Origin of the sequence: Streptomyces sp. NPDC048270 (assembly GCF_040652335.1) — a bacterium.
Taxonomy (GTDB): domain Bacteria; phylum Actinomycetota; class Actinomycetes; order Streptomycetales; family Streptomycetaceae; genus Streptomyces.
Window position 1 is genome coordinate 115,343 of the sequence record NZ_JBEZLV010000011.1, and the last position, 57,671, is coordinate 173,013.

40 protein-coding genes (2 of these 40 running past the window's edge) are annotated in these 57,671 nt (G+C 74.4%); 22 read left to right on the forward strand and 18 right to left on the reverse strand.

What is annotated here, in order from left to right; all coding sequences use genetic code 11:
• The 5 genes from AB0D66_RS12930 to AB0D66_RS12950 form a co-directional block, all read left to right on the forward strand.
• Positions 1-411 carry the end of an ABC transporter ATP-binding protein gene (locus AB0D66_RS12930; protein WP_362301070.1) on the forward strand. Its footprint begins 429 nt before the window's first position, so 411 of the gene's 840 nt are visible here — the last part of the coding sequence; the start codon falls outside the window, past its left edge; the stop codon is at positions 409-411.
• A gap of 113 nt (positions 412-524) precedes the next feature.
• Positions 525-1,589, forward strand: coding sequence for an iron-siderophore ABC transporter substrate-binding protein (locus tag AB0D66_RS12935; protein WP_362301073.1), 1,065 nt, complete (start codon positions 525-527; stop codon positions 1,587-1,589).
• Positions 1,586-3,373 carry an ABC transporter ATP-binding protein gene (locus AB0D66_RS12940; RefSeq protein ID WP_362301076.1) on the forward strand — a complete coding sequence of 596 codons (1,788 nt, stop codon included), beginning with the start codon at positions 1,586-1,588 and terminating at the stop codon, positions 3,371-3,373. The genes AB0D66_RS12935 and AB0D66_RS12940 overlap by 4 nt, the downstream gene beginning before the upstream one ends.
• Before the next feature lie 59 nt (positions 3,374-3,432).
• On the forward strand, positions 3,433-14,322 hold the full coding sequence (locus tag AB0D66_RS12945; protein ID WP_362301078.1) for an amino acid adenylation domain-containing protein: 10,890 nt from the start codon (positions 3,433-3,435) through the stop codon (positions 14,320-14,322).
• On the forward strand, positions 14,309-16,012 hold the full coding sequence (locus AB0D66_RS12950) for an ABC transporter ATP-binding protein (RefSeq protein WP_362301081.1): 1,704 nt from the start codon (positions 14,309-14,311) through the stop codon (positions 16,010-16,012). Before AB0D66_RS12945 ends, AB0D66_RS12950 begins: the two co-directional genes overlap by 14 nt.
• A 124-nt stretch (positions 16,013-16,136) precedes the next feature.
• Here the strand turns inward: AB0D66_RS12950 and AB0D66_RS12955 are convergent, their stop codons facing one another.
• On the reverse strand, positions 16,137-17,255 hold the full coding sequence (locus tag AB0D66_RS12955) for an alpha/beta hydrolase-fold protein (RefSeq protein WP_362301084.1): 1,119 nt from the start codon (positions 17,253-17,255) through the stop codon (positions 16,137-16,139).
• 93 nt (positions 17,256-17,348) lie between these two features.
• On the opposite strand from AB0D66_RS12955, the gene AB0D66_RS12960 reads away from it, so the two are divergent.
• The 4 genes from AB0D66_RS12960 to AB0D66_RS12975 all read left to right on the forward strand — a co-directional run bounded on the left by AB0D66_RS12960 (position 17,349) and on the right by AB0D66_RS12975 (position 20,099).
• A complete protein-coding gene (locus tag AB0D66_RS12960) occupies positions 17,349-17,561 on the forward strand; it encodes an MbtH family protein (RefSeq protein ID WP_362301087.1) in 213 nt (70 codons plus the stop codon).
• A 37-nt stretch (positions 17,562-17,598) separates the two neighbouring features.
• Positions 17,599-19,176 carry an amidohydrolase gene (locus AB0D66_RS12965; RefSeq protein ID WP_362301090.1) on the forward strand — a complete coding sequence of 526 codons (1,578 nt, stop codon included), beginning with the start codon at positions 17,599-17,601 and terminating at the stop codon, positions 19,174-19,176.
• A gap of 203 nt (positions 19,177-19,379) precedes the next feature.
• On the forward strand, positions 19,380-19,589 hold the full coding sequence (locus AB0D66_RS12970) for a hypothetical protein (protein ID WP_362301093.1): 210 nt from the start codon (positions 19,380-19,382) through the stop codon (positions 19,587-19,589).
• Between the two features lie 12 nt (positions 19,590-19,601).
• On the forward strand, positions 19,602-20,099 hold the full coding sequence (locus AB0D66_RS12975; protein ID WP_362301095.1) for a GNAT family N-acetyltransferase: 498 nt from the start codon (positions 19,602-19,604) through the stop codon (positions 20,097-20,099).
• 82 nt (positions 20,100-20,181) lie between these two features.
• Here the strand turns inward: AB0D66_RS12975 and AB0D66_RS12980 are convergent, their stop codons facing one another.
• The 4 genes from AB0D66_RS12980 to AB0D66_RS12995 all read right to left on the reverse strand — a co-directional run bounded on the left by AB0D66_RS12980 (position 20,182) and on the right by AB0D66_RS12995 (position 23,599).
• The gene (locus AB0D66_RS12980; protein ID WP_362301098.1) at positions 20,182-20,391 is read right to left on the reverse strand and encodes an MbtH family protein; all 210 of its coding nucleotides are present in this window, start codon (positions 20,389-20,391) and stop codon (positions 20,182-20,184) included.
• Between the two features lie 61 nt (positions 20,392-20,452).
• Positions 20,453-21,844 (reverse strand): SidA/IucD/PvdA family monooxygenase, encoded by a 1,392-nt coding sequence (locus AB0D66_RS12985; RefSeq protein ID WP_362301099.1) that lies wholly within the window; start codon positions 21,842-21,844, stop codon positions 20,453-20,455.
• Between the two features lie 144 nt (positions 21,845-21,988).
• The gene (gene argB, locus AB0D66_RS12990; RefSeq protein WP_362301103.1) at positions 21,989-22,861 is read right to left on the reverse strand and encodes an acetylglutamate kinase; all 873 of its coding nucleotides are present in this window, start codon (positions 22,859-22,861) and stop codon (positions 21,989-21,991) included.
• Positions 22,862-22,951: 90 nt separating this feature from the next.
• Complete coding sequence (locus AB0D66_RS12995) at positions 22,952-23,599, reverse strand: hypothetical protein (RefSeq protein WP_362301106.1); 648 nt, start codon at positions 23,597-23,599, stop codon at positions 22,952-22,954.
• A 488-nt stretch (positions 23,600-24,087) separates the two neighbouring features.
• Here AB0D66_RS12995 and AB0D66_RS13000 point away from each other — a divergent pair, with 488 nt between their 5' ends.
• The 10 genes from AB0D66_RS13000 to AB0D66_RS13045 all read left to right on the forward strand — a co-directional run bounded on the left by AB0D66_RS13000 (position 24,088) and on the right by AB0D66_RS13045 (position 40,510).
• Complete coding sequence (locus AB0D66_RS13000; RefSeq protein WP_362301109.1) at positions 24,088-25,803, forward strand: BTAD domain-containing putative transcriptional regulator; 1,716 nt, start codon at positions 24,088-24,090, stop codon at positions 25,801-25,803.
• 132 nt (positions 25,804-25,935) lie between these two features.
• Positions 25,936-28,200 carry a TOMM precursor leader peptide-binding protein gene (locus tag AB0D66_RS13005; RefSeq protein WP_362301112.1) on the forward strand — a complete coding sequence of 755 codons (2,265 nt, stop codon included), beginning with the start codon at positions 25,936-25,938 and terminating at the stop codon, positions 28,198-28,200.
• Entirely contained in the window at positions 28,190-30,142 is a 1,953-nt protein-coding gene (locus AB0D66_RS13010) for a TOMM precursor leader peptide-binding protein (protein WP_362301115.1), read from the forward strand. The genes AB0D66_RS13005 and AB0D66_RS13010 overlap by 11 nt, the downstream gene beginning before the upstream one ends.
• A 43-nt stretch (positions 30,143-30,185) precedes the next feature.
• On the forward strand, positions 30,186-31,766 hold the full coding sequence (locus AB0D66_RS13015) for a SagB family peptide dehydrogenase (RefSeq protein ID WP_362301117.1): 1,581 nt from the start codon (positions 30,186-30,188) through the stop codon (positions 31,764-31,766).
• A gap of 12 nt (positions 31,767-31,778) precedes the next feature.
• The gene (locus tag AB0D66_RS13020) at positions 31,779-34,565 is read left to right on the forward strand and encodes a lantibiotic dehydratase (protein ID WP_362301120.1); all 2,787 of its coding nucleotides are present in this window, start codon (positions 31,779-31,781) and stop codon (positions 34,563-34,565) included.
• Positions 34,553-35,635, forward strand: coding sequence for a lantibiotic dehydratase C-terminal domain-containing protein (locus AB0D66_RS13025; protein WP_362301124.1), 1,083 nt, complete (start codon positions 34,553-34,555; stop codon positions 35,633-35,635). The genes AB0D66_RS13020 and AB0D66_RS13025 overlap by 13 nt, the downstream gene beginning before the upstream one ends.
• On the forward strand, positions 35,632-36,756 hold the full coding sequence (locus tag AB0D66_RS13030; RefSeq protein ID WP_362301127.1) for a peptidase M50: 1,125 nt from the start codon (positions 35,632-35,634) through the stop codon (positions 36,754-36,756). The genes AB0D66_RS13025 and AB0D66_RS13030 overlap by 4 nt, the downstream gene beginning before the upstream one ends.
• 99 nt (positions 36,757-36,855) lie before the next feature.
• Positions 36,856-37,824 carry an ABC transporter ATP-binding protein gene (locus AB0D66_RS13035; protein WP_362301130.1) on the forward strand — a complete coding sequence of 323 codons (969 nt, stop codon included), beginning with the start codon at positions 36,856-36,858 and terminating at the stop codon, positions 37,822-37,824.
• Complete coding sequence (locus AB0D66_RS13040; RefSeq protein WP_362301133.1) at positions 37,821-38,576, forward strand: ABC transporter permease; 756 nt, start codon at positions 37,821-37,823, stop codon at positions 38,574-38,576. Before AB0D66_RS13035 ends, AB0D66_RS13040 begins: the two co-directional genes overlap by 4 nt.
• Positions 38,573-40,510 carry a TOMM precursor leader peptide-binding protein gene (locus tag AB0D66_RS13045; protein WP_362301136.1) on the forward strand — a complete coding sequence of 646 codons (1,938 nt, stop codon included), beginning with the start codon at positions 38,573-38,575 and terminating at the stop codon, positions 40,508-40,510. The genes AB0D66_RS13040 and AB0D66_RS13045 overlap by 4 nt, the downstream gene beginning before the upstream one ends.
• Positions 40,511-40,605: 95 nt before the next feature.
• Here AB0D66_RS13045 and AB0D66_RS13050 read toward each other — a convergent pair whose 3' ends face one another.
• Positions 40,606-40,779: a thiazolylpeptide-type bacteriocin gene (locus AB0D66_RS13050; protein WP_007268044.1), complete on the reverse strand. Its 174-nt coding sequence runs from the start codon at positions 40,777-40,779 to the stop codon at positions 40,606-40,608.
• A gap of 164 nt (positions 40,780-40,943) precedes the next feature.
• Here AB0D66_RS13050 and AB0D66_RS13055 point away from each other — a divergent pair, with 164 nt between their 5' ends.
• Complete coding sequence (locus AB0D66_RS13055) at positions 40,944-42,203, forward strand: amidohydrolase (RefSeq protein ID WP_362301140.1); 1,260 nt, start codon at positions 40,944-40,946, stop codon at positions 42,201-42,203.
• Positions 42,204-42,249: 46 nt separating this feature from the next.
• Here AB0D66_RS13055 and rfbC read toward each other — a convergent pair whose 3' ends face one another.
• The 6 genes from rfbC to AB0D66_RS13085 form a co-directional block, all read right to left on the reverse strand.
• Positions 42,250-42,879 carry a dTDP-4-dehydrorhamnose 3,5-epimerase gene (gene rfbC / locus AB0D66_RS13060; protein WP_362301143.1) on the reverse strand — a complete coding sequence of 210 codons (630 nt, stop codon included), beginning with the start codon at positions 42,877-42,879 and terminating at the stop codon, positions 42,250-42,252.
• A gap of 65 nt (positions 42,880-42,944) precedes the next feature.
• The gene (locus tag AB0D66_RS13065) at positions 42,945-44,054 is read right to left on the reverse strand and encodes a DegT/DnrJ/EryC1/StrS family aminotransferase (RefSeq protein WP_362301146.1); all 1,110 of its coding nucleotides are present in this window, start codon (positions 44,052-44,054) and stop codon (positions 42,945-42,947) included.
• Between the two features lie 88 nt (positions 44,055-44,142).
• Positions 44,143-45,141, reverse strand: a complete 999-nt coding sequence (locus AB0D66_RS13070; protein ID WP_362301149.1) for an NAD-dependent epimerase/dehydratase — start codon at positions 45,139-45,141, stop codon at positions 44,143-44,145.
• A 61-nt stretch (positions 45,142-45,202) separates the two neighbouring features.
• Positions 45,203-46,414, reverse strand: coding sequence for an acyltransferase (locus tag AB0D66_RS13075; RefSeq protein WP_362301152.1), 1,212 nt, complete (start codon positions 46,412-46,414; stop codon positions 45,203-45,205).
• Positions 46,415-46,490: 76 nt separating this feature from the next.
• The gene (locus AB0D66_RS13080) at positions 46,491-47,918 is read right to left on the reverse strand and encodes an NDP-hexose 2,3-dehydratase family protein (protein WP_362301155.1); all 1,428 of its coding nucleotides are present in this window, start codon (positions 47,916-47,918) and stop codon (positions 46,491-46,493) included.
• 72 nt (positions 47,919-47,990) lie between these two features.
• On the reverse strand, positions 47,991-49,511 hold the full coding sequence (locus AB0D66_RS13085) for a cation:proton antiporter (RefSeq protein WP_362301158.1): 1,521 nt from the start codon (positions 49,509-49,511) through the stop codon (positions 47,991-47,993).
• A gap of 187 nt (positions 49,512-49,698) precedes the next feature.
• Here AB0D66_RS13085 and AB0D66_RS13090 point away from each other — a divergent pair, with 187 nt between their 5' ends.
• Together AB0D66_RS13090 and AB0D66_RS13095 are read left to right on the forward strand one after the other, a co-directional pair.
• A complete protein-coding gene (locus AB0D66_RS13090; protein WP_362301161.1) occupies positions 49,699-50,838 on the forward strand; it encodes a winged helix DNA-binding domain-containing protein in 1,140 nt (379 codons plus the stop codon).
• Positions 50,839-50,924: 86 nt separating this feature from the next.
• A complete protein-coding gene (locus AB0D66_RS13095) occupies positions 50,925-52,136 on the forward strand; it encodes a glycosyltransferase (protein ID WP_362301163.1) in 1,212 nt (403 codons plus the stop codon).
• A gap of 89 nt (positions 52,137-52,225) precedes the next feature.
• Here AB0D66_RS13095 and AB0D66_RS13100 read toward each other — a convergent pair whose 3' ends face one another.
• The 6 genes from AB0D66_RS13100 to AB0D66_RS13125 all read right to left on the reverse strand — a co-directional run.
• Entirely contained in the window at positions 52,226-53,746 is a 1,521-nt protein-coding gene (locus tag AB0D66_RS13100; protein WP_362301166.1) for an MFS transporter, read from the reverse strand.
• A gap of 202 nt (positions 53,747-53,948) precedes the next feature.
• Positions 53,949-54,623, reverse strand: a complete 675-nt coding sequence (locus AB0D66_RS13105; protein ID WP_362301169.1) for a helix-turn-helix domain-containing protein — start codon at positions 54,621-54,623, stop codon at positions 53,949-53,951.
• A 59-nt stretch (positions 54,624-54,682) separates the two neighbouring features.
• Complete coding sequence (locus AB0D66_RS13110) at positions 54,683-55,423, reverse strand: 4'-phosphopantetheinyl transferase superfamily protein (RefSeq protein ID WP_362301172.1); 741 nt, start codon at positions 55,421-55,423, stop codon at positions 54,683-54,685.
• A 9-nt stretch (positions 55,424-55,432) separates the two neighbouring features.
• Entirely contained in the window at positions 55,433-55,600 is a 168-nt protein-coding gene (locus AB0D66_RS13115) for a hypothetical protein (RefSeq protein WP_362301175.1), read from the reverse strand.
• Positions 55,601-55,717: 117 nt separating this feature from the next.
• A complete protein-coding gene (locus tag AB0D66_RS13120; protein ID WP_362301178.1) occupies positions 55,718-57,250 on the reverse strand; it encodes a class I adenylate-forming enzyme family protein in 1,533 nt (510 codons plus the stop codon).
• 17 nt (positions 57,251-57,267) lie between these two features.
• Positions 57,268-57,671 carry the 3' portion of a class I SAM-dependent methyltransferase gene (locus tag AB0D66_RS13125; protein ID WP_362301181.1) on the reverse strand. 355 nt of this gene lie beyond the right edge of the window, so the window shows 404 of its 759 coding nt (coding positions 356-759); the start codon falls outside the window, past its right edge; the stop codon is at positions 57,268-57,270.

Consider the following 57,671-nt stretch of genomic DNA (forward strand, 5'->3'; position numbering starts at 1 on the left):
GTGTCCGACCTGGCGGACCGTCCGGTCGACGCGCTGTCCGGCGGGCAGCGCCAGCGCGTCTGGATCTCGATGACGCTGGCTCAGGGCACCGACCTGCTGCTGCTGGACGAGCCGACGACCTACCTGGACCTGGCCCACGCGATCGACGTGCTCGACCTGGTGGACGACCTGCACGAGTCGGGCTGCACCGTGGTCATGGTGCTGCACGACCTCAACCTGGCCACCCGCTACAGCGACAACCTCGTCGTCATGCGGGCCGGCTCGATCCTCGCGCAGGGGCACCCGCGGGACGTGATCACCGCCGAGCTGCTGTACGAGGCGTTCGGGCTGCGCGCCAAGGTGATCGAGGATCCGGTGGGGGACCGGCCGCTCATCGTGCCGATCGGCCGCACCCATGTGCGGTCCTATTAGCTCAGACAGAGATACGATGCAAGTAAGGCTAGGCTAGCCTCACTTGGTCGCGGTAGGGTTTGGCTGCCCTCGGGCGGAGTTGCAATGGCTGGCACAACAGCAAGGGAATGCGGATGCTTCTCCAGCAAACGGCACGTACGAACTCCCGGCGGCGGTTGGCGGCGGCGCTGTCCGCCGCGGCCCTCGCGGTCGGGCTCCTCGCGGGGTGCGGTTCCGACCCGGCGGACAAGGCCGACAAGAAGAGCGACGGCACCGCGCCGGCCGGGGCCGGCACCTTCCCGGTCACGGTGGACCACGCCTTCGGGTCCACGAAGGTGGCCAAGGCCCCCCAGCGGGTCGTCTCCGTCGGCTACACCGACGACCAGGCCGTTCTGGCGCTCGGCACCAAGCCCGTCGGCATGGTCGACCAGTACCCCAACCCGCCGGGCACGAGCCCCGACATCAACACGCAGTGGCCCTGGGTGAAGGACAAGTGGGGCGACACCCGCCCCGAGGTCGTCATGAGCAACGGCGACACCGGCCCGAACTACGAGAAGATCGCCGCCCTGCGGCCGGACCTGATCATCGCGGTCTACTCCGAGATCGACCAGGCCGCCTACGACAAGCTCTCCAAGATCGCCCCGACGGTGGGCCGCACCAAGGCCGAGAAGGAGCCGTTCAGCGCTCCGTGGCAGGACAACGCCGTCCACATCGCCAAGGCGCTGGGCCAGGAGGCCAAGGGCGCCGAGCTGGTGAAGGGCATCCAGGACAAGCTCGACGCGGCCAAGAAGGCGCACCCCGAGTTCGCGAACCAGACCGCCGTCGCGCTCTCCTGGTACAAGGACGCCGCGGCCCCCTTCACCTCCACCGACGTCCGCGGACGCCTGGTGACGGGCACCGGCTTCACCTACCAGACCGAGATCGACAAGATCGCGGACGGCAAGTTCTACACCACGCTCTCCCCCGAGCGCATGGACCTGATCGACGTGGACCGCATCTTCGTCATCAACGACAAGGCCGACACGGAAGCGCTCAAGAAGTTCGAGCTGTTCGCCAACCTGCCCGCCGTCAAGAACGGCAAGGTGTCCTACCTCCTGGACAGTGAGGGCCCGGCGGTCGGCGCGGCCATGTCGCAGGGCACCCTGCTGTCCCTGCCGTACGCGATCGACGAGCTCGTCAAGTCGGTCGGCCAGGTGTGAGCGTCACCGACACGCGCGCCGTCCCGTCGACCCTGCGCACGACGACCGGACGGGAGGCCACCCGCTGGGTCACGGCACACTGCCGCCGGGTTCCGTGGCTGACGTCCGCCGCCGTGCTCACCACGGTCGCCGGGGCGGCGCTGCAGGTGCTCCCCCTGCTCCTGCTCGGCCGGGTCGTGGACGCGGTGGTCGAGGGCGAAGAGCGCTCGGTCCTGGTCACGACGGGCGTGTTGATGGTCGCCGCCGCGCTGCTCGGCGCGGCGGCCACCGCACTGTCGACCTACCTGATCGGGCGGCTGGGCGCGGACCTGCTCGCGCGGCTGCGCGAAGGCGCCGTCCGGGCGGTGCTGGGACTGCCGAGCGCACGCGTCGAGCAGGTCGGCCGGGGCGACGTCCTGTCCCGGGTCGGCGACGACGTGGCCGTGCTGTCCCGGGGCATCCGCACCGCCGTCCCCACGGTGTTCTCCGCGGGCGTGCTCGTGCTCATCGCCACGCTCGGCATGTTCGGCCTGGACTGGCGGCTCGGCCTGGCGGGCGCCTGCGCCCTGCCGGCGTACGCGCTGGCCCTGCGCTGGTACCTGCCCCGGTCCGCGCCGCTCTACCGCAAGCAGCGCGCGGTCCAGGCCGACCGCGCGCAGGCGCTGATCAGCGGGCTGAACGGCATCGACACGGTCCGGGCGTACCGGCTCGAGGGAGCCGTCCGCGAGAAGGTCACCGACGAGTCGTGGCGGGTGCGCGAGCTCGGCATCGAGGTGTTCCGGCTGTTCGGCCGGTTCGTCGGCCGGGAGAACCGCGCCGAGTTCATCGGGCTGGTGCTGATCATCGTCGTGGGGTACGCCCTGCTGGAGGCCGACGCCGCCAGCCTGGGCGAGGTGTCGGCGGCCCCGCTGCTGTTCCACCGGCTGTTCACCCCGCTGGGCTCCATCATGTTCACCTTCGACGAGGCCCAGAAGTCCGGCGCGAGCCTGACCAGGCTGGTCGGGGTGCTCGGGGAGGACGCGGAGGACCGCCTGGTGGGCGCGCCGGCCGTCGCCCGCGCCGCCGACGTGCCCCACCCGGTGACGGTCGAGGGGCTGACCTTCGGCTATCCCGACTCCGAGGAGCCCGTCCTGCGGGACGTCGACCTGACGATCCCGGCGGGCGGCTCGCTCGCGCTGGTCGGGGCCACGGGTGCGGGGAAGTCGACCCTGGCCGCACTGGTCGCGGGGATCGGCACCCCGCAGGCCGGGTCGGTGCGCATCGGCACGACCGACCTCGCGGGTCTGGACGAGGCCGGGGCGCGCGCCCTGGTGAGCATCCTGACGCAGGAGACCCACGTGTTCTCCGGTCCGCTGGCGGACGACCTGCGGCTGGCCGCGCCGGAAGCGACCGATGCCGAGCTGGCGCAGGCCCTGCGCACGGTCGGGGCCGGCGAGTGGGTGGAGGCGCTGCCCGGAGGGCTGAACACACCGGTGGGTGAGGGCGGCGAACGCCTGGACGTCACCAAGGTCGCCCAGATCGCCCTGGCCCGGCTGGTGCTGGGCCGGTCGCCGGTCGTGGTGCTGGACGAGTCGACGGCGGAGGCCGGCAGCGAGGGCGCGGCCGAACTGGAGCGGGCCGTGCTGGCCGCCTGCGCGGGCCGGACCACGCTGTTCGTGGCCCACCGGCTGACGCAGGCGATGGCGGCGGACCGGATCGCGGTGCTGGACGCGGGACGCGTGGTCGAACAGGGCACCCACGAGGAGCTGGTGGCCCTGGGCGGCCGGTACGCGCGCCTGTGGCGGGCCTGGCGCGAGGGCAGCTAGCCGGTCCGCGCTGATTCACATGGTCAACTCATGGATTTGGAAAGGGCGTTGAGTCTTCGATGACGGAATCGACCGCTCGTCTCGTGCGGCTGTCTCCCACACGCCTGGCAGGCGTGCGCCGCCGGACAGGTGACTACTCCGACAGGACCATCGCCCAAGCGTGCTCCATCGGGCTGTCCTACTGGGCCACCGGCCGCAGCCCCGACGGCATGGACCTCACCTCCGCCACCCAGTTCGCCGACGTCCTCGGCTGGGCCGGCAGTGCGGGCGCGGGGGCCGCCGGATGGGAGGTCGCCGCGGACGGCCGGAGCATCACCGTCCCGGCAGGCGTCGAACCGGCCGACGCCCAGCTCGCCCTGGACGACCTGGCCGACTTCCCCGACCGCACTCTCGCCACCATCGGCCCGTCCAGCGTCGCCGCGAGGCTCGAGACCCTGGCCGAGTGGAACGCCACCGACGCGGAGCGGGTCCGCCCGACCCTCGTGGAGCTGTTCCGCGAGCAGGCCCGGACCAGGCCGGAGGCCGTCGCCGTCGTCGACGCGCACCGCTCCCTGACCTATGGTCAGGCCGCCGAGCTGTCCAGCCAGCTGGCCCACCACCTGATCGAGCGGGGCATCACCCCGGAACAGGTGGTCGGCATCTCGCTGGGCCGCTCCGCCGACATGGTGATCGGCCTGCTCGGCGTGCTCCAGGCCGGGGCCGCCTTCGTACCCCTCGACCCGCAGTGGCCGGCCGCGCGCCGAGCCGTCGTCATCGACGACGCCCGTGTCGTGCTCCAGCTCAACGACTCCGGCGCGCACGACCCGGACGAACCCGAAGCCGTGGCCGTCGACCTCGGCGACTGGCGGTTCGGCTCCTACCCCGGCGGGGGGACCGGGATCACCGTCCCCGGCGGCGCCCTCGCCTATGTGATCTTCACGTCCGGATCGACCGGCCGGCCCAAGGGCGCCATGATCCGCCACGAGGCGATCAGCGAGCGCCTGCTGTGGCAGGTCGACGAGATCCTCGGCTTCGGCCACGACGACGCGTCCCTGTTCAAGGCGCCGCTGTCCTTCGACATCTCCATCAACGAGATCTTCCTGCCGCTGGTGTCCGGCGGCAGGCTGGTGGTCCTGCGGCCCGGCGGCGAACGCGACCCGCACCACCTGCTGAGCGTGATCGCCGAGCAGCGGGTGACCTTCACCTACCTGGTCTCGTCCATGCTGGACGTGCTGCTGGAGATCGCGGGCGACTCCGGGCGGCTGGACAGCCTGCGCCACGTCTGGTGCGGCGGCGAGGTGCTGACCCCGGAGCTGTACGAGCGGTTCCGCGCCCGCCTCGACATACCGATGTACCACGGCTACGGCCCCGCCGAGACGACGATCGGCGTCTCGCACGTCATCTACCGGGGCGCCGCGGAGCGCATGTCCACCTCGATCGGCAAGGCCAACCCCAACACCCGGCTGTACGTGCTGGACGAGGAGCTGCGCCCGGTCCCGGTCGGAGTCGGCGGAGAGCTGTACGTGGGAGGCTTCCTGCTCGGCCGCGGATACGTGAACGCGCCCGGCCTGACCGCCTCCCGCTTCGTCGCCAACCCCTTCGCCGCCGACGGGTCGCGGCTCTACCGGACCGGCGACCTCGCCCGGTTCGCCCCGGACGGATCGCTGGACTTCCTCGGCCGTGCCGACAACCAGATCAAGATCCGAGGCATGCGGCTGGAACTCGAGGATGTCGAGGTCGGTCTCGCGGAACACCCCGGCGTGCGGCACACCTGCGTCGTCGCGCGGAAGAACGCGGCCGGCGGCACCTACCTGGTGGGGTACGTGATCCCGGCCGCGGGCGGCGAGGAGCTGCGGGCGGACGAGGTCAAGGCGTGGGCCGCCGGGCACATGGTGGAGTACATGGTGCCCGCCCACATCGTCGTGATGGAGGAGTTCCCGCTCACCGCGAACGGCAAGCTCGACCGCGCCGCGCTGCCGGAACCCGCGATCGGCACGGGCGCGCCGGCCGCACCCGCCACCGAGAACGAACGCCTGGTCTGCGCGGCCGTCGCGGGGCTCCTGCGCCTGGACGAGGTGGGCGTCGACCAGGACTTCTTCCAGCTCGGCGGAGACAGCATCCTGGCGATCTCGCTGCTGAGCGCGCTGCGCGAGGTCGGCCTGCACGTCACGGCGCGGCAGATCTTCACCCACAGCGTCGTCGGGGCGCTGGCGGCGGTGGCCGGCCGGGACGGCGCCGCCGCCGTGGACCACGCGGACGTGGCGACCGGTGCGGTCGCGGGATCCCCCATCGTGCAGTGGCTCGGCGAGACCACGGACGCCATCGACGGCTTTGTGCAGTCGGTGGTGGTCAACACCCCGGCCGACCTGACCGCCGGGGCCCTCGACACGATCCTCACCGCCCTCGTCGCACGGCACGACATGCTGCGCGCCAGGCTGGTGCGCGGCCACCGCTGGAGCTTCGAGATCCCGGAGCCCGGTCCGGCCGCCCCGCCGTGGCAGGAGAGCGACGGGCCGCTCGACGCCTGCGTCGCGCTGGCCACGGCCGGGCTGGACCCGGCGGGCGGCGTGATGCTGCGCGCCGTCTGGCGCCGCGCGGCCCGCCAGCTGGTCCTGGTCGCCCACCACGTGGTGATCGACGGCGTGTCCTGGCGCATCCTGCGGGAGGACCTCGCCACGGCGTGGCGGCAGTTCGCCGCGGGCACACCGGTCGAACTGCCCGCCGCGGGCACGTCGTTCCGCCGGTGGACGCAGCTGCTGGAGCGCGCCGTGTTCGACGCGGACCGCCCCCACTACCTGCGCCCCCTGCCCGGTGCGGACGCGCCCCTGGGCCGGCGCGAGCCGAGCGCGGCGGACACCGTCGCGCGGGAGCGCACGACGACCGTCACGGTCGGCCCCGAGACCACGGCCGCGCTGCTCGGCGAGGTCCCCGCGAAGTTCCACGCGGGCGTCAACGACGTGCTGCTGACCGCGCTGGCCGTCACCCTCGCCCGCCGGCACCGAGACCTGGGCCGGGACCAGACGTTCGCGCACATCGAGCTGGAGGGCCACGGCCGCGAAGCCCGGTACGTGGCGGACGCCGCCGGCTTCGAACCGGACCTGTCGCGGACCGTGGGCTGGTTCACCACCCTGTTCCCGGTGACCGTGGACCCCGGCCCGGCAGCCGACCCCACCGACCCGCGCTACCTGGCCACCGCCCTCAAGGCGGTCAAGGAGGACCTCGCCCGCGTGCCGTCGGGCGGCCTGTCCTACGGCGTCCTGCGCCACCTCGCCGGCACCCCGTTCGACACGCCCGCGCCCCAGGTGCTGTTCAACTACCTCGGCCGGTTCGATGCCGGAGCCGCCGGAGACTGGGAACTGGCCGCAACCACCGGCCAGTTGGGTGAGAAGCGCGATCCGAGGATGCGGCTGCCGCGCGCCCTGGAGTTCAACGCGATCGCCGAACCCGCCGCGTCCGGCGCGTACGAACTGGTCACCACGCTCTCCTGGCCCGAGGGGATGTTCACCGACGAGGACATCACCGCCCTGTGCGGCTACTTCCGGGAGGCGCTGACCGGGCTGGCCGCACTGGAGGCCGGCGGCCACTCGCCCAGCGACTTCGACCTGGTGGCGCTCACCCAGGCCGACGTCGACGACCTCGACGGCCCTCGGCTGCGGGACGTCCTGCCGCTGACCCCGCTGCAGGAGGGCCTCTACTTCCACTCGGTGTTCGACGACGACTCCGCGGGCAGCTACGTCGAGCAGCAACTGCTCACGCTGGAAGGGGAGGTGGACGCCGACCGGCTCGCGGCGGCGGCCACCCGCCTGCTCGCGCTGTTCCCGAACCTGGCCGCGCGGTTCACCGCCCTCGCCGACGGCCGGGTGGTCTCCGTACTGGAAGGCGGTGTGACGGCCCCCTTCACCACGCTGGACCGCCCCGGCATCACCGACGAGGAGATCCGCGAACACGCCGAGCGGGACCGCCGCGCCGGATTCGACCTGGCCGCCGGACCGCTGATGCGGTACACGCTCATCCGCGCGGGCGCCGGCCGCACCGTCCTGGTGCAGACCGTCCACCACATCATCGCCGACGGCTGGTCGGTGCCGCCGATGCTGCGGGCCCTGCTGGCCGAGTACCACGCGCCGGGCAGCGTCCACCCGCTCGGCGGCTTCGCCGACTACGTCCGCCGGCTCGCCGGCCGCGACGAGGACGAGAGCGACCGCGTGTGGCGCGAGGAGCTCGCCGGTCTGCCGGGCCCCTCGCTGGTCGCCGAGGGGCACACCCCCTCCGACCGGTTCGCCGACACCGCCGTGCAGCCGGCCGACGACATCGACGCGGCCGCCCGGACGGCGGGAGTACCGCTGAGCGCCGCCGTGCACGGCGCCTGGGCGGTGACGCTGGGCGGCGTCCTGCACGCCAGGGACCTCGTCTTCGGCTCCACGGTCTCCGGGCGCGACGCGGACGTCCCCGGCATCGAGGACATGGTGGGCCTGTTCATCAACACGATCCCCGTGCGCGCCCGGTGGTCCCCGGACACCACGGCCCGGGACCTGCTCGCCGCCGTGCGCGCACACCAGAGCGCGGTCCTGGCGCACCAGCACGTCTCGCTGGCGCGCATCGGCCGGCACGTCGGGGCCGGACCGCTCTTCGACACCCTGGTCGTCTTCGACGTCGCGACCGACGTGGCCGCTCTGCGCCGGCCCGGCGACACGCTCGCCGTCACCGGCATCGAGAACGAGGGCGCCCCGCACTACCCGCTGACGCTGGTGGTGGAGCGCGCGGCCGACGGCCGCCCCCGCTTCAACCTGGTCTACGACGGCGCCCTCATACGGGAGGCGGGCGCCCGCGCGATCCTGGACACCTTCACCCGCACCCTCACCGCTCTGCTCACCCGGCCGGACGCCCTCGTCGACGACCTCGCGCAGGACGCCCCCGAGCCCGCACCGGTCGCCCCGGTGACCCTGGGCGCCCTCTTCGACGCCGCCGCACTCCGTGACCCGGCCAGGACCGCCGTCACCCAGTGCGCCCTCGACGGCTCCACCCGGTCCCTGACCTACGGTGAACTGGCCGGGGCGAAGAACGAGCTGGCCGCCGTCCTGCGCGCGGCCGGCGTCGGCCCGGGCGAGCGGGTCGCCGTGGCCGTGCCCCGCTGCGCCGAGCAGGTCGTCGCCCTGGTCGCGATCGTGAGTGCGGGCGGCGCGTACGTCCCGCTGGACCTCGCCTACCCGGACGACCGCCTGGAGTACGTCCTCGCCGACTCCGCGCCGCAGGTCGTGCTCGTCGAGCGCGAGCAGCGGGACCGCTTCACACGGCTGCTGGACCGGGCGGGCGTGCCGGCCCGCGTCCTCGTGCGGGGCGACGAGCTGCCCCGGGACGACAGCCCCGCCGGGACCGACTGGCACGATCCCGCGTACGTGATCTACACCTCCGGTTCGACCGGCAGGCCCAAGGGCGTGGTCGTCCCGCACTCCAGCGTGGTGACCCTGCTCGCGAACACCCGGCCCGCCATGGACTTCGGTCCGCGCGACGTGTGGGTCCAGTTCCACTCGTACTCCTTCGACTTCGCGGTCTGGGAGCTGTGGGGCGCTCTGGCGCACGGCGGTGAGCTGCTGGTGCCGGAGTACGGGCTGACCCGCTCCCCGGTGGACTTCCACCGGCTGGTGCGCGAGCGCGGGGTGACCGTGCTCAACCAGACCCCCTCCGCCTTCCACCAGTTCGCCGAAGCCGACCGGCTGGCGGGCGAGCCGCTGCCCGCCCTGCGGCGGATCGTCTTCGGGGGCGAGGCCCTGGACCTCGGACGGCTGCGCGACTGGGTCGGGCGGCACGGCACCGCCGCACCCGAGCTGGTCAACATGTACGGCATCACCGAGACCACCGTCCACGTCACCCACCGGGTCCTGACCGACGAGGACTTCGCCGCCGGGGACGAACCCAGCCCGATCGGCGGCCCGATCCCCGGGCTCGCCGCCTACCTCCTCGACGAGCGGCTGCGACCCGTGCCGCCCGGCCGGGTCGGCGCCATCTACGTCGCCGGCGACCAGGTGGCGCTCGGCTACCTGGGCAGGCCCGGGCTGACCGCGGGCCGGTTCGTGGCGGACCCGTTCGCGGCCGACGGCTCCCGGATGTACCACACCGGCGACCTCGCCCGCCGCACGCTCGGCGGCGAGCTGGAGTTCGTCGGCCGCGCCGACGACCAGGTGCAGCTCAAGGGCTTCCGCGTCGAGCTCGGCGAGGTGGAGTCCGCGATCAGGGAACTCGACGGCGTGGTCGACGCGGCCGTCACCGTGGCGGACAGCGGCGACCACCTGGTCGCGCACGTCGTGGGCCGGGTGCCCGCGGACCTCACCGGCCCGCTGTCCGCGAAGCTGCCCGCGCACATGGTGCCCGGCCGGGTGCTGCGGGCCGAGGCCCTGCCGCTGACGGTCAACGGGAAGCTGGACCGCAAGGCACTGGCCGCGCGGGCCGGCATGCTCCCCCAGGAGCACCGGGACGCCGGCGCGGCGACCGGCTCCGCGCTCGCCGCACTGGTGGACGTCTTCACGCAGACGCTGCCCGGCGCCGCCGTGGACGGCGACTGCGACTTCTTCCGCGCCGGGGGCGACAGCATCCTCGCCATCACCGTGGTGAACCGGGCCAGGGCGCTCGGCCTCCCGATCGCCCCACGGGACGTGTTCCTGCAGAGGACACCGCGCGCGCTCGCCGAGCACCTGGCGACGAGCACGGCGCGGCCCGCCGCCCCCGCACCCGCCCCCCGCGAGGACGGCCCGCTGACACCGACCCCGATCATCCTGCGCCAGCGCGAACTGGGCGGCTCCCTCGCCCGGTTCGCCCAGGCCCGGACCCTGACGGCCCCCGCGGGCACCGGGTTCGACGATGTCCGGCGCGCCGCGGACGCCGTGGTCGCCGCCCACCCGGCGCTGCGGCTGCGGCTGCGGGTGGAGCACGGGGTGTGGGCCCTGAGCACCGAACCCGCCCGCGGGGCCGCCGTCGTACGGACGGCCGCGGCCGACGCCACGGCCGCGGCGAACGAGGCCGCCGGACGGCTCGACCCCGAGGCGGGCGAGGTCATCGCCTTCTCCTGGCTGGAGGAGAGCCGCACCCTGGTGGTCACCGCGCACCACCTCTGCGTGGACTCGGTGTCCTGGCTGGTCCTGCTCGACGACCTGGCCGCCGCCCTGCGCGGCACCCCCCTGGCACCGCCCACCACCTCCTACGCCGACTACGCGGCCGCCTTGGCCGACCAGTCCGCCCACCCCCTCGCCGACCTCGGCCACTGGGCCGACACGCTCCAGGCGCCCGCGCTGACCGGCGCGGCCGGGACGCTGCGCGAGACCACCGTCGTCCTCCCGCCGGCGGCGAGCGACCTCGTGACGCGCACCGCGCCCGCCGCACTCGGCGTCGGCGTCACGGAGCTGCTGTGCGGCGCGCTGCGCACCGCCCTGACCGGCATCCAGGCCGCGCCGGGCGATCTGGCGGTCGACCTGGAGCGGCACGGCCGGGTCCCGGCGCTGCCCCACCACGACTACTCCCGTACCGTCGGCTGGTTCACCTCCATCGCGCCGGTGCGGCTCACGGCGCACACCGATCCCGTGGCGGCGGCCCGCGAGGTCGCCGAACGCCAGCCGGACGAGCACGCGCACGTCGCCTACGGCCGGCTGCGCTACCTCAACCCGCAGACGGGGCCGCTGCTCGGCGCCCGCCCACAGGTGCTGTTCAACTACCTCGGGCGGGGCGGCGAGTCGCAGGTCCCGCAGATCACCGGCGGCGACCCGGGAAGCCCGTACGCCGTCGAGGTCAACGCCTGGACCGACGCGGCCACCGGCAGCCTGCACGCCGCCTTCACCCTCGCCGCGGGCGTCCCCGACGAGATCACCGACCACTGGCGCGGCGCGCTGGAACGCCTCGCGGAGGCCGCCACGACGGCCGAGCGGACGGCGCCGGTCACCCCGCTCCAGCGGGGCCTGTTCTTCCAGGCCCAGATGGCGGGCCCGGCCGGACACTACGTCGCGCAGAGCTGGTTCGCCTTCGACCGGCGCCTGGACACCAGGGCGCTGGCCGACGCGATGGCATGGGTGATCGCGCGGCACCCGGCCGTCGGCGCGGGCTTCACCACCGACGACGACGGCAACGCGGTCCAGGTCCTCGCAGCCGGCCGGCGGGTCGGCGTCCGCACGCTCACCCTGCAGACCCGAGAAGAGGTCGACGCGCTGCTCGCCCGCGACCGCGACACGGGATTCGACCCGGACCGGCCGCCGCTGATCCGGCTGACCGTGGTGCGCCTGCCCGACGGCCGTGACGGCCTGCTGCTCAGCTACCACCTGCTGCTGTGGGACGGCTGGTCCCGCGAGATCGTGCTGCGGGACCTGTTCGACGCCTACCAGGCCGCCCTCGCGGGCGAGTTGGCGCCGACGGCCGCGGCCGCCCCGGGCTTCGAGGACTACGCCCGCGCCCTCGACGCCAAGGACTCCGCCGCCTCGGAGCACTTCTGGGCGGAGCACCTGGCCGGCCTCGGGGGCCCGACCCTGCTCGCCGGGCCGGCCCCGGTCCTCGTCGACGACCTGCCGCGCACGCTGGTGCACACGCTCCCCGCCGAGCAGTCGGACCTGCTCCGGGACACGGCCCGGGCCCACGGCGTCACCCTGAACTCGGTGCTGACCGGCGCGTTCGGCCTGCTGCTCGGCGCGCGCACGGGCCGCGCCGACGCCGTGTTCGGCGTGACCGTCTCCGGCCGCGAGGGCGAGGGGCTGTCCGACATCGTCGGCGTGCTGCTCAACACCGTGCCGATGTGGACGCGGCCCCGGCCGGACGACACGGTCCGCGACTACCTCGCGGCCGTCCAGGAGGCCAGGGTCGCGGCGATGGAGCACGAGCACCTCGGGCTCGGCGAGATCCAGCGGGCCAGCGGCCACGACACCCTGTTCGACAACCTGTTCGTGCTCCAGAACTTCCTGGACACGGACGCCTTCGCCGAGATGAACGCCCGCCACGGCATCACCGCGGTGCGCGCCGACGACTCCACGCACTACCCGTTCACCTGGGTCGTCACCCCCGGCGAACGGCTCACGGTCAAGCTGGAGTACCGCGACCACGACACCGCGGCCGCCCGCCGGCTCCTGGACGACTACCTGCGCCTGCTCGACGACCTGGCCCGGTCCACCGGACCGCTGGGCGCGCTGCCGGGCCTCGCCCCGCGGCCCGGATCCGCCGAGCGCACGGACATCGGGACGGACACCGTCGTCGACCGGTTCGACCGGGCGGCCGACCGGGACCCGCGGCGGGTCGCGCTCGTCGCCCACGGCCGGACCATGACCTTCGGCCGGCTCAGGGACCGCAGCCGCGCGGTGGCGGGTGTGCTCGCCGGGCGCGGCATCGGCCCCGAGAAGACCGTGGCCCTCGCCGTCCCGCGCTCCCTCGACTCGATCGTGGCGCTCTTCGCGGTCCTGCGCACCGGAGCCGCGTACGTACCGCTGGAGCTGGACCACCCGGACGAGCGGATCGCCGCGATCCTCGCGGACGCCCGCCCCGACGCGATCCTCACGGTGAGCGGAGTGTCGCCCCGGCTGTCCGGCGAGCTGATCGAGCTGGACCGGCCGCTCCCCGAGGCCGAGCCGTTCACCACGTACGCTCCGGACGATCCGGACCGCCTGCGGCACCCCGCCTACACGATCTACACGTCCGGATCCACCGGGCGGCCCAAGGGCGTGGTGACCGAGTACGCCGGACTCACCAACATGCTCGTCAACCACCAGCGCCGGATCTTCGAACCGGTGCTGGCGGAGCACGGCCACCGGGGCTTCCGCATCGCGCACACGGTGTCGTTCGCCTTCGACATGTCGTGGGAGGAGCTCCTGTGGCTCGCCGACGGCCACGAGGTGCACATCTGCGACGAGGAACTGCGCCGCGACGCCCCCCGGCTGGTCGAGTACTGCCTCGAGCACGGGATCGACGTCGTCAACGTGACCCCGACCTACGCCCAGCAACTGGTGGCCGAGGGCCTCCTGGACGACCCCGCGCGGCGCCCCGCGCTGGTCCTGCTGGGCGGCGAGGCCGTCACCCCCACCCTGTGGCAACGGCTCGCGGAGACCGAGGGCACGGTCGGCTACAACCTGTACGGGCCCACCGAATACACCATCAACACCCTCGGCGTCGGCACCTTCGAGTGCGAGGACCCGGTGGTGGGCGTGGCCATCGACAACACCGACGTGTACGTGCTGGACCCGTGGCTGCGCCCGCTGCCGGACGGGGTCCCGGGCGAGCTGTACGTGGCCGGCATCGGCATCGCGCGCGGCTACCTGGGGCAGCCCGCCCAGACCGCGGACCGGTTCGTCGCCTGTCCGTTCGGCGCGCCCGGGGAGCGGATGTACCGCACCGGGGACCTGGTGGCCCGGCGGCCCGACGGGAACCTGATGTACCTGGGCCGCACCGACCAGCAGGTCAAGATCCGCGGCCACCGCGTCGAACTGGGCGAGGTGGAAGCCGCGTTCGCCGCGCACCCCGCGGTGCGGTTCGTCGCCGCGGTGGCCCAGCCCGACCCGCAGGTCGACGGAGCCCACCGGCTGGCCGCCTACCTCGTGCTGGAGGACGCGGACCTCGCGGAGGTCGCGGGCGCCGTGGGCGCCGCGCTCCCGGACTTCCTGCGCCCGACGCACTACGCCCGGGTCGACGCCATCCCGCTCACGGTGAACGGGAAGGCCGACACCAAGGCGCTGCCGGAGGCCAAGCCGCTCGGCGCGCTCACCACGGCGGGGGAGCGCGGCCCGCAGACGGAGACCGAGCAGGCGGTGTGCGAGTTCTTCGCGGAGGCACTGGACCTGGACGATGACGAGGTGAGCGCGGTGAGCGATTTCGTGTCCCTCGGCGGACACTCCATGCTGGCGGTGCGGCTGATCGGGCTGCTCCGCCGCGAGTACGGTCCTGTGATCACGATCCGTGATCTGTTCATGCTGCGAACCCCGGAAGCGATTGCCCGTCACCTCGATGAAGACTCCTGACGCGAAGCGGCCCCACCCGGGGTCCGACATCCTGCGCACCGCGCTGCGCCGCAACATCGGCGCCATGGCCGGGGGCACCGTCCTCATGGGCCTCTACCAGGCCGGTGAGACCGCCTTCCCGATCGCGCTCGGCCTGATCGTCGAGCACACGATGCGCGGTGAGCGCAGCCTCGGCGCGCTCGCCGTGTCGATCGCCGCGCTGGCCGTGATCATCACGACGGTCTCCCTGTCGTGGCGGTTCGGCATGCGCGTCCTGCAGAAGGCCAACACGACCGAGGCGCACCGCTGGCGGGTCAAGGTCGCGGACTGCGGGCTCCAGCCGGTGGCCAGGAACGTCGGCCTCAAGTCCGGCGAGGTCCTGACGATCGCCACCGAGGACGCCGACCAGACGGCCGACATCATCGAAGTGGTGCCGCTGCTGATCAGCTCGCTGGTCGCGGTACTGGTCGCGGCGGTCGCGCTCGGGCTGGCCGACCTCCGGCTCGGCCTGCTGGTGATCGTGGGAACGGCCCTGATCCTGTCGATCCTGAGCGTGATGTCCAAGCGGATCGGCTCCAGCACCCGCGAACAGCAGGCCAGGGTGGCCCGGGCGGGCGCGAAGGTGGCCGACCTGATCACCGGACTGCGCCCGCTGCACGGCTTCGGCGGCAACCACGCGGCCTTCCGCTCCTACCGGAAGGTCAGCACCGAGGCCAAGCAGCAGGCGGTCACGGTCGCGGTGGCGAACGGCGCGTACGCGGGCACCGCCATGGCCCTCAACGCCGCCCTCGCCGCCGCCGTGACCCTGACGGCCGGATGGCTGGCGTTCGACGGCGGGATCACCATCGGCGAACTCGTCATGGCCGTCGGGCTGGCGCAGTTCATCATGGAACCGCTCAAGATGTTCTCCGACATGCCCAAGTACGTGATGATGGCGCGCGCCTCGGCCGAGCGGATGGCCCTGGTGCTGGTCGCGCCACCGGTCACGACCCCCGGGCCGGAGCGCCCGGCCGCGGGCGGGGACCTCGAACTCGACTGCGTCCGGTACGGGGCCCTGCGCGCGCTGAAGTTCCAGGTGCCCGCCGGCGCGTTCGTGGCGGTCGCCTCCTACCAGCCCCGCGCGGCGGCGGACCTCGCCGCGGTCCTGTCCGTGAACGTGCCGCCCGAGGCGTACGAGGGCGTGGTGCGGGTCAGCGGCCAGGAGATCGCCGAGCTGTCGGTCGAGGCGGTCCGCGCGCACATGCTGGTGAACCCGTACGACGCGGAGATCTTCGCGGGCACCCTCCGTACGAACATCGACCCCTCGGGCACGAGCCGGACGGTCGACGAGGCCGTCGAGGCCTCCATGCTGACCGATGTCGTCGCCCTGCACCGCGACGGACTGGACTACGCCGTCCGCGACCGCGGCGCGAACCTCTCCGGCGGGCAGCGCCAGCGGCTGTCGCTGGCCCGTGCGCTGGCCGCCGACACCGACGTCCTCGTCCTGCACGATCCGACCACCGCGGTGGACGCGGTCACCGAGCAGCTCATCGCCCGCAACATCGCCGAGCTGCGCCGGGGCCGCACCACCGTCGTGATCACCAGCAGCCCGGCACTGCTCGACGCCGCCGACCGCGTCCTCGTCCTGGCCGACGGGGTCGTCACCGCGGAGGACACCCACCGCAACCTCCTCGCGACGGACGAGGACTACTGCCTGGCCGTGGCCCGGTGAGCCGAACCGGCCGGGTCAGCCGCCTCGGTACGGCGGGCCGATGACCGACAGCCCGACCCGGCCGGCCGGCCGGGCGGGCGTACCGCCGCGCGTCGCGACCCGGTGAACCTTTGCGGTCACCGCACTAGCCGAGCGCCCAGGCGACGTCGCGGAGCAGGGCGTGGCGCCAGCCCGCCCGGTCGTGGCCGGAGGGGGAGCGGGAGACGCGGACGGTCGCGCCGGCCCGTTCGGTCAGGGTCTCGACCTGCTCGCAGTGGGGGAGCATCCGCGTCTCGTGTTCCCCCACGTCGAAGGCGATCCGCAGACCGGAGGGGACGGGGCGCTCCCGCAGCCGCGCGGCCAGCGCGCCGCCGGCCGGGCCGCCCAGGGGGTCCGCCAGGTCCGCGGCCCCGGGAGCCCACCAGAACGAGCCCGACTGGCAGGCCACCCGGGACACCAGGCCGGGGAACTCCAGCGCCGCGTACATGGCGCTGAGCCCGCCGAGGCTCTGCCCGGCGACGACCAGCCGCTCCCCGTCCGCGGGCAGGCCGGTCTGGGCCACCAGCGGAAGCAGCTCGTCCCGTACCGCCTCCCACAGCGCGGGCCGGCACGCGAACTCGGCCTCCCGGTCGCGGGCCGACAGGAAGACCAGGGTGACGGGGGGCATCTCCCCGGCGGCTACGGCCGAGTCGAACGCGGTCATGGCCGGGTGCAGGTACAGCCAGTCGTCCCCGTCGAGCAGCAGGACCACCGGGCCGCCGCCGCCCGCGGGGTGGACCCGTACGGTGCGCCGCCCGCCGAGCCGCTCGCTGCTCCAGCGGACCCGGGTCCGCGGGAGGGGGAGCACGTCCGCGGCGCCGACGGCGGGCCAGTGCGGCTGGGCCGGCGCGTCCGGGGTCGCGGCGATGGACCGGTCCCCGCCCGCCCCGGCCGGGTTGAACGGGTCGGCGTGCGCGGCGCCTTCGACGAGGAACTGGTAGGTCACGCGGAGCCGCGCGGGCATGGGTACCTCGGCGTACCAGCAGTCCGTGCCGCCCCACCGGCGCAGGGGCACCGGCTCCGGCCGGCTCTCGAAGCCGATGCTCGCCGGTGCCCCGCGCCACAGGAACAGGGTGGTCCAGCCCCCGCCGCCGGCGGCGACCGACGCGGGGGTCCGGGCGGCCGCCCAGAAGGCCTCGGTGCCGGGTTCGCCGGGCAGCCCGTACGCGGCGAAGGCGTGTTCCGTTCCGGCGCCGCGGCCGGAGACGGGATCGGTCAGGCGCATCGGGATCTCCTTGTGAGCGGCAAGGGGACGGACTAAGCTCGTCACAATTAGGCGAGCCTAACCTAATCATGACGTTCCCGGGAGGCACCGACCGTGAGCACCAACCCGTTCGACGACGCCGAAGGCCGCTTCCTCGTCCTGGCGAACGACGAGGGGCAGCACTCGCTCTGGCCGTCCTTCGCCGCGGTGCCCGGCGGATGGACCGCCGTCTTCGGCGAGGACACCCGAGAGGCGTGCCTGGACTTCGTCGAGGCCAACTGGACCGACCTGCGCCCCCGTTCCCTCACCCGTTCGACGGACGCCTGACCCCACCCGCCGCCACCCCCAGGGGACGACACCGCCGATGCTCTGCACCAAGCTGACCAACGCCCGCTTCCTCACCATGGACCCGGACCATCCGGTCGCCCGCCAACTGGGCATCTGGCAGGGCCGGATCGTCGGCCTGGACGAGGCCGTGGCCGCCCTGCCGGCGCGCGAGGTGATCGACCTCCAGGGCGCCACCGTGCTACCCGGCTTCATCGACGCCCACGTGCACCTGCCCTGGACCGGTTTCAAGCAGAACACCGCCAGCATCGCGGGCTGCACGCGGATCGACGACGCGCTCGCGGCCGTGGCGCGGGCCGTCGCCCGCAAGAACACGCCCGGCGCCTGGGTGAGCATCGTCGGCTACGACCAGCGGGCACTGGGCCGCCACCTCACCGCCGCCGACCTGGACCGCGTGAGCCAGGGGCACAAGCTGTACGTGCTGCACGACTCCGGGCACGGCTGCGTCGTCAACACCGCCGTCCTCGACCTGCTCCCGGCCGACGTGCCGCACGAGAACGGCTTCCTCGCCGAGGGTGCGATGGGCGCCGCCCGCGCCCTGCGGCTGCCCTACTCCCAGGAGGAGTTGGCCGAGGCGATCGGCCGAGCCGCCCGGACCTGCCTGGCCGAGGGCGTCACCGCCTGCGCCGAGGCGGGCATCGGGGGCACCCTCTTCGGCCACAGCCCGGTCGAGCTGGGGGCCTACCAACTCGCCCGGGAGAAGGGGCTGCTGCCGCTGCGGGTACAGCTGATGGTCTCCGCGGACCGGCTGCACACGGTCGCCGCCCACGCGGCCGACGGCATCCCCAAGGCCCTCGACCTCGGCCTGCGCACCGGCTTCGGCGACGACCGGCTCTCCGTCGGGGCGCTGAAGATCTTCACCGACGGCGGCATGATGGCCCGTACGGCGGCCCTCAGCGCCCCCTACGAAGGGCTCGACCACGGCGGGCAGTTGCAGGACGACCCCGAGGTGCTCGCGCAGTCGATCGTGGACGGCCACCTCGCCGGCTGGCAGCTCGCCGTGCACGCCATCGGCGACCGCGCGGCCGACGTGGCCCTGGACGCCCTGGAACGGGCCCAGCGCCTGCGGCCCCGGCCGGGCGCCCGGCACCGCATCGAGCACGCCGGCCTGATCCGCCCCGACCAGCTGCCGCGGATCGCCCGCCTCGGCGTCAGCGCGGTCGTCCAGCCCAACTTCCTGCGCTACTTCGGCGACGACTACGCGGCGATCATGGGCGCGGAGCGGGCGCCGTGGCTGTACCGCGGCCGGGGGTTCCTCGACCACGGCATCACCCTGGTCGGCAGCTCCGACCGGCCGGTGACGGACGGGTCGCCGCTGCGGGCCGTCCAGTTCATGGTGGAGCGGGCCTCCGAGTCCGGCCGGCTGATCGGCCCCGACGAGGGCATCACCGTCGACGAGGCCCTGCACGCCTACACCGTCGCCGGGGCCTACGCCTGCCACTGGGAGGACACCGCGGGCAGCCTCACCCCGGGCAAGCGCGCCGACCTGGTCGTGCTCGGCGACGACCCGCGGCGCGTCGAGGTTGCGCGCATCGGCGGCATCGAGGTGGTGGCCACGTACGTCGACGGCCGCGAGAGCGGAAAGCCGGCCGCGTAGGCGACCGGCGCGGACCCCGGCCGGTCGGCCGGACCACCGACCAGGAGCCTGCGCGGCGAACGCCGCCGTCCCGCCCGGGGGTTCGGGCGAGCTCCCGGCGTCGGTCGGCGCCGCCGAACCCACCCCACCGACGCTGAGGACGGTCGATCCGGCCGCGCTCCAGGCCCCGTGGAGCGTGAGGCGAGGCCCGGACCCCGCGGGAGATGCTGGACATCGCCTTCCGGCGGCCGCCGAACTTCGCGCCCGACGCGTCCTTCGGGTACAGCGGCATCGACTACGCGCTGCTCGGCCTGGTCGCCGAGACGGCCGGACGGCCGCCGGCCCAGCAGTTCCACGACCGGCTGGTCAACTGGCCCTGGTGCAAGCGGCGTTGGGCTCGGGATTCGATTGCGGGTCAACTTAGGGAAGGCTAACCTAAATTAGTGATGACTGCCGCCATGCCCCGTCCGTCGGTCCACGGCGCGGACGATCTTCCGCCGCTGGTCCGCAGGGCCCGCCCCCAGGACGCCCCGGCCCTCCACGCGCTCTCCCTGGCCTTCGTCCGCTCCGGAGCCCTGCGGCCCCGCGGAATCGACCACTACCTGGCGCACGCCGGGGAGTTCATCCTGGTGACCGGCCGCGGCCGCGCCCCGGTGCGGGGCGCTCTCGCCCTTAGTGACGAGGGGGGCGGGGCCGCCGTGCTCTACAACTTCTGCGTCGACCGGGGGAGTCAGGGGCAGGGGCTGGGTGCCGTGCTGCTGCGGGCCGCCTTCGCCGAGGCCGGGGGCCGCTCGGTGCGGGAGGTCTTCACCGCGACCGTCAGCGGCGCGGCCCTCTTCCGCCGGCACGGCTTCCTGCCGGCCGGTCCGGAACGGGCGCCCGCGGCCTGGGCGGCGGCTCTGGACCCCGCGCGCGGCTCCGAGGTGCTCTCGCGCCGGCTCTGAACCGTACGGTCCGCACACGACCGGGGCCGGGCCGGAGCGGATGCTCCGGCCCGGCCCCGGTCGTGCCGCCGGGCGCCCGAGGTCAGCCTCGAGCGGCGAGGCCGGCGGGGCGCATGTCGGTCCAGTGCGTCTCCGTGTACGCGGCGCAGCCCTGCCGGCTGTCCTCGCCGTGCACCACGGTCCAGCCCGCGGGGATCTCCGCGAAGGCGGGCCAGAGCGAGTGCTGGTTCTCGGCGTTCACGAGGACGAAGTAGCGGGCGTCGTCGTCCTCGAAGGGATTGGTGGTGGCCAAGGGGTCTCTCCTCGGGTGATGACCGGGCCGGTCGGTGCGGGGGTGGGAAGCGCGGTCGGGGTCAGCTGTGTGCGGGCACGCCGTCGGCGGCCGCCGCCCTGGCCGCCATGGTGGTCCGCACCTCGCGCTCGGCGACGCGCAGCAGCAGGGAGTCGCAGATCTCCCCGGAGCGCACGGCGAGCGTGGACAGCAGGGAGGCGGTGATGCCGTGGGTGTGCTCGGCGGCGGCGCCCTGGACGTAGATGCCGGCCCGGACGCGGTCGGTGGTCTCCACCCGGTGGTCGCGGCCGACGCGCAGCCGCCCCTGCCCGTCCGTGAGGCACTCCCCGGCCAGGTCGCCGAGCAGTTCCGCCGGATCGGTGGGCCGGTACCCGGTGGCCAGGACCACCGCGTCGCAGTCGAGGGTGAGCCTCTCGCCCGTGGTGAGGGAGCGCACCACGGCCCGTGCCCCGTCGGGGAGTTCCTCCACGGAGGTGAGGGCGGTGGTGTTGAGTACGCGCAGCCGCTCGGTGCCCGCCACCTTCTCCTGGTAGACGGTCCGGTACAGGTGCTCGATCAGATCTCCGTCCACCACCGCGTAGTTGGTGTTGGCGTGGTAGCCGATCAACTGCTGCTTGACCTCTTCCGGGGCCTGGAAGAACTCGTCCACGGCGGCCGGGTCGAAGATCCGGTTGGCGAAGGGGCTGTCGTCGGCGGGGCTGTACCCGTAGCGGGTGAACACCGCGCAGACCTCGGCGTCGGGGAACGTGCGGTGCAGGTGGTCGGCGGTCTCCGCGGCCGACTGCCCGGCGCCGACGACGACGAAGCGCCGGTGCGGGCGGACGGTCAGCCCCGGCGCACGGTGCAGCAGGTCGCGGTTGTGCCAGATGCGGGGGCCGGTACTGATGCCGTCCGGGACGTGGGGGCGCAGCCCGGTTCCGAGGACGAGGTTGCGGGTCCGGGTGGTGCGCCGCGGCCCGGTCCCGGAGGCCGGCCGGGTGATGACGTCCAGGTGGTCCGCTGCGTCCGCGGACCCGGCCGGCCGCACCTCGACGGCTTCGGTGGCGTAGTCGACCTGGCCGGTGAAGGAGGCGGCGCACCAGCGGAAGTAGTCGTGGAACTCGAGGCGGGTGGGGAAGAACGTCTTCTGGTTGATGAAGTCGGCCAGCCGGTCCCGCTCCTGCAGGTAGTGCAGGAAGCTGAAGGGGCTTCCCGGATTGCGCATCGTCACCAGGTCCTTCAGGAAGGACACCTGCATGGTGGCCCCTTCGAGGAGCATGCCCTGGTGCCAGCCGAAGTCCTCCTGGCGCTCGATGAAGGAGGCCCGGATCTCCTCGCCGGAGGCTCGTCGGCCGTTGTGCTCCCGGATCGCTATCGCCAGGGCGAGGTTGGCCGGCCCGAAGCCGATGCCCACCAGATCCCTGCTGTCCGGGAGGGCGTCCCCGGGTGTGGAGCTCGCGTGCGGTGCGGACATGCCCATCCTTCCTCAGTCCTACCTCTTTTGGTTAGGTAAGGCTGGCCTAACATCTCCGACAGTTCGGAGACTGTCAAGTTGGCGCCCGGATCGTCTGACGTCCAATCAACCCAAGGCGCTGTCACGGAGGTTGGGCAACCGGGCTCAGCGCTGAGGGACCCCTTCGCGCGGCGGGCCGTCGGGCACCACCGTGGTACCGGTGCGCGCGTCGCTGAAGACGTCCCGCACCAGAACGTGCGGAACCCTGCCGTCCAGTACGTGCGCCATCCGGACCCCGGAGCGCACCGCCCGCAGGCAGCCCTCCATCTTGGGCGCCATGCCGCCCGCCATCGAGGGCATGAGCTTCTCCAGCTCGCGGGCCGTGAGCCGGTCGATGATCCGGGTGCTGTGCGGCCAGTCCGCGTAGAGGCCTGCGACGTCGGTCAGCATCACCAGCTTCTCCGCGTCCAGCGCCTCGGCGAGGGCGGCGGCCGCGAGGTCCGCGTTGATGTTGTAGACGCTCCCGTCGTGCGCGCCCGGGGCGATGGGGGACACCACCGGGATGCGCCCCCGGTCCAGCAGGCCCCGCAATGTGCCCGGATCCACGTGCACGATGTCGCCGACCAGGCCGATGTCCACCTCCGCGCCGTCCACCAGGGCCGGGCGCCGGACGGCGGACAGGGTGCGCGCGTCCTCGCCCGTCATTCCCACGGCGTAGGGGCCGTGGTGGTTGATGAGGCCGACGATGTCCCGTTGGACCTGGCCGGCCAGCACCATCCGGACGATCTGCATCACTTCGGGGGTGGTCACCCGCAGTCCCGCGGCGAACCGGACCTCCAGAGCGAGCCGTTCGAGCATCGCGCTGATCTGTGGGCCGCCGCCGTGCACGACGACCGGCCGGACGCCCGCGCGGCGCAGGGAGACCACGTCGTGGGCGAAGGCCGCCTTGAGCTCCTCGTTGACCATGGCGTTTCCGCCGAACTTGACCACGACCGTGCGGCCTTGGAACCGCTCCAGACACGGCAGGACTGCTGTCATCAGGCTTCCAGTTCGTCGATGAGGGCCGCCCGGTCGGGGTCGAGGGCCCACGGCTGGATCTCCTCGTACCGGCGCTTCGATGTCTCGTGCTCAGTTCCGCCGAGTCGCGTCTTCACCCAACTCGCTCACGGTGGCGTGTCGTTGGCCGGGCGGGGACAGGATGGGATCGTCGAGCTGGACGAGCCGGTACTCGGCGCGCCCGCTCGTGGTGCTCAGGCGCCTGCGCCGCCGGCCCGCGCTCGCGTGCGCCGTCCGGGCACGCTGGGCCGCCGCGATCAGGGCCGCCACGGGCGGAGCCTCGGCGCGCAGGCGGTTGAACCCGCGGATGGAGATCCCGACGAGGCTCGCGGCGGCGGGCCCCGTCGCGCCCTTGCGGATCGCGTTCAGGATCAGCTGCAGCGCGGCGGGGGTGGGCGCCGCCCCCGGTCTCAGTCCGTGCGCCTCGGCCAGCGCGTGCGCCGCACCGAGTGCGCCGGCGAAGCTGGCGTCGATGTCCAGCCACTCGCGCAGGGTGCGCTCGGGTACCCCCGCCGCGGCCGCGCACCCGGGGACGGTCAGTCCCTGGGCTGCCCCGCGGAGGGCGTCTGCCATCCGGGCGAGCGTCTCCTCGCGTTGGCTGGGCGAGCGGCGCAACGCGCCGCGCAGGGCCCGGTCGAGCTCCTCCTGGGAGCTCATCCAGGCGAGTACGCCGTCGGCCCACTCGTCCTGTTGTGCTTGGTGCCGTGCGTTCTCCTGCATCCCCACACCCCCACTATTAGGTAAGCCTAACCTAAGAATGTGCTGGGTGGGGAGAGGTTGCCCGGTTCCCCCGCGCGGAACCGGCCGGGGGGACGAGGACCGGCCATATCAGTGGCGAGATATATACCTTAATTGGATCACTACAACGTGCTTGGATGGCGCCGCGCCGTAATTCGTTTACAGCTGAACGGTTTTGACGGACCGACGGTAACTCCTCGAAGCGTCCAGGTAACGGAGAAGCGAGGAAAAGCCAACGGACGTTAAATCAGACATCCTCCGGCTCGACTTCCACAAGATCCGTTATGTAGTGTTCCAGCTATTCACCGCCCAACGGGGGGCGGACGGCAATGCGGGCTTGGTCCGGACTATTTCCGGCGTGTGACAAGCCCCGCGGAACCGGGAGACCACCGCCCCCGCCACGCTCCCTATAGGGGGAATGGGTGTCCCGACACGGGGGATCAGTCATCCGGTTCCAGCTTCTGGGGCCCTTGAGCATTGCGCACGGCCCTGAAACCGTCGTTCTCAAACCGTCCAAGCCGACCAGTCTTCTCGCCGCACTTCTGCTGCACCCCGGCACGGTGGTGTCCACCGCCTACCTGCTGCGCGCCGTATGGGACGAAGAACCGCCCGCCACGGCCCGCGCCGCCCTGCAGACATGTGTCCTCAGGCTGCGCCGGCTTTTCGCCAAGTACGGCATATCCGCGACCACCATCGAGGCCGTTCCGGGCGGTTACCGGATGCACAACGACACCGAGACCCTCGACCTCGTGCTGTTCCGGAGGCTCACGGCCCAGGCCGGGGCGGCGGCCGGCCCGGGGGAGGAGCTCTACCGGCTCCGGGAGGCGCTGTCGCTCTGGCAGGGGCAGCCCCTGGCCAACGTGGCCTCGCGCATGCTCCAGCAGGACGCGGTGCCCGCCCTCGAACAAGAGCGGCTGCGGGTGCTGGAAAGGGTCTGCGACCTCGAACTGGCCGCCGGGAACTGCCACCAGGTCCTGGTCGACCTGTACGAGAGCGCCCGCCGCCACCCGGTGCGCGAACGCTTCACCGAGCAGCTCATCGAGGCGCTCTACCGCACGGGACGGCAGGCCGAGGCGCTCGCCGAGTACCGCACCGTGCGCGACCGGCTGCGCGACGAGCTGGGCATCGACCCCGGCCCTGGCCTGCGCCGTCTGGAACTCGCCATCCTGCGCGCCGAGGACCTCGCGCCCGCACCGCCCGAGACCGCGCGGGCCGTGACCGCGGGCGAGGTCCCCGCACTGCCCGCCGGCCGGGCCGCACCGGCCCGGCCGGCCTGGACGGCGCTGCCCGTCCCCGCCTTCGCCGGGCGCGAGGACGACCGCAGGGCCATGGCCGCACGGCTCACCGCCGCCGACGGGCCGCGCCTGGTCGTCGTCTCGGGGGCGCCGGGCATCGGGAAGTCGGCACTGGCCCGCCAGACCGCCCACGAGGTGCGGGAGTCCTTCCCCGGCGGGGTGTTCACCCTCCAGCTGGCCCGACCGGACGGGTCCGCGGTCGCCGTCGAGGAGGCGGCCGGGCTGCTGCCTGAGCCCGGCCCCGACCGGCGGCTGATCGTCCTGGACGGCGCCGTCGGCGCCTGGCAGGTGCTGGCGCTGCTGCCCGCAGCGGAGGACGCCTCCGTCCTCGTCACCAGCAGGCGCGGCCTGGCGGCGGTGGTCGCCACCCACGGCGGCGCCGTGCACCGGCTCGACGTACTGCGGTCCGCCGAGGCGTACGCGCTGCTCGCCGGGCTCGTGGGCACCGAGCGGATCGCGGCCGAGCCCGCCGCGGCCCGCGAACTGGCCCGCGTGTGCGGCCATTTCCCGCTCGCCCTGCGAATCGCCGCGGGACGGCTGCTGACCCGGCCCGGCCTGTCGGTCGCGGACTGCGCGGCCTGGCTCGCGGAGGATCCCCCCGCCCGCCTCGCCCTGGCGGAGGAGGCCCGGCTCTCGGTGCCCGACGTACTGGGGCGGGCCCTCGCCGCGCTCCCCCCGGAGCTGCGGGAGGCGTTCCTGCGGCTGGGCGCACACGGCGCGGACGAGGACCTGTCGGCGCAGGAGAGCGAGTCCGTGCTCGAACAGCTCGTGGAAGCGGGGCTGTTGGAGGACGGGCCGCCCGGCCCTTACCGCCTCCACGACTTCCTTCGCATCTACGCGCGTTGGCACGTCCGCACGCACGCCACGGCCGCGGCGGCCGCACCGCACTGACCCGCCCCAGCCAGCCCACCCGCCTCCACCAGCCCCTCACGTCCCCCCTCCCTCTCCTCTCCTCTTCCCTCTCCCCTCCCCGTTCCAGGCTTCGTCCCCGATCCCGCCCAGACCGCACCCAGGGGTGTTCCCATGGCTCACGCCAGCTATCAAGCCGTTGCCGCGACCCGTCCCCGGATCCGCAGGGACGTGCTGTTCACCGAGACGCCCGACGGCGTGCTGTTCCACAACGCGGACGGCGGCTTCCGCCTCACCGCCAAGTCCGCGTACCGCTTCGCCACGGTGATCGTCCCCCACCTCACCGGCGAGCACACGGTCGCCGACCTGTGCCGCGGCCTCGGCGAAGCGCAGCAGACGATGGTCGGCGAACTCGTCCGCACCCTGTACGAAAGGGACTTCGCCCGGCCCGTCACCACCCCCGGCGGCCCCGCCGAGGGACAGGCGGAGCTCGCTGCGGACGTGGCCCGCCGCTACGCCCCGCAGATCGCCTACGCCGACCACTACTCCGACGACGCCGAGGCACGGTTCCAGCGCTTCCGGGAGACCCGGGTGGCCGTGGTGGGCGAGGACGACGTGGCCCGCTGGTGCGCGTCGAGCCTGATACGCAACGGCTGCGCGACCGTGGGCGTGACACCCGGCCCCGGCACCGCGGAGCTCGACGCGGAGGCGAGGGAGGCCGTCGCCGACGGCTGTCCGGTCGAGCTGCGGACCCTGCCGCGGTCCGCCGGACAGGAGCCCTCGTGGGCCGAACTGGCCGACTACGACCTCGTGGTCGTCACCGGCGGCCGGAGCGCGCCCGCCCGGCTGCTGCCGCTGCTGCGCGCCGGGATCCCGGCCGGCCGCACCCTGCTGCCGGCCTGGACGTACGGCACCGACGCCGTGGTCGGCCCCCTGATGACGCCCGCCACCCCCGGCTGCTGGGCCTGCGCCGCGCTCCGGCTCGGCGCGGCCGCCGGCCGTGACACCGCCGCCGCGGCCGAGCTGTGGAGCGGGATGGCCCTGCCCGGCAGCCCGGCGCCGGCCGGCCCGGAGCCGGGTCGGCCGCTGGCCGCGATGATCGGCAACCTCCTGGGGTACGAGGTCTTCCGGGCCACCTCCGGGGCCCTGCCAGCCGAGACCGCGGGCCAGGTGATCGTGCAGGACACCGCCTCGCTGGACGTCACGGCGGAGCCGCTCCTCGCGCACCCGCGGTGCCCGTTCTGCGCCCCGGCCGGGGAAGGGGCCGGGGAGCAGGTGGCCCCGGTCGACCTCACCGCGGCGGGCACCTCCGGGGCGCCCGCGCTGCCCACCCTGGAGACCGCCCGCGAAGCGGACGCCCTCGTCGAGGAGTTGAACCGGCGCTCCGCGCTCGTCCGCCCGTACACCGGGGTCTTCACGCGCTACGCGGACGAGCCGCTCACCCAGATCCCCCTCAAGCTGAGCGTGGTCGAGTTCGGCACCGGCCACACGGGCCCCCGGGCGATCGCGGCCTTCGACGTCCACCACGTCGCCGGTGCGCGGATGCGGGCTCTGGACGCCGCGGCCCTGGTCTACGCCGAGCACGTGGTCCCCGTACGAGGACTGTCCGCACGGACCGGGGAGGCGGTCGCGGAGCGCACGCTGACCGTGGCCTCCGGCCTGCCGGGGGCGGCGGCCGCCTGGCAGCAGGCCGTCTCCCTCGTCACGAAGGAACCCGCGCTGGTTCCCGCGGGCGCGGTCCGCCCCTTCGGCCCGTACAACGGCGACCGGCTCTTCGAGCGCACCCGCGCGGGCGCCGGCGCGGGACCCTCGCCCGCCGACGCGGCCGCCGCGGGCCTGCTGTCCGCCCTGGCCCACGACGCGCTGCTGCGGGCGGTACGCGGGGCCGCGGCCGCGCGCGTGCCCCTGACGGACCGGACGTCCGACGCCGAACTCGCCTTCCTCGTGCGGTCGGCGGAGCGCCTCGGGCTCGCCGTCGAACTGCTCGACCTGGGCGAGGGCGCCCGGTCCGGAGCGCAGGTGCTGCTCGCCCGGGCGGGGGAGCGCTGGGCCGTGGGCGCCGCCCTGGACCGGCAGACGGCGACGGTGGCCGCACTGCGGGACCTGCTGGGCGCCGTGCAGTACGGGCAGGACCCCGCCGCCCCCGGCGGAGCGGCCGACACGGGCGACCCCCTGCTGCCGGACCTCGACGCCCGCACGCTCACGGTGTCCGCCGACGCCGACGCCGACGCCGACGCCGCCGAAGCCCCGTCCGCCCCGTCCGATCCCGGGGGCGGCGGCCCGGGCGCCGCCGGCTGGTCCGAGGTGCTGGAGCGGCTGCGGGCGGCGGGCCGTGACGCGTACCTCGTCCCGACCGGGTCCGCGGACCTGGCCTCGGCCGGACTGCACACCGCCAGAGTGCTGCTCACCACCGCCCAGGAGCCGGGCGATGACCACTGACACCGGTGCCCTGACGGCCGGTCCCGAGGTCGCCGCCGCGCTCGGCCCGCGGGCGGCGGCCCGCTTCGCCGCCCTGCTGGGCCGCGCCCTGGGGGCGCTCGCCGGCCCCCGGGTGACGCTCTCGGCCCTCGGGTGCGCGGACGCCTTCACCCGCCCCGTCCCCGTCGCCGAGCACGGCGAAGGCGACGGCGCGGCCGTGCCCGTGCACCTGTACGGCCACCAGGCGGTCGTGGGACCGCCCGGCGGCTGCGCCCGGTGCCTGGAACGACGGTGGCAGGCGGTGCGGTCGGTCGCGCTCCGGGACGCCCTGGAACTCGGCGGCGGCACACGGGCCGCGGGCGACTGGCCGTACGCGCACCCCTTCGCCGCGGGGGCGCTGGCCGCCCTGATCACGGCGGCGCAGGAGCCCCGGCCCGCCGCCCCGGTGCCCGGCGGCGGCTTTCCCGAGGTCCGGTCGCTGGACCTGCGGACCGGATCCGTCCGCCGGTATCCGCTGGTCCCCGACCCCGAGTGCCCGGTGTGCGCGACCCCGGGACGGGATACCGCGGAAGGGGCCGTGCTGGACCCGCCGCCCGCACCGAAGCACCGTCCCGGAGCCTTCCGCACCCGTCCCGTCGAGTCGTACGCGATCGACGTGGCGGCCTTCGCGAACCCGCTGTGCGGGGCGCTGGGGCCCTCCCTCGTCCAGGACGTCTCCTCGACCTCCACCTCCGCGACCATCGGCTGCTTCTCCATGCGTTCGGGGGAGTACCTGCGCGAGACGTTCTGGGGCGGCCACACGGACTCCTTCGCGCGCAGCGCGCGGGTCGGGGTGCTGGAGGGGCTGGAACGCTACGCCGGGATGCGGGCACGGGCGCGGACCACCAGCGTCACCGGTTCGCTGGCGCGGTTCGGCGCCGACGCCGTCGACCCGCGCGAGGTCGGCCTGTACAGCGAGGCCTTCCACCGGGCGAACCCGCGCGTGCGCCCCTTCGACCCGGACCGGGAGATCGCCTGGGTGTGGGGCTGGTCGCTGCGCGACCGGACGCCCCGGCTGGTGCCGGAGATCCTGACGTACTATCACGCGCCGGGTCTGGAGAACCGGTTCGTCCAGGAGAGCTCCAACGGCTGCGCCTCCGGCGGCAGTCAGGCCGAAGCCGTCTACTTCGGACTGATGGAGGTCGTCGAACGCGACGCCTTCCTGCTCACGTGGTACGGGCGGCAGCCGCTGCCCGAGATCGACCCGGCGAGCAGCACCCGGCCGTCGACCCGCGCGATGGTCGACCGGCTGGCGATGTACGGCTACCGAGCCCGGTTCTTCGACACCCGGATCACCTTCCCGATCCCCGTCGTGACGGCGGTGGCCGAGCGCTTCGACGGCGGCCCCGGCCGGATGTGCTTCGGCGCGGGAGCGGGCCTCGACCCGGAGTCCGCCTTGGACTCGGCGCTCTGCGAGATCGCCACGGACGCCGTCAACCTGCCCGGGCGCACCGAGCGGGACGAGGCCCGGCTGCGGGCCATGGCGTCCGACTTCCGGCTGGTGACGGCGCTGCACGACCATCCGCTCGTGTACGGGATCCCGGAGATGGGCCGGCACGCGGACTTCCTGCTGCGCCGGCCCGGCCGCGAGCGTCCGCGCGCGGTGGCCGAACTGCGGTGGCCCGACGCGCGCGGCTCGGCCGCCTCCGAGGACGTGCGCACCGACCTGGAGCGGTGCGTGGCGGCGGTGACGGACCAGGGCTTCGACGTCGTGGTCGTGGACCAGACGATGCCCGAACAGCGGGCGCTCGGCCTGCACACCGTCAGCGTGCTCGTCCCCGGCCTGCTCCCCATCGACTTCGGGTGGGCCCGGCAACGGGCCCTCGGCATGCCGCGGATGCGCACCGCCCTGCGCGCCGCCGGGCTGCGCGAACGCGAGCTGGAGCCCGGCGACCTGAACCCGGCCCCCCACCCCTTCCCCTGACCCCCCGCCGCCACCGGCGTCCCACCCGAACGCAGGAGGACCCATGGGCTACGCCCATGTCTACGCCCACGAGATCATGCACCGCGGCCGGGTGCCCATGGAGCCCGTCGACTTCGTGCCCGACTGGGCCGACCGGCCCCGCAAGGCGAAGTTCCACCCCGCCGCCGAGACGTTCCCGCTGCCGACGGCGGCGCCGCACGCGCTGCCGGGGCAGCCGGCGGCGGGATTCACCCTGCCGCTGCTGTCCGGGATGCTGCGGGACTCGTACGGGCTGACCGGACGGCGCCTCGCGGTCCAGGCGAACACCGACCTGGCCGCCCTGCCGCACTACACGCACGCGAACTGGTCGCGGGGCACCGCCTCGGGCGGCGGGCTCTACCCGGTGGGCATCCACTGGGCGGCCGGTCCGGGCGGGCCCCTCACCCCGGGGCTCTACCACTACGCGCCGCACCAGCACGGACTGCGCCGCCTGCTCACCGGCGACGTCACCGGGCAGGTCCGCCAGGCCCTCGGCCCCGCGGCCGGCCCCGCGGCGGAGGCGGCGCAGTACCTCGTCCTCAGCGTCAAGTACTGGCAGAACGCGTTCAAGTACAACAGCTTCTCCTTCCACGCCGTGAGCATGGACGTGGGCGCACTGGTGCAGACCTGGCGGCTGTGGGCGGCGCAGTACGGTCTGCGGATCGACCCGGTGCTCTGGTTCGACGAGGACCGCCTGGCCCGGCTGCTGGGCGTGGCGCCCGAGGAGGAGGGCATCTTCGCGGTCGTGCCGCTGACCTGGGAGGGCGCCGCCCGAGCGGCTCGGGAGGACGCTCCGGCAGCCGGGGGCGGCAGCGCCGGGGAAGCCGCGGTCCGGCACCGCGACGTCGAACGCTCCCGCCGGGTCCTGGTGTTCGAGACGCTGCTGCGCATCCACGAGGCCACCGCCGGCCGGGCCGCCGACCGCCCGGCCCCGGGCGCGCTGGATCCGGCCGCCGCCTTCCCGCCGCGGGGCGCCGACCCGCTGCCGCTCCCGCCGCCCCCCGCGCCGCCGACCGCCGCCGGCCGGGCCCTGCGCGAACGCCGCAGCAGCTTCGGCCGCTTCGACGCCTCCCGCCCGGTCACGGCCGAGGAGCTCGCCGCCGCGCTGGCCGACTGCGCCGCCACCGGCTACGGCACGGAGGCCGAGCGCCCCGGCGGACCGCCGCTGACCTCGCTGTACGCCTTCGTCAACCACGTCGAGGGCATCACCCCCGGCGCGTACGCCTACGATCCGGCCGCGCACGCCCTGCGCCTGGTGAGACCGGGCCCGCCCGGCCCCTTCCTCCAGCGCACCTACTTCCTCTCCAACTACAACCTGGAACAGGCCGGCGCGGTGGTCGTCCCGACCGTCCGCACCACCGCGGTGCTCGACGCCGTCGGCGACCGCGGCTACCGCCTCGTCGGCGGCACCGTCGGCGCCGTCGCGCAGACCTTCTACACCACCGCCGCGGCCTTCGGCCTGGGGGCCGGCGTGGCCCTCGGCTTCGACAACATCGCGTACATCGAGGAGCTCGGACTGACCGGGACCGGCGAAGCGCCCCTGCTGATCATGCTGCTGGGCCGTGAGCGCCCGCGGCCGGCCGACTTCCGCCACGAGATCGCCTGAAGGGGGCGGACGATGCACACCACCGAATGGGACGCGGGCGACCGCTTCATGCTGCGGGTCGCGGGGCTGCCGCTGTCCGCGGTCGACGGCCTGCGCGCCGCTGACACCCGCCGCTGGGCCCAGGACGTCCTCACCGCCGAGGCGGGACTGAACGAGGGCGCCGAGCGGATGGGCGACGTGCTCCACACGGCCGTCGGGGCCACCGACCCGGCACCGGACGGGCCGGGCGCGGCCCAGCGCCGCGCCCTGCTGCGGCTGCGCCGCCAGATCCACAACGGCCGGCTGCCGTCCCGGCCCGACGCGTCGACCGAGACCGCCGTCGAGGCCGTCGCCGCCGTGGACGAGGGCGCCGCCGAGCAGCTGGCCGGCTGGCTGCACCGGCGCCGGCTGCTGGACAAGCTGCTGGCCGAGGGCCCGCCGCTGCTCACCGCGGACCTGGCGCGCAACCGGGCCGCCCTGCGGGAGCTGGTGGCCGACGACCGGCTGCGGCTCGGCCTGCTGCTGGCCTCTCCGGTGCTCGAAGCACAGCTCGACGGCTACGCGCGCACCGCGGGCGAACCGAACGGGCGGGCCCGCAAGGCCGAGCGGTCGGTGCTGTCGTACGTGTACCGCACGGCCTGCAAGACGAGCCCGTTCAGCACCTTCACCGGCGTCGCGACCGGCCGCTTCACCGAGGACGCCGCAGCGGGCGGGATACGGGTGGCCGACGCCTGGAGCAGCCACGTGCGGCTCAACGTCGTGGTCCTCGCCCGCCTCGCCGAGCTGATCCTGGCCGACCCCGTGCGCCGCCGGGACCTGCCGCTGCGCCCGGCCTCGGGCTGGGGCCGCGAGGAGGACCGGATCCGCTACGTGCGGCGCTCGGTCACCGCGGGCGACGACGCGGCCGCCGTCACCTTCGACGCGGTCAAGGACCGGCTGTTCTTCCTGCGCCGCAGCGGCACCCTCGACCGCCTCCTCGGCCTGTTCGCCGAGCGGCCCGAGCTGCGGCACCGGGAGCTCGCCGACTGGCTGGCCGCCGAGCACGCCGCCGACCCCGCCGACTGCGAGGCGTACGTCTCCGCCCTCCTGCAGCTCGGCATCGTGCGGGTGCCCTGCCTGGACACCGAGGTGCACAGCACCGACCCGCTGCGCTCCTTCCAGCAGGCGCTGGCCTCGCTGGAGCGGCCCTGGGCCGACCGGCTCGCCGCCCTGCTCGACGCACCCGCCGCGGCCCTGGCCGACTACCCGGCGGCCGGGCCCGCGGAACGGGCCGGGCTGCTGCGGGCGCTGCGCTCCGGACTCCACCGGGCCCAGGAGGAACTCGGCGCACCGGACGCGGCCCTGCCGCAGACCCTCGTGTACGAGGACGTGAGCGCGGGCCGCGAGCTGCCCTGCCCGCCCCGGGACTGGTCGGCGCTGCGCTCGGTCGAGCGGATCCTGCCCGCCTTCGACCTCACCTTGACCCAGCGCGTCACCTTCGAGGGCTTCTTCACCGCGCGCTACGGCGCCGGCGGCCGCTGCGAGGACCTCCTGGGGCTGGTGCACGACTTCCACGAGGACTTCTTCGACCAGTACCTGTCGTTCACCGCCCGCCGCAGGCCCTTCGACGAGCACGGCGACTACGTGCCGGAGGAGAACTGGCTGGGCCTGCCGGGCATCCGGGCCGTGGACGCCGCGCGCCGGGCCTTCATCGGGCGGATGCGGCAGGCCTGGGCGGCGTACGAGGGCGCGCGGGCCGCCGGCCCGGGCCCGGCCGTCCTGCGCCTCGAGGAGCCGGACCTGGCCGCGGTCGCGGACGAACTCGGCCCGGTGGCAGCCCGCTTCGCGCCCCGCTGCCACCACCTCCAGCTCGCCCGCGACCCCGCCGACGGCAGCCCGCTGACCGTGCTGAACCGCTCGTACGGCGGACTGTCCTTCCCCTTCAGCCGGTTCACGCACGTCTACGACGGGACGGACGCCGGCCTCTCCGCGCAACTGCGGGCCACGGCGGGCACGGTGAGCCCGCCGGACGCGGTCTTCGCCGAGGTCACCGGCGGGCCGGTCACCACCAACCTGAACCTGCACGGGCGGCTGACCGACTACGAGATCGTCTGCCCCGGCGAGAGCGGCACGCTTCCGCCCGACCGCCGGCTGCACCTGGACGACCTGTACGCCGAACACGTGCCGCAGACCGGACGGGTGGTGCTGCGCTCGCACCGGCTGGGCCGCGAGGTGATCCCCGTCTACCTCGGCTACCTGGTGCCGCTCGCGCTGCCCGCGATCCCGCGCACGCTCCTGCTGCTGTCCCCGTCGTCGATGTCCCCGCTCGACGTGTGGGCGGGCGTCCCCGAGGGCGAGGCGCGCGACCACGTCACCGCGCGGCCCCGGGTGGTCCACGGCGACGTCGTGCTCAGCCGCCGCAGCTGGACCACCACGGCGGGCCGCCTGCCCGTCCAAGGGGCCCGGGAAGCCGGGCACTTCCTCGACTGGCAGCGCTGGCGGCGCGTTCACGGCCTGCCGGAGCAGGTGTTCGCGACCGTCTCGGCCGGCCCCTCGGCCGCGGGAGCCAAACCGCAGTACGTCGACTTCGCGAGCCTCCTCTCGCTCGCCGCCTTCGAGACGCTGCTGCGCGATCCGGCCCACCGGGTCGTCTTCCGCGAGATGCTCCCCGACCCCGGCGGCCTGCACGTGCACTCGGCGCGCGGCGCGCACGTCGCCGAACTGGCCGTCGAGACCTTCACCACGACCGTCGGGGCCCGGCGGCGGCAGGAACCCGCGGAACCCCCGGCAGACCAGGAAGAGCAGGAAGACCAGGAAGGCGGCACCCGATGTCCGAGCTGACCCCCTCGACCGGCGCACAGGACCGGCCCCGCGGCGACTGGCAGGCCCTGCACGTCTTCTACGCCGCCAACCCGCAGCCCCTGCTGGTGCAGTGCGTCCGGCCGCTGATCGCCGAGCTCAGCGCCGACGGGCTGCTCGCCGGGCACTTCTTCATCAACTACTGGCTGGAGGGCCCGCACGTGCGGCTGCGGCTGCGCCCGGCCACGCCCGAGGCCGGACCCGAGGTGCGGCGCCGCGCCGAGGAGGCCGTCGCCGCCTTCCTCAAGGCCCGCCCGGCCCTGTACGAGGTCGATTCCGGATTCCTCAACGAGTTCTACAACACGCTCTTCGACATCGAGTTCCCGGACGGCGACCGGGCCGCCTTCATGGGCGCCGACGGCCGGATGAACCTGCGTCCGAACAATTCGTTCTCCGTTGAACCGTACGAACCCGAATACGGAAAGTACGGCGGCCCCGCGGGAGTCGAACTCGCCGAATGGCATTTCGCCCGCTCCAGCGATCTGGTCATCGACGCCCTGCACCGGATGAACCTGCACCTGCGGACCGTCCTGCTGGGCACCTCCGCCCAGCTGATGATGGTCATGGCGGGCGTCTTCCTGCCCGACCGCGAGGAACTCACCGGATATCTCGACCGGTACTACGACTTCTGGCACCAGGCCTTTCCCGGTACCGGCTTCATCGGATCCGAGGAGTACGACCGCACCTACGCGCAGACCGCGCCGGGGCTCGGCCGCCGCTTCGCCGCCGTCCGCGAGGCCCTCGCCTCCGGGGAGACCGGCCGGCTCCCGGCCTTCCTCGCCGGGTGGGCGGAGCACTGCCGGGAGCTGCGCGGGCGCGCCGAGTCGCTCGCCGTCGCCGGGGACCTGGTCTTCCGCTCCTGGGACGGCACCCGCGACGAGCAGGTGACGGACCCCGCCCAGGCCCTGCCGCTGCTGCTCTCCCCGTACATGCACATGACCAACAACCGGCTCCACGTGACCATCCGCGACGAGGCGTACCTGGCCCATCTGCTGGGCCGGGTGCTGCGCGAGGGCGAGGTCCCGGCCGAGGGCGCGGCGGTCACCCCGTGACCGGCTCCCCTCCCGCGCCGAGCCCGGCGGGACTGCTCGGCCACCGGCCAGCCCTGCGGCCCGAGGTCCTGCTGTCCGCGCCGCTGCTCGACGGGCCGGCGACCGTCCACCTGGTCAAGGACCCGGTGTCCGGAGCGTCGTTCGAGATCGGGCCCAAGGAGTTCTTCCTCGTCTCGAGACTGGACGGCTCCCGCAGCCTCGCGGACATCGGCACCGAGTACGCGCACGCCTTCGGCAAGCGGCTCGGCGAGGGCAACTGGCAGCAGCTGCTGGCCCTGCTCGGCAGCCGGAGGCTGCTCGCCGGCGGCCCGCCGCCGCCCGCACCCGCACCGCGCGGCAGACCGCTGGAGGGCACCCTGGCCCGCGGTACGCTGCGCCTGGTCGCGGACGCCGACGCCACCACGGCCCGGCTGCACCGCGCCCTGCGCCCGCTGCTGCACCCGGCGGTGCTCGCGGCCCTGCTGCTCGGCTGCCTGGCCATGGAGGCCGTGCTCGCCGCGTCACTGGGCGAACTCGCCGACGCGTCGGGATGGCTGCTGCTCCAGCCGGCCCCCCTGATGGCCGTGGCCACCCTGATGTGGCTGAGTACGGCCCTGCACGAGTTCGCCCACGGCGTCGCGGCACGCCATGTCGGCGGTACCGTGGGGGAGATCGGGCTGCGGTGGCGGCTGCCCGTCGCCCTCATGTACTGCACCGTCGACAACTACCGCTTCCTGGCGCGGCGCCGGCACCAGCTGGCGGTCGCCGCCGCGGGCGCCTTCGCCAACCTGCTGTTCCTGCTCCCGTTCTTCGGCTGGTGGGCGGCGCTGCCCGAGGGCGACCCCACCCGGCGGGTGCTCGCCGCGCTCCTGCTCCTCGGCAGTGCGCAGGCGCTCGTCAACCTGATCCCGCTGCCCCCGCTGGACGGCTACACGATGCTCGGCCACGGCCTGCGCGTGACCCGGCTGGCGCCCGCCAGTTCGGGATACCTGCGCCTGCGGATGCGGGACCGGGCGGCGGCCCGTGCGTACCCGCCGCGGGCCCGCCGGCTCTACCTCGGATACGGCATCGGCTCCGCCGCCCTCGTCCTGCTGCTGGCGGCGGGCCTCGCCGGAGCCGTCTGGTACGCCCTGACCACCTGACCACCTGACCACCTGACCCCGAGACCCGCACCACCCCCAGGACCGGCGAGACGCCCCGTCCGAAGACAGGCACGACAGACACAGAGGGACGCACGACCCATGACAACTGACAGCACCCAGCCGCCCGACTCCCCGGCCATCGCCGTCCAGGACGTACACAAACGCTACGGCGACCGCCGGGCGGTGGACGGGGTGTCCCTCGACGTGCGCCGCGGCGAGTTCTTCGGACTGCTCGGCCCCAACGGGGCGGGCAAGACCACCCTCATCGAGATCATGGAGGGACTGCGCCAGGCCGACGACGGCACCGTCCGCGTCCTCGGCCAGAGCCCCTGGCCGCGCAACACCGCCCTGCTGCCCCGGATGGGCGTGCAGACCCAGGCCTCGGCCTTCTTCGTACGGCAGAGCGCCCGCGAGCACCTCGTCACGGTCGCGGGCCTGTACCGCTGCGACCCGGCGGCCGCCGACCGCACGCTGGAGAGCGTCGGACTCACCGAGCAGCGCGACGTCCTGGTCGAGAACCTCTCCGGCGGCCAGCGCCAGCGCCTTGCCATCGCCTCCGCCCTCGTCCACAGCCCGGAGCTGATCTTCCTGGACGAGCCCACCGCCGCCCTGGACCCGCAGGCCCGCCGCGACCTGTGGGAGGTGCTGCGCGCCCTGAAGAGCGAGGGCCGCACCATCGTCTACACCACCCACCACCTCGACGAGGCCGAGGCGCTCTGCGACCGTGTCGCGATCCTCGTCGGCGGCAAGGTCGCCGCCCTCGACTCGCCGCACCGGCTGGTCACCGCGGCCGGCGCGCCCTCGCGCCTGCTGCTGCCGGCCGGCCGGCTCGGCGTCGAGGAGGCCGCGGCGCTGCCCGGCGTGGACCGGGCCACCCTCCAGGGCGGCTCGCTGGTCCTGGAGACCGCGGCCCCGGGCAAGGTGCTCCAGGCCGTGGACGCGCTCACCGGACTGGACGGGGTGATGACCCGCACGGCCACGCTGGAGGACGTCTACCTCGAACTCACCGGCGCCGCACGACCCGGCCCCCAGGCCGGCCCCACCACGCAGACGGAGTACCAGGCATGAGCGCATACACGGCCCTGACCGCCGCCGGCTACCGGGCGCAGGTCCGGGACAAGGCCACCCTCTTCTTCACCTTCGCCTTCCCGCTGCTCTTCCTGGTCGTCTTCGGCCTGATCTTCAGCGGGCAGGACGTGGAGGAGACCGGCCGCCCCTACATCTCGTACATCGCCCCCGGGGTGATGTCCTGGGGCGTCGCCAACGCGGCCGTCTTCGGCATCGCGTTCACGCTGATGCAGTGGCGGCGCGACGACCTGCTGCGGCTGATCCGGCTGACGCCGACCCCGCTGACCACCGTGCTCGCCTCGCGGTACGTGCTCGCGCTGGCCGTGGGCGTGGTGCAGGCGGCGGTGTTCATCGCGGTGGCGATGCTGCCCGGCTTCGGCCTGGTCCTGGACGGACGCTGGCCGCTGGTGCTGCCCGCCCTCGTGCTCGGGATCACCGCGTTCCTCGCCATCGGCGTGATCGTCGGCACCTACGCGAACACCCCGGAGGCCGTCGCCGCCATCGCCAACTGCCTGATGGTGCCGATGGCGTTCCTGTCGGGCTCCTTCCTGCCCCTGGACATGATGCCGTCCTGGCTCCAGTCGGTCTCCCGCGTGCTGCCGCTGCGCTACCTGAACGACGCCGCGACCGGCGCCCTGACCGGCACCGGCTCCCTCGCCGCCATCTGGACCGGCTGCGCGGCGCTGCTCGGCTTCGCCCTCCTCTTCGGCGCGATCGGGCTGAAGACCTTCCGCTGGAGCAACCGGACATGACGACGACCCCGGCCCGTCCGCTCGCCCCCGACGGGACGCCCCTGGAGGCCGCCCGGCGCGGCCTCGCCGAGGCGCTGGAGCCGCTCGGCGCCGTCGTGGTCACCCTGGGCGTGCACGACGCCCTGGGCCCGCGCCCGGCCGACCCGTTCGCGGCGGTCCGGCCGGGCGCGAGCGTGCACCTCAGCGCGCGGGAGGTGCTCGTCGGCCCCTGGGGCGGCGACGGCACCGCCCCGGCCTGCGGCCAGTGCCTGGCCATGCGCCGCCAGCGGCTGCGCAGCCGCAGCGAGCGCGACGCGCTGGAGACCGGCCGCGGACCGGGCACGCCCGCCGGCCCCGAATGGCCGCGGCTGTCCCCGTACGCCCACGACGCGGTGTACGCGCTGCACGAGGCCGTCCACGGCGGCCGGGTGACCGCCCCCGCCGGCGAGGCGGCCGACCGGGCACTGCCCCAGGTGTCCCGGCTGGACCTGGAGACACTGCGCATCCGGACGTATCCGCTGCTGGCCGACCCGCTCTGCCCGGACTGCGGCCCGCGGGGCACCGGTGCACCGGAGCCGTTCGCGCCCGTGTCCCGGCCCAAGCCCGACCCCGGAGCCCAGCGGCTGCGGGCCGCGTCCTCCTACCCGATGCCGTACACGGCGCTGGCCAACCCGGTGACGGGGGTGCTCGGCGGCGGGACCTGGCTGAACGTCACCTCGCCGACCACCGCACCGGTCGCCGGGAGCGTCTTCATGCGCGGCTACGCGGGACTGACGGACGTCACGTGGAGCGGGCAGGCCAACAGCTTCGCCGCCAGCCGCGACCTCGCCCACCTGGAGGGACTGGAACGGTACGCCGGCACCCACCGCCGCACCGGTAACACGCCGCTCACCGCCTCGTACACGGAACTGGGCGAGCGGGCCCTCGACCCGGCCGCGTGCGGGTTCTACCGACCCGAGACCTACCGCGACGACCCGCTCGTCTCCCCGTTCGACCCGGACCGGCCGATCCCGTGGGTGTACGGGCACTCGCTGCGCGACGACCGCCCCGTCCTGGTCCCGGCCCGGCTGGTCTACTACAGCGCGGGCCTCGACGCCGACAACTTCGTCTTCGAGTGCTCCAACGGCTGCGCCATCGGCAGCTGCCTGGAGGAGGCGCTGCTCGGCGCCCTGCTCGAACTCGTGGAGCGGGACGCGTTCCTGATCGCCTGGTACGCCGGACTGCCGCTGACCGAGATCGACTTGGCGACCGTCCCGGGAACGGCGGTGCGCACGATGGCCGACCGGGCGGCGCTCCAGGGGTACGACGTGCACGCCTTCGACAACCGCATCGACCTGGCGGTGCCGGTGGTGACTGGGCTCGCGGTGCGCCGCGACGGCGGCCCGGGCCTGTTCTCCTTCGGCGCCGGGGCCGCGCTCGACCCGGCGCAGGCGGTGGAGGCGGCCCTGTCGGAAGTGCTCACCTACATCCCGCACCTGCCCCGCCAGGTGGAGGAGCGGCGAGGTGAACTGGAGGCGATGGCAGCGGACTTCAGCCGCGTACGGCATCTGAAGGACCACGCCCAGCTGTACGGGCTGCCGGCGATGGCGGAGCACGTACGGCCCTACCGGGAGCCGGTGGCCGTACGCGCGATGGACGACGTCTACCGGTCCTGGACGGACCACGGGCGGCCGCGCACCGGCGATCTCCGCGACGATCTGCAGTGCTGCGTCGACGAGTTGACCCGGGCCGGGCACGATGTGATCGTCGTCGACCAGACCACGCCGGAGCAGCGGCGGATCGGGCTGCGCACGGTCTGCGCGGTGGTGCCGGGGCTGCTGCCGATCGACTTCGGCTGGTCCCGGCAGCGGGCCCCCTCCATGCCGCGGCTGCGGACCGCGCCGAGGCGGGCCGGACTGCGGGAGGCCGACCTCACCGCCGCCGAGATCCGCAGCGTCCCGCACCCGTTCCCCTAGGCCGGCCCGCCGTCCAGCCGTCCCCCGCACGGGCGGATGCCCCGGTCCCCGCGTGGGCGAGGACCGGGGCATCCGGCTGTCCGCGGCCTGGCGGATCAGGCGGAGCAGGAGGTGGTGCTGGTGGTCGAGGAACAGGTCGAGGTGGAGCTGCAGCTCGTGGAACCGGCGAGCACGACCTCGCTGGCGTCCGAGTAGTCGGAGATCTCGAAGGTCTCCGACTCGAGCTCCAGGATCTCGTCCGCGAGCGAGGCGAGGGGCGACTTCTCCATGATGACTCCTTCTGGGGCGGGGCCGGCACCGGGCTGTGCTGTGCCTGCACCCATCAGAACCGGTCGCGCCGTCACCGGACCCCGCGAGCCGCTGACACTCCGCTGACACGAGGTGACAGCACCCTGCCGTTCCCGTTCCCGCCGCCCGGGCGGATCATGGCGGCATGACCGGCCACGCCTCCGCACCGCTCGCCCGACTGGACGCGCACCTGCGCGACCTGACGACGTTCTACCTGGAACTGCACCGGGATCCCGAGCTGTCGGGAGCGGAACGGCGCACGGCGGACCGCTTCGCGGGCCGGCTGGAGGCGGCGGGGTACGCGACCATGCGCGGCATCGGCGGACACGGCGTGGCCGGAGTGCTGCGCAACGGCGAGGGGCCGACCGTGCTGCTGCGGGCCGAACTCGACGCCCTGCCGGTACGGGAGACGAGCGGGCTGCCGTACGCGGCCGACGGGGAGGCCGCGCACGCCTGCGGGCACGATCTGCACCTGGCCGCCGCGGCCGGCGCCGCCGCCCTGCTGGCCGGGTCGCCGCAGTCCTGGCGCGGCACCCTCGTGGTGGCCGGCCAGCCGGCCGAGGAGACGCTGGAGGGGGCCCGGGCGATGCTCGCCGACGGCCTCTACCGGCGCTGCGGCCGCCCGGACGACGTACTGGCCCAGCACGCGGCGCCGCTGCCGGCCGGAATGGTCGCGCACGGGTACGGGCCCATGACGGCCGGCAGCGTCACCTTCCGGGTGGTGGTGCACGGCCGGGGCGGGCACGCGGGCGCCCCCCACCTCGCGGTGGACCCCGTGGTGGCCGCGGCCCACGTGGTGACCCGGCTGCAGACGGTGGTGGCGAGGGAGGCCGCCCCGGCGGAGCAGGTGGCGGTCACGGTCGGCTCCTTCAAGGCCGGGGACCGGGCCAACGTCATCCCGGACCGCGCCGAACTCGCCCTCACCGTCCGGGCGGTGAGCGAGGCCTCGCTGGCCCGGGCCGCCGCGGCCGTGGAGCGCATCGTGCGCGCCGAGTGCGCGGCCGCGGCCTGCCCCCGCGAACCGGAGGTCGTCCGGCTCTCCGCCTCCCCCGTCACCCACCCCGATCCCGGCCTGACCGCCGCCGTACGGGAGGCGCACGCGGCCGAGTTCGGCGCCGAGCGGGTGGCGATGTGGCCGCCCTCGCTCGCCACGGAGGACTTCGCCCTGTTCGGCGACGCGGGCCTGGACGTGCACGGCGAGCGGGGCGTCCGGCTCGGCTACTGGATGCTGGGCACGGCCGGCCCGGCCGCCTGGTCCCGCGCCCCGGGCACGACGGCGGCCGAGAAGCTGGCCGCCCTGCCGGCCAACCACGCCCCGGACTTCGCCCCCGACGTCCGCACCGCCCTGCCGGCGGGCATCCGGGCCCTGACCCGGGCGGCGCTGGCCCGGCTCGGCTCCCCGTGAGGCCCGCCCGGCGGCGGACCGGGCCCGGCGCACCCGGCCCGGCCGGTCAGGCGGAGTCCTTCAGGCTCTGGGCGGCCCGGGCGGCGGCCTGCTCGAGGGCGAGGCACTCCGCGTACACCGGAAGCAGACCGGCGTCCCGCGCCTCGGCCAGCGTCGGGGCCACGCCGTCGCGGTCGGAGACGATGCGCGGGACGTCCTGCGGGACGGGCAGCCCCAGCTCGGGGTCGAGCACGGAGATCGCCAGCTCGTGCTCGGCGACGTAGGGGCTGGTCAGCAGGTACGAGACCACGGACTCCTCGCCGAGGCCGACGAAGGCGTGCCCGACGCCGACCGGGAAGTACAGGGCCTTGAAGGTCAGCGGGTTCAGCCGGACGGCGTCCCACTGGCCGAAGGTCGGCGAGCCCACCCGGATGTCGACCACGATGTCGAGCACCTCGCCCTGCGGGCAGTACACGTACTTGGCCGTACCGGGGGGCGTCGTGGTGAAGTGGACGCCGCGCACCACCCCGCGCCGGGACCTGCTGTGGTTGCTCTGCGCCACGCGGAACGCGGCCAGGCCGGTCGCCTCGGCGAAGCCGGCCTCCTGGAACGGCGAGACGAACAGCCCCCGGTCGTCGGGGAAGACCCGCGGGGTGAACTCGAAGGCGCCGTCGACGGCGAGTTTGCGTGCTTCCATGTCGACTCCTGGTCATCGGGGGCGAGCGGGGCGGGGCGCGCCGGGGCGGCCGCGGCGCCGCGGGGTCAGACCTTCAGCAGGACCTCGCGGACGGCGGCGATCACCCGGTCCTGCACCTCCGGTGTGAGCGAGGGGTACATGGGCAGCGAGAAGATCTGCCCGGCCAGCTCCTCGGTGACCGGCAGCGAACCCTTGGCGTAGCCCAGGTGCGCGAAGCCGCTCATGGTGTGGACCGGCCAGGGGTAGCTGATGTTCAGCGCGATGCCGTGGCCCTTGAGGGCCTCGAGGATCGCGTCCCGGCGCGGATGGCGGACCACGTAGACGTAGTAGACGTGCTCGTTGCCGTCCACGACCCCGGGCAGCACCAGCTCGGTGTCGCCGAGCCCCTCGGCGTAGCGTTCGGCGACGGCCCGCCGCGCGGCCACGTAGGAGTCGAGCCGGCGCAGCTTGCGGCGCAGGATCTCGGCCTGGAGCTCGTCCAGCCGGGAGTTGTGGCCGGGGGTCTCCACGACGTAGTAGCGCTCCTCCATGCCGTAGTAGCGCAGCCGGCGCAGCCGCGCGGCGGTGTCCTCGCCGGAGGTCAGCACCGCCCCGCCGTCGCCGTAGGCGCCGAGGACCTTCGTCGGGTAGAAGGAGAAGGCCGCCGCGTCGCCGGCGGATCCGGCCACCCGGCCGTTCCGGCGGGCGCCGTGCGCCTGGGCGCAGTCCTCCAGCAGCCTCAGGCCGCGGGCGGAGGCCAGCCGCTCCAGCGGTGCCAGGTCGACGCACTGGCCGTAGAGGTGGACCGGCAGCAGCGCCCGGGTCCGGCCGGTGATCGCCGCCTCGACCTGCCCGGTGTCCATCAGGTAGCTGTCCGGGTCCACGTCGACGAAGACCGGGGTCGCCCCGACCGCGTCGATGGCGAGCACCGTGGGCGCGGCCGTGTTCGAGACGGTGACCACCTCGTCGCCGGGACCGACGCCGAGGGCCTGCAGGCCGAGTTTGACGGCGTTGGTCCCGTTGTCCACGCTCACGCAGTGCCCGGCGCCGTGGTAGGCGGCGAACTCCTCCTCGAAGCTGCGCATGCTGGCACCGAACACCAACTGCCCCGACCGGAAGACCGAGTCGACGGCGTCGAGCAGGTCCGTGCGCTCGTTCTCGTACTCCTGGAGGTAGTCCCACACCCGGATCGTCATACGTGTTCCGTCCGTTCTGTCCGTACGGTGCCCCTGCCGGGACCGGCTGGGGCCGGGGGTCGTGCGGGGTGCGCGCGCCCGGTCCGCCTCAGGCGCGGGCGCCGGCGAGCGCGGCGACGGTCTCCCGCAGGGCCTCCTCCAACGGCACCCGGGGCTGCCAGCCGGTGGCCTCGCGGAACGCGGTGGAGTCGATGGTGACGCTGTGGAAGTCGGTGGCCGGGGCGTGCGCGGGGGGCGGGGTGGAGAGCACCGGCACCGGGGGCCGGCCGGTCCGGTCGGCCACGAGCCGGGCGATCGTCCGAAAGACGTCCCCGAGCGGTTCGCCCCGTCCCGAGCCGAGCAGCCAGTGGCCGCCGACCAGCGGGTCCGGCCGCTCCACGGCCGCCAGGAAGGCGGACGCGACGTCCTCGACGCACACCAGGTCGCGCCGTACGGTGCCGTCGTGCCACAGGGTGAGCGGCTCGCCGGCGAGCGCGCGGCGGACCATGAACGACACCACGCCCCGGTCGTCCGCCCCGGGAGCGGCGGCGGGGCCGAACACCGTCGGCAGCCGCAGGCTGACGCCCCGCACCGCCCCGGCGGCGGTGGCCGCCTTCAGCAGCTGCTCGGCGCGCAGCTTCTGGCGGTCGTACTCGGTCTCGGGGCGGTCCGGTTCGCTCCCGTCGATCGGCTCCGCCCGCGGCAGCCCGGTCTGCGAGGCGGCGCCGGAGTAGAGGACCAGCGGCGGCCCGCCGTCCGCCCGGCGGCCGCCCAGCACCTCGACGAGGGCGCCCATCACCCCGACGTTGACGGACTCGGGGCTGGCGCCCGTACCGGCCGCGCGCCAGCCGTCGCTGTGGCTGACCAGCGAGACGACCACGTCCGACCCGTCCACTGCCGCTGCGAGGGCCCGGGAGTCCGTGAGGTCGGCGGTGCGGACCTCGGTCCGGGCGGCGCCCGGGGGCACGTTGCTGGGCCGGCGGGCCACCGCCCGGAGCCGGACCGGGAGCCGGCTGAACGCCGCGGTGACCGCGGAGCCGACGAAGCCGGAGGCGCCCAGCACCGTGATCAGCGGAGCCTCTGCGGGGAGGGGGGCGTGGGCCGTCATACCGTCTGCTTCCTTCGGGGTCCGTGGGCGCCGCCCCGGCCGGGGCGGCGACCGGTGCGGGTCAGGAGGGGGCGCCGGCCGGTGCGGCGCGCCGCCGGCCGGCCAGAGCGGTCACCGGGCGTTCCACCAGCGCGTGCAGGAGCCAGGCCAGGCCCAGGGAGAGCCCCAAGCCCAGTACGACGACGAGCAGTTCGACGCCGAGGGAGGAGGTCCACTCGGGGCCCAGGGCCTTCCTCAGCTGGGTGAGCACCAGGTAGTGCACCATGTAGAAGGCGAAGGACAGTTCGCCCAGCCGGACCCAGAGCGGCCCGCGCAGCACGGAGCTCGTGCCCCGGGCGTCGGCGGTCGCGGCGGCGGCGATCAGCGGCACCAGCCAGACCGAGGCGATGCCGCCGACGCCCAGCAGGTACGTCGAGTACGTGGAGACCACGTAGCCCGCCACCGCCAGGGCGAGGGCGGGCAGCATGCCGATGCGCACCCACTGGCCGGTCAGCACCAGCCGGGCCACCAGGATCCCGAGGACGAAGTCGAGCATCCGCACCGGCGGGAAGAAGTACACGAACCACACCTGGTGGTAGGACATCGACTCGAAGCCGGGGTACGGCAGCGCCGGCTCGTTGGAGATCACGTACCGGCCGACCAGGGCCGCGCCCGCGCACAGGGCGACCACCGTCACGGCCGCGGGCCACAGCAGCCGCCGCGGTATCCGCTCGATCGCCGCCAGCAGGAACGGGAAGGCGAGGTAGAACAGCAGCTCGCAGGAGAGCGACCAGCTGACCGGGTTGCCGGAGGAGGCGACCAGCGGGTCCGGCCACCAGGACTGCAGGAGCAGCAGGTTGGGCAGCCAGTCGGTGACGCCGAGGGCCGTGCCCGTGCTGACGGCCAGCAGGACCGCCGCCGCCAGCGTGACCAGGTGGTTGGGGAAGATCTTGGCCAGTCGCCGGCGCAGGAACAGGCCGCGCGCGGTGTCGGGCCGGTAGGACCAGGTCAGGACGAAGCCGCTGAGGACGAAGAAGAAGCCCACGCCGTAGCTGCCGCCCCGGTCCATGGCCGAGTTCAGCCATTCACCGGTGCCGCCGCTGACGAACCTGACCTCGACGAAGGAGTGGTAAAGGAAGACCAGCAGCGCGGCGGTGAACCGCAGGCCGGTCAGCGTGTCGAGCCTGGCGGGCGGCGGGGAACCCGCCGGGCCGCCGGGCGCAGGCGCCGAAGCGGTGCCCGGTCCGGCGGGCGGTCTCGGCTCGGCCAGGTCTCTCGCCGGTAGCTCGGTCATGGTCGGGTCTCCTCGGGGTGCTCGGTGGGGGAGTGGCGCGGCGGGCACCCGGCCACGGCACCGGGCGCGGGCGGGATCACGACACGCTGGGGAGGCAGGCGAGCAGGGTGCGGGCCTGGATGTTGACGTGGTGCCCGAACCGGGTCATCCGGGCCAGCTGGTCGAGGGTCGCCCACCGGTACTCGGGGGGCTGCTCGACGGGGAACCCCTCCGGGGCCTCGACGAGCATGTTGCGGCTCTCCGCCCGGTGGAAGCGGCCGCCCTCCTCGGACTGCAGCACGTCGTAGTGCACCCGCGCGGCCGGCGCCGACAGCACCTCGTCGAGGTAGCGGGAGCGCTCGCCCGGCAGGCACTGGACGGTCGGCGCCAGCTCGGGCCCGTTGAGCGACCCCGCCTCCTCGTACGCCTGCACCAGCACGTGCAGGACGCCGTCGAGCCGGGTGGCCAGGAAGGCGTGCACGGCGACCCCGGTCGGCTCCAGCAGCGGCTGGGACCAGGAGGGCACCTCGCGGTTGCCGGCCTCGACCTGCGCCCCGATGACGGCGAACGCGCCGCCCTCGCGGGCGATGCTGTCCGCGGTGCGCACCCAGCCCGCCCGCTCGGTGTCGCTGAGCGGCACCCGGCGCACCGAACCCGGCGCTCCGGCGCGCATGTCGGTCAGCCACCGGGTCAGCTCCGCGAGCGAGTGCCGCGGCCGGGCCGCCGGGCTGAGCGAGTGCAGCACGCCGGCGCCGAACCCGGTGGCGCCCGCCGGGGCGAGGCCGGCCGAGTCGACCGGGACGCAGGACAGGACGGTCCGGGAGTCCATGTTGACGACGTGCTCCTGCCGCAGGAGCAACCGGAGCTGACCGAGGGTCAGCCAGTGGAAGTCCTCGTGCGGGGCGACGTCCTCGGTGGTCTCCACCACCATGTGCCTGTTGCGCTTGTGCAGGAAGTACGAGCCGTGCTCGGACTGCAGCAGGTCCACCAGCACCTCGGCCCGGCCCGGCCGGGCGAAGTACTCCAGGTAGCGCACGACGGAACCGCCGTGCGCCTGGGTGTAGTTGCTGCGCGTCGCCTGCACGGTCGGCGACAGCTGCACGGTGTTGATGTTGCCGGGCTCCATCTTCGCCTGCATCAGGAAGTGCAGGACCCCGCCGAACTCCCGTACCAGCAGGCCGAGGGTGCCGATCTCCGGCTGGACGATGATCGGCCGGGCGGCGCCCGCCACGGGCCGGTCGCCGTCCTCCGCGCGCAGCCCCTCGATCGAGAAGAACCGGCCGGTGCGGTGCCGCAGGTTTCCGGTGCCGGCCTCCGAGTACCACTGCTCCAGCGCGTCAAAGGGGATCCGCGAGACCTTGAACCGGCGCGCGCAGCGTTCGGCGTACCAGGTGTGGAAGGCGCTCAGCGGGAAGCGCGGGCTGTCCTCGGCCGCCAGGGAGAGCATGAAGCGCTGCGCGGGGGATGGCTCCTGCACGCCGGACGGCGAGCGGCTGACCGACAGGGCCGGTGATGGCTCTTCCATGGCTTCTCCGCAGCGGGTGGGCCGGCCGGACGGCCGGGAAGGGGTCGGTGGGCAGCGGTTCTCTCGCAGGGGCTACGCCTCGTGGCGGGAGGCCGGCACGCGCGCCGAACGGTCGCGCGGCGCGAGCTCGGCGGATCCCGGGTCGGCCCCCGTCCCGGGTGCCGGCTCCGGGGGCGGCGGGGCGGGGGACGGCCGGGCGTGCCCCAGCAGGCGCAGCAGGGGGACGGAAAGGGCCGTGGTCAGCAGGGTGATGACGGTGAGGATGGCGAACATGCGCTGGTCGATGATGCCCGCCTGCAAGCCGATGCCCAGGACCACCAGCTCGGTCAGGCCGCGCGCGTTCAGCAGCACCCCCAGGCTCAGCGAGTCGCGCCAGCCCATGCCGGTCAGCCGCGCGCACAGCCCGGGTCCGAGGACCTTGGTGAGCACCGCGACCGCCAGCAGCGCGCCGCCCGCCAGCAGGGTGTCCGCGTCGAACGGCAGGGCCCCGAGGTCGACCGAGAGCCCGAACCCGAGGAAGAAGAACGGCAGCAGCAGACCCCCGGAGAACGAGGCCACCCGGTCGGCGGCCGCGTCCAGCGGAGCCGGCCCGGTGGGATAGGCCGCCCCGGCGAGGAAGGCCCCGATCACCGGGTGCAGGCCGATCACCGAGGTCAGCGCGGCCGCCCCGCACGCGAGGCAGAGCAGCAGGGCGGTGGGCGCCGCGCGGCCGCCCCCGGGCGCGGCGGTACGGTCCTCCCAGCGGCCCGCCGCCCGGCGCAGGGCCCGGCGCACCGGCCACAGCAGGAGCAGGACGACGGCGAGGCCGCCGACCGCGGTCACGGCGGGGCCCACCGTGCCCGGTCCGCGGGTCAGGGCCACCGCGATCGCCAGCAGCAGCCAGGCGCCGGCGTCCCCGACCGCCGCCGCCAGCAGGCTCAGCCGCCCGACCTGGCTGCGCGTCATGCGCAGCTCCTCCAGGATGCGGGCCAGTACCGGGAAGGCGGTGATGCTCAGGGCGCAGCCCAGGAAGACGGTGAAGGCCACCGGATCCCCGGCCGGGCCGAGGTAGGCGGTGCCGAGCGCGACGGCGGCCACCGTGCCCGCCGCGAACGGCACCACCAGCGAGGCCTGGGTGACGAGTACCGTCCGGCTCCCCGTGCCGCGCAGCCGGACCGAGGCCAGCTCCCGTCCGACCCCGAACATGAAGAGGACCAGCCCCAGTTGGGCCAGCCCGTTCAGCATGGGCAGGACACCGGCGGGGAAGAGCAGCCCGGCCGCGTCCGGGGCGATCCGCCCCAGCAGCGTGGGACCGAGCGCGATGCCGGCGCAGATCTCACCGACCACGGGCGGCTGCCCGGCCAGGACGGCCAGGCGGCCGGCGAGCCGGGCGACGCCCAGGACCACCACGACGGCGAGAAGGAACCGCAGCGTCAGGTCGGGGTGGTCGACGGCGGCGGCCCGGGCGGCGGCGCCGCCCCCGGAGGCGTCCGCCTGGCGCAGGGCCAGCAGGCTGACGATCGCCGGCACCACCGCCAGCGCGACGGCGGCGCCGATGACGCACCGTCGGCGGACGTCCGGGCTCAGGGTGTGGGGCCTCTTGGGTGCGTTCATCCGGTCCGCATCTCCCACGGTGTCCGACAGGCGAGTCAGAGCGAGAACCTAGGAGCCGCCGCAGGACGCCGGATAGGCACAATTGCGCATTCGCGGCCGCGGTCGCCCCCGGGCCGGCTCCGCCGCCGCCCGGTGCGCCTCTCCACTAGGCTGCGGCGCGGCAGACTTCCGCAGGACGGGATGGGTCGTGACTCCTCAGACGTTGACGGACCGTGAGTTGAACCGGGCGCTGCTGGCGCGGCAGGGGCTGCTGGAGCGGCTCGACCTGCCGCTGCCCAAGGCCGTCGAGGCCATCGGCGCCGTTCAGGCGCAGTACGGGCCGGCGCTGCCGGTCGCCCTGTGGACCCGGGTGCGCGGGGTCGACGCCGACAGCGTGCGCACCGCGCTGGAACAGCGCACCCTCGTGGTGGGCACGCTGCTGCGGCGCACGCTGCACCTGGTGACCCCGGCCGAGCACGCCGCGTACGCCGCCGTGGTCGTGGCCGCCGGGGACGATACCTGGCGCCGCACCCGCGGCGAGTCGGATCCGGCGGCGGACCGGTTCAGGGAGGGCCTGGCGGAGTTCGCCGCCCCCCTGGCGCGCTCCCCGCAGGAGGTCGCCGACTGGATCGAGAAGTGGGTCGCCGCGCATCCGCAGGCCATCGACGCGGACGAGCTGGAGTTCCAGCGGACCTACAAGTGGCGGCCGTTCCGCTCGACCGTGGCCGTGACCCGCTCGCCGGCCGACGGGGTCTGGGACGAGGGCGTACCGGAAGGGGTGATCGCCGCCCCCGTGCCGGCCGGCGGCCCGCCCTCGCCCGAAGCAGCGCTGCACGACGTGGTCCACCGCCACCTGCGGGCCTTCGGGCCGGCCGGAGCCGCCGACATCGCCCAGTGGGCCGGGACCAAGGTCACCCCCGTCAAGGCCCTGCTGAAGTCACTGGGGGACCGGCTGGAGGTGTTCAAGGACGAGAGCGGCCAACTCCTCTACGACCTGCCCGACGCGCCCCGCCCGCCGGCCGACCGGCCCGCGCCCGTACGCCTCCTGCCCTGGTTCGACAGCACCCTCCTCGCCTACGCGCCGAAGCGCCGGACCCGGATCCTGCCCGAGGAGCACCGGGACGCCGTCTACGCCAAGGCCAACCTGCAGCTGCGGCCGACGTTCCTGGTGGACGGGACGGTGGCCGGCGTGTGGTCGCTGGACCGCAAGCGCCGCGAGGCGGTGCTCACGCTCACCCCGCTGCGCGAGCTCCCGAGCGCCGTGACGGCCGAGCTGGTCGCGGAGGCCGAACGGCTGCTGCCGGTCTGCGTACCGGACGGCCCGGCCCACGTCGTGGTGGCCGGCTGAACGGTACCCGGACTGGGCACAACTGAGCAGCGGGCGAGCCCCGGTCGGCGGTACACACCAGGAAACCGACTGCTGAGGAGTCCTCGATGCGCGTGCTGTTCACCACGACACCGGCCCCCGGGCACTTCCATCCGCTCGTACCGCTGGCCGCCGCCGCCCGGGCGGCCGGCCACGAAGTGGCCTTCGCCACCGGCAAGTCGATGCTGCCGGCCGTCGAGGCGATGGGCTTTCGCGGTGTCCCGGCCGGACTCGGGCGCGACGGCGACGGCGACGCCGAGTTCCTGCGCGTCAAGGAGAGCGCCCGGGGCCTGGCACCGCACGGCGTGGAGATGGACCGGGTGGCGATCGCCCGCATCCTGTACGGCGTACGCACCCGCCGGATGGTCCCCGACCTGCTCGCGCTGGCGAAGGACTGGCGGCCCGACGTGATCGTGCGCGACAGCTACGAGGTGGGCGGCGCCGTGGCCGCGGAGGTCCTCGGGGTGCCCCACGCGGCGCTGGACACCACCCCGCTGTACGACATGGCCCCGCTCCAGGACCTCATCACCGAGGAGCTGGCGCTGGCCCGCGAGGAAGCGGGGCTGGCCCCCGACCCCGAGGAGCGGATGCTCCACCGCCACCTCCACCTGTGCTGCGCCCCGCCCGGCTACCTCTACCCGGGGCAGTACCGGCCGCGGACCATGCGGGCCCTGCGCCCGATGCCCTTCGACCGGGCACAGGACGAGGAACTGCCCGCGTGGGTGGCGCAGTTGCCGGACCGGCCGACCGTCTACGTGACCTTCGGGACGATCGCCAACCGGTGGGTGCCGGGTGCCTTCCCCGGACTGTTCGGCCAGGTGCTCGCCGCGTTCGACGGGGAGCCGGTGAACGTCATCGCCACCACCGACCGGGACAGCGACCCGGCCGAACTCGGTCCGCTGCCGCCGAACATCAGGGTGGAGCGCTACATCCCGCAGAGCCTGCTGCTGCCGCACTGCGCGCTCGCCGTCACCCACGGCGGCTTCAACACCGTGGTGGGCGCGCTGGACGCCGGAGTCCCGCAGGTGGTCATCCCGTTCCTCGGGGACCACCCGGACAACGCGCGGCGCGTCGAGGAGCTGCGCATCGGCCGCACCGTCGACCCGGCGACGCTGACCCCGCGGGCGGTGCGCGCCGCGGCGAACGAGGTGCTGGCGGACGGGACCTTCAGGGAGAACACCGAGCGCCTGCGGGCCGAACTGCGCGACCTGCCGGGGCCGGCCGAGGCGGTCGGGCTGCTCGAGCTGCTGGCGGCGGGCGGGAGCCTGCCGCGGGACTGACCGCCCTGCCGTCCGCTGTCCCGCCCGTTGGGCGGACGGCCGCAGGCCCGTGACCGCGTCCCGGTCACGGGCCTCCTCGGGGGGCGCTGTCAGGCGCGGTCGGCCGCCGGTTCCTTCTCGGCCGGCTGGGTCATCTCCTGGAGCACCGCTTCGACGTGCCGCTTGCGCAGCAGGGCGACGAACAGCACGGCTCCGACGAGCAGCAGCAGGGCGCCGACCGCGAACGCGGAACGGAACCCCGATACCTGGGCGGCCAGTTGGGCGGCCTGGTCCGGGGAGGGGTTGTCCCCGAGCTCCGATGTGGCCTGGCGCACCGCGATGGCGGAGAGCACGGCGAGGCCCACCGCGCCGCCGATCTCCTGGACGGTCTGGTAGAGGCCGGAGGCCAGGCCCGCGTCCGACTCCGGGACGCCGGAGGTGGCCAGCAGCGTGACGGGGACGAAGGCGATGCCGAGGCCGATGGACAGCATCAGCAGGCCGGGCAGCAGGTCGGCGGCGTAACTGCCGTTCTCCGGCAGGCGGGAGAGCAGCAGCATGCCGCCCGCCCCGAGCGCCAGACCCGTGGCCCCGACCGGGATCGGTCCGAGCTTGCCCACGGTCGGCTGGGCGATGGTGGCGCCCACCATCACGCCGATGGCGGCGGGCAGGAAGGCCAGACCGGCCCGCAGCGGGCTGTAGGCGAGGACGCCCTGCAAGTACAGGGAGGAGAAGAAGAACATGGAGAAGATGCCCGAGGTGAGCATCAGCAGGACGAGGTCGGCGACGGCCAGCGAGCGGATCCGGAAGATCCCGAACCGGACGATGGGTGCACGGCTGCGCAGCGAGGCCACCACGAACACGGCCAGCAGGAACGCCGTGCCGGCCGCCGCCCCCAGGGTGCGGGCCGAGGTCCAGCCCCAGGACTCGCCGTTGCTCAGGGCGAGCACGAGCAGCAGCAGGCCGCCGGTGATGCTGACGGCCCCGACCACGTCGACCGACCGGTCGCCCTCGGTGACCCGGGAGTCCGGGATGAAGCGCGAGCCGAGCAGGACGGCGGCGCCGACCGGGATGTTGATGAAGAAGATCCAGTGCCAGGACAGCGAGGCCGTCAGCAGCCCGCCCAGGAGCAGGCCGAGCGCGCCGCCCGCCGCGGCGATGGTGCCCCATGCGGCGAGCGCCTTCGTCCGCAACGAGGCGTCCTTGAAGGAGGTGTTGATGATGGAGAGGCCGGCGGGCGCGATCATCGCCCCGGCCAGGCCCTGGACCCCGCGGCCGACGATCAGTACGGTCGCGTCGGTCGCCAGGCCGTTGACCGCGGAGGAGACCGTGAACAGGACGACGCCGGCCAGCAGCAGCCGCTTGCGGCCGAAGAGGTCGCCGAGCCGGCCGTTGAGGATCAGGAAGCCGCCGAACATCAGCGCGTAGACGTTCACGACCCACTGGAGGTCGCCCTGTGACATGTGGAGGCCGGCGTTGATGGACGGCAGGGCCACGTTCACGATCGTGGCGTCCAGCACGACCATCAGGTCGGCGAGACACAGGAACACGATGATCAGCGCGGGTCGGCCGCCCGGTCCGGACAGTGCTGGTGCAGGGCTCGACGAGGTGCCTTTGGCAGGTGAGGTGGTCACTGGCGCTCCTGACAGAACAGCAGGTCGGTGGACCCGGCGAGGCCGGTTCCGCGGGATCGTAACATCGTAAGCGGACCTCCTGGTCCGTTTATTTGAGACAGATGTGGGCGGTGATGACAAGAGGTCGGGGGGACGGTCCGGGCGGCCGGTGCGCGGCCCGGACCGGGCGGGTGGCGCCCCGGACACCGCCGGGGCGGGCCCGTCACGGGGTTCCGAGTGCCTCCACCGCCCGTCGGTAGTCGGCCAGGGAGGGAGCGTCCACGGCGTAGGGCCGCTGCGCGGTGCCGGGTGCCGGGGTGCGGAGCCCGTCGAAGACCACGTCGAGGTAGCGCTGCCACAGGTCGGGCTGTTCGGCCCGCAGCGGGGCGGCCGCCTGCCGGACGCCGCCGAGCAGCAGCATGACGTCCACGGTGCTGATGTCGGCCCGCACCGCCCCCTGTTCCTGGGCCCGGCGCAGCACGGCGGCCACCGCGTCGGTCAGCTTCTCCTCGGCCGCCAGCACTTCGGGCTGTGCGTGCGGGGCCAGCGAGAGCGACTCGAAGAAGCCGCGGTCCGCCGCGTACAGCCGTGCCGCGGCCCGCATGAAGGCGTACAGGGCCTTTCCGGCGTCCTCGTCGTCGGCCAGCGCGAGGGTCAGCGCGGTCAGTTCCTCCAGCCGTTCCGTGGCGATCGCGGCGACGAGCTGGTCCTTGGACGAGAAGCAGCGGAAGGCCGTCCCCTTGCCCAGGCCCGCCTCCCGGACGATCTCCGATACGGGGATGCCGAGGCCGCCCTCGGCGAACGAGCGGGCCGCCGCGTCGACGAGCAGCCGCTGGTTGCGGACGGCGTCGGCGCGCGACCGGGTGGCCGGGGCGCCGGATGCGGGAGTGCGGGACACGGTGCGGGGACCTCCGGGGTGGTGGGGTCCGGCCGGTCCGTCCTGCCGGGCGGTACGGGTCATCGGACCCGCCCGTCCGGCGTCGCGGACCCGCCGGTGGCTGAGGGCGCCCTGACCGAGTGCAGCAGGGGCCCCGCATCATGGTGCCTGACCGGGACCCGGCCCGGTGCGAGGACGCACACCGCTCCGGCGTACCCCTCCGCCGCCGGGAGGTCGGTCAGGAACACCTGGTCGGGCCGGGAGCCGGGGAACCGGCGCAGGCGCGGCGGTTCGCCCGGAGGGCCCAGGTCGACCTCGGCGAGCGGCACCGTGATGCCCACGCCGACGGCCTTGAGGAGCGCCTCCTTGCGGGCCCAGCAGCGGACGAAGCCGGCCGCGTCCGAGGTGCCGGCCGCCTCCGCGGGGCCCAGCGTGGCGCCGCCGCGGAAGTCGGGGCCGAGCCCGCCGGGCTCCTCCTCGACGTCCACCCCCACCGGTCCGGCCCGGGTCGCCGCCACCACCACGAACGCGCCGGAGTGGCTGGTCGACACGTGCAGCCCGGTGCCGGGCAGGACGGGCCTGCCGTGCTGCCCCGGGCACGAGGGGCAGAAGCGGTCCACGCCCACCGCGTCCGGAGCCGACCCGAGTTCCCCCGCGGCGACCGCCCGCAGCAGGACGGCGCCCAGGGCGGAGCGCTCCCGGTCGGCCGGCAGCCGGAAGCGCCGCAGCCGCTCGTTCTCCGCCGCGCTCAGCACGTACAGGTGCTCCGGGCGGAGCCAGTCCGTCCGGGCCCACCAGACCTCGCAGGGCGGGCCGTGCACGGTGGCCCGCTACCGCTGCGGGTTCTGTGCGAGCAGGACCGGTACGCCCCCGACGACCTGGAAGTCCCGGGCGCAGGCCCGGCAGGTCAGGATCCGGGCCCCGGCGTCGTGCCGCAGCCCGGCGTCGGGGTGGTCGGGACAGCCGAGTACGTCGAGCAGGGCGGGGTCGAGTGCCATCGGGGGTCTCCTCCTGGTGGGCGGTGGGCGGTGGGCGGTGGGTGGTGGGCGGAGTTCGGTCATCGGTGAGGGGGTGGGTGGCCCGGACGCCCGGCCCGGCCGGGCGTCCGGGCGGGGTCAGGACGGCAGGCCCGTCGCGGGTCGGCCGTGGCGGGCGCGCAGTTCGCGCTTGAGCACCTTGCCGAGGAAGCTGCGGGGCAGGGCGCCGGTGAGGACGTAGTGGGCCGGGACCTCGGCCCCCCGCAGCCGGGATTCGGCGAACGCGCGGACCTCGGGGAGCCGGTCGGGGGAGGTCAGGACCAGCACCGCCGTGACGGCCTGGCCGAGTTCCGCGTCCGGGGTGCCTATCACGGCCACCTCCTTGACGTCCGGGTGCTCGTACAGCTCCGCCTCGACGGCGATGCTGGATATCAGCGCGCCGCCGGACCGCACCGCGTCCGCGGCCCGGTCGAAGAAGGTCAGTTCGCCGTCCTCGTCGACCCGCCCGAGGTCCGTCATCCGGGTCCACTCTCCGATGTTGAAGCGCTGGTCGAGGTCGGTGTCGAGATAGCGGCGCTTCGGCGCGGCGGTGCGCATCCAGATCTCGCCGACCTCGCCGGCCGGCAGCGGCTGCTGCTTCTCGTCGGTGATCTGCAGCTCGGTCCCGTGCGCCGGGTGGCCCATGGACAGCGGCTTCGCCGGGTCGAACAGGTGGAGCGTCACGGCCGGCGAGGCCTCCAGCGAGGTGTACGCCATCGCGAGGGACGCTCCGGGGAGCGCGGCGAGCAGATCGCGGGCCACGGCCGGCGGGAACGCCGACGAAGCGGTGGTGACGGTGTGGACGCTGCCGAGGTCGTGCCGCTCGTGCACGCGGGCCCGTACGAGCGCAAGGGCGGTGGCCGGCGTGATCATGATCGAGCCGCACGCGTACCGGGTGATCAGCGCGGCGATCTGCTCCGGATCCTCGGGCGGGGCGACCAGCAGGATGCTGCGGGACAGCAGCGGCAGCGAGGCCGTGCCCTGGCTGGACGAGGTGCCCAGCGGCATCGCGGCGAGCAGGTGGTCCGCGTTGCCGAGGGTGTCGATGGTGGGTTTGGCCCGTCCGAACAGCATGTTGGCGTGGGTCACCGTGATGGCCTTGGCGCGGCCGGTGGTCCCCGAGGTGTACAGGATGTCGGCGATGCCGTCGATCCGCGGCGCGGGCGCCGGCGGGTCGTGCCGCCCGGTGTCGAGGTCGTCCAGGGTGGCCGTCCAACCGCTGGAGCCGGCCGGCGGGGCCAGCGCGGAGCCGTGCACGATGCCGTTCACGCCGCACTCCGCCAGCCGGTGCGCGATCTCCTCGGCCGGCATGGTGTCGTTGAGGTGCAGGGTGGTCGCGCCGACCCGCTGCGCCGCGTGGTAGGCGACCGCGTAGTCGATCCAGTCGAGTCCGCCGAAGTACAGGGCGATCCGCCGCAGGCGCGGCTCCTTGAACCGCAGCAGGCCGTGCGCGGCGGCGTCGGCACGCCGGTCCCACTCACCGAAGGTCAGGGGGTCCCGGCCGTCGACGACGATCGCGACGCCCTCCGGGTCGGCTGCCGCGCGCTCCCGCAGCAGGTCGGTGAGCGTACGGCTGGGTGTGCCGTCCGCGGGGTCGGCCTGCGGCAGGCCCGTGCTGGTGCTGGATCCCATGTCAGCCCCCCGGCCGGTCAGTTCTTCACCAGGACGGTGAGCGGCACCCGCCACACCTGGTGCCGTTCGCGGTCCGGGTCCGGCAGCGCCCGCAGCGCCGCCACCACCGGGACCACCAGCCGCTGCCAGTCCGCGTCGCCGACGTCCTTGAGGTACGACCAGACGCGGCCCGCGATGCTGTCCGCGTACTGGTTGGGCGTCAGGTCGATCTCGTACGGGTTGACCGAGGCCTCCTCCAGCACCCGCAGCCCGAACGTGCCGGCCGCTTCCGCGAGCCGCTCCGGGGTGTCGGGCACCTTGGGCTTGAGCACGTTCAGCGGCGACTCCGCCTCGACCAGGTCGTCGGGCTCGGCGACCGGGACGCCGTGCACGGTGACCAGGCGGCCGCCGGGGGCGAGCACCCGGGCGGTCTCGGCGAGCA

Coding starts and splice junctions, on each gene's coding strand:
- AB0D66_RS13065 (WP_362301146.1), bottom strand. CDS start 44,054: ATGACGATCCGGGTGTGGGACTACCTCCAGGAGTACGAGAACGAGCGC.
- argB (WP_362301103.1), bottom strand. CDS start 22,861: ATGACAGCAGTCCTGCCGTGTCTGGAGCGGTTCCAAGGCCGCACGGTC.
- AB0D66_RS12945 (WP_362301078.1), top strand. CDS start 3,433: ATGACGGAATCGACCGCTCGTCTCGTGCGGCTGTCTCCCACACGCCTG.
- AB0D66_RS13020 (WP_362301120.1), top strand. CDS start 31,779: ATGCACACCACCGAATGGGACGCGGGCGACCGCTTCATGCTGCGGGTC.
- AB0D66_RS12985 (WP_362301099.1), bottom strand. CDS start 21,844: ATGTCCGCACCGCACGCGAGCTCCACACCCGGGGACGCCCTCCCGGAC.
- AB0D66_RS12965 (WP_362301090.1), top strand. CDS start 17,599: ATGCTCTGCACCAAGCTGACCAACGCCCGCTTCCTCACCATGGACCCG.
- AB0D66_RS13015 (WP_362301117.1), top strand. CDS start 30,186: ATGGGCTACGCCCATGTCTACGCCCACGAGATCATGCACCGCGGCCGG.
- AB0D66_RS12935 (WP_362301073.1), top strand. CDS start 525: ATGCTTCTCCAGCAAACGGCACGTACGAACTCCCGGCGGCGGTTGGCG.
- AB0D66_RS13045 (WP_362301136.1), top strand. CDS start 38,573: ATGACGACGACCCCGGCCCGTCCGCTCGCCCCCGACGGGACGCCCCTG.
- AB0D66_RS13050 (WP_007268044.1), bottom strand. CDS start 40,779: ATGGAGAAGTCGCCCCTCGCCTCGCTCGCGGACGAGATCCTGGAGCTC.
- AB0D66_RS12970 (WP_362301093.1), top strand. CDS start 19,380: ATGCTGGACATCGCCTTCCGGCGGCCGCCGAACTTCGCGCCCGACGCG.
- AB0D66_RS13070 (WP_362301149.1), bottom strand. CDS start 45,141: ATGACGGCCCACGCCCCCCTCCCCGCAGAGGCTCCGCTGATCACGGTG.
- AB0D66_RS13025 (WP_362301124.1), top strand. CDS start 34,553: ATGTCCGAGCTGACCCCCTCGACCGGCGCACAGGACCGGCCCCGCGGC.
- AB0D66_RS13005 (WP_362301112.1), top strand. CDS start 25,936: ATGGCTCACGCCAGCTATCAAGCCGTTGCCGCGACCCGTCCCCGGATC.
- AB0D66_RS13120 (WP_362301178.1), bottom strand. CDS start 57,250: ATGGGATCCAGCACCAGCACGGGCCTGCCGCAGGCCGACCCCGCGGAC.
- AB0D66_RS13085 (WP_362301158.1), bottom strand. CDS start 49,511: ATGAACGCACCCAAGAGGCCCCACACCCTGAGCCCGGACGTCCGCCGA.
- AB0D66_RS13080 (WP_362301155.1), bottom strand. CDS start 47,918: ATGGAAGAGCCATCACCGGCCCTGTCGGTCAGCCGCTCGCCGTCCGGC.
- AB0D66_RS13075 (WP_362301152.1), bottom strand. CDS start 46,414: ATGACCGAGCTACCGGCGAGAGACCTGGCCGAGCCGAGACCGCCCGCC.
- AB0D66_RS13040 (WP_362301133.1), top strand. CDS start 37,821: ATGAGCGCATACACGGCCCTGACCGCCGCCGGCTACCGGGCGCAGGTC.
- AB0D66_RS13010 (WP_362301115.1), top strand. CDS start 28,190: ATGACCACTGACACCGGTGCCCTGACGGCCGGTCCCGAGGTCGCCGCC.
- AB0D66_RS13095 (WP_362301163.1), top strand. CDS start 50,925: ATGCGCGTGCTGTTCACCACGACACCGGCCCCCGGGCACTTCCATCCG.
- AB0D66_RS12950 (WP_362301081.1), top strand. CDS start 14,309: ATGAAGACTCCTGACGCGAAGCGGCCCCACCCGGGGTCCGACATCCTG.
- AB0D66_RS12955 (WP_362301084.1), bottom strand. CDS start 17,255: ATGCGCCTGACCGATCCCGTCTCCGGCCGCGGCGCCGGAACGGAACAC.
- AB0D66_RS12975 (WP_362301095.1), top strand. CDS start 19,602: ATGACTGCCGCCATGCCCCGTCCGTCGGTCCACGGCGCGGACGATCTT.
- rfbC (WP_362301143.1), bottom strand. CDS start 42,879: ATGGAAGCACGCAAACTCGCCGTCGACGGCGCCTTCGAGTTCACCCCG.
- AB0D66_RS13055 (WP_362301140.1), top strand. CDS start 40,944: ATGACCGGCCACGCCTCCGCACCGCTCGCCCGACTGGACGCGCACCTG.
- AB0D66_RS13035 (WP_362301130.1), top strand. CDS start 36,856: ATGACAACTGACAGCACCCAGCCGCCCGACTCCCCGGCCATCGCCGTC.
- AB0D66_RS13115 (WP_362301175.1), bottom strand. CDS start 55,600: ATGGCACTCGACCCCGCCCTGCTCGACGTACTCGGCTGTCCCGACCAC.
- AB0D66_RS12995 (WP_362301106.1), bottom strand. CDS start 23,599: ATGCAGGAGAACGCACGGCACCAAGCACAACAGGACGAGTGGGCCGAC.